Source organism: Aureimonas psammosilenae, assembly GCF_009176975.1.
Taxonomy (GTDB): Bacteria; Pseudomonadota; Alphaproteobacteria; order Rhizobiales; family Rhizobiaceae; genus Plantimonas; species Plantimonas psammosilenae.
Genome location: NZ_WEZG01000006.1, coordinates 55,751 through 111,085, shown reverse-complemented (window position 1 = coordinate 111,085; position 55,335 = coordinate 55,751). Strand labels below are relative to the sequence as shown.

Here is a 55,335-nt window from a genome sequence, read left to right as displayed (position 1 = left end):
CTCGTTCTCGGCAATGCCGAAAAGCGCGTAGCGCAATCCTATCGCGGCCTGCCGGATTTCGGCCTCGCGGCGGAAGAGAAGATCCGCGTCGACGACATCTCCTCCATTCGCGAGACCGCGCCGCACATCGCCGAAGTGGTGGACGGGCGAACGCGCGCCGTGGTCGAGGTGCAGAACGGCTGCGACCATCGCTGCACCTTCTGCATCATCCCCTATGGCAGGGGCAATTCGCGCTCCGTGCCGATGGGCGCGGTGGTGGAGGGCATCCGCCGCCTTGTGGGCGAGGGCTGCGCCGAGGTCGTCCTGTCGGGCGTCGACCTCACCAGCTACGGCGCGGACCTGCCGGGGGCCCCCAAGCTCGGCGCGCTCGTCCAGGCGATCCTGCGGCATGTGCCCGATCTCCAGCGCCTGCGCCTGTCCTCCATCGACAGCGTGGAAGCCGACGAGGCGCTTCTCGACGCGGTGGCGGGGGAGGCGCGGCTGATGCCCCATCTCCACCTGTCGCTGCAATCGGGCGACGACATGGTGCTGAAGCGCATGAAGCGCCGGCACAATCGCGACGACGCCGTTCGTTTCTGCGCCGAGATGCGCGCCCGCCGGCCGGACATCGCTTTCGGCGCGGATCTCATCGCCGGCTTCCCCACCGAAACCGATGCGATGGCCGAGAACACGGCCGCCCTCGTGGAGGATTGCGGCCTTTCCTTCGTCCATGTCTTTCCCTTCAGCGCGCGCCAAGGCACGCCCGCCGCGCGCATGCCGCCCGTGTCGCCGGCGCTCGTGAAGGAACGGGCGGCGCGTCTTCGAGCAGCGGCCGATGCGGCGCTCCAGAAGCACCTTTCCGCCCGAACCGGCAGGGCCGCCGCCATCCTCGTCGAGAACGGCGGGCGCGGCCGGCTGCCCGATTTCACCCCCGTCCACATGCCCTTCGGCGAACCGGGAACGGTGGTCGGGGCGTGGATGGATGGCCATGACAACCGGCGTCTCCTCGCCATTCCGTTGAAAGCGAGCGTTCATGGCTGAGGGCTTCTTCCGCCGCATCTTCTCCTTCGGTACGAACCGCGCCGAAACGCGACCGGCCGACGAGCCGCCACGCCCGCTGGAAGAGACGCCCGCGCCGGTGGAGGAAGCCCGTCCGCTCGAAGCCGAGACCATCGCCAGCGCCGAAGCCCCGTTGCCGCAGTCCGGCGCGGCCGACCCCTTCGACGCGCCGCCGGCAAGTGCCGCGGAGAACGAGCGGCCGGTTGCCGTCGAGGAGCCCGCGCCCGAACCGGGCGCTGCCGCCGCCGAACCGAGCCCCGAACCCTTGCCGCCCGAGCCTCTCCCGGAAGAGGGGCCTGCCGTCCCGACAACCGAGCCCGAGCCGGAACCCGAAGTCGCGAGCGAAGAGCCCGCTTGGCTCGACCCGAACGCGCCGGAACCGGCCAGCGACTTTTCCTGGCTGGACGAATCGAAGCCTGTCGATGAACCGGTCGCGCACGAGCCCATCGCCGATGCCGCGCCGGAAGAGCTTTCCGAACCGGAAGAAGCACCCTACGCTCCGCCGCCGCTGACGGTGGAAAGCGCACTCGCGCCCCAGCCTTTCGTGACCCGCGACAAGCGCGACGAGTTCTCCTGGCTCGATGCCGACGCGCCGCTTCCCCCGGAGGAAGAGGATCGCCAAGCCGACTTCTCCTTCCTCGATGCGCCCGCCCCGCGCGAGGCCGGTCCCCGCACCTCCACCGGCGAAGCGGGCTTTCGCCTTCGCGACGACGCGGCGGCCGAAGCTCCGCTTCCCGCGCCCGTCGTCCGTCAGAGATTCATCGAGCGGATGCGCGCCGGCCTTCAGCGCTCGTCCGGGCAATTGTCGGCCTCCATCACCTCGCTTTTCTCCAAGCGCAAGCTCGACGAGGAAACGCTGCAGGACTTCGAGGATGTCTTGATCCAGGCCGATCTCGGGGTGGAAACCGCGATGCGGATCACCGGCCGCCTGTCCCAAGGCCGCTTCGGCAAGGAAGTGTCGGGGGCCGAGGTGCGCGCGATTCTGGCTTCCGAAGTCGAGGCCGTCCTCCATCCCGTCGCCCTGCCGCTGGAACTGGATCTGGAAAAGAAGCCGCATGTCGTTCTCGTGGTCGGCGTCAACGGTACCGGCAAGACCACCACGATCGGCAAGCTGACGGCGAAACTCACGGCGGCCGGGCTGAAGGTGACGCTCTGCGCCGGCGACACCTTCCGCGCCGCCGCCATCGAGCAGCTCAGGATCTGGGGCGAGCGCACCAATTCGCCGGTGATCGCGAAAGCCATCGGCGCCGACGCGGCGGGCCTTGCCTTCGAAGCCTATGACGAGGCGGTCGCCAACGGCTCCGACATTCTCATCATCGACACGGCGGGCCGGCTCCAGAACCGCACCGAGCTGATGGACGAGCTGGCCAAGATCGTGCGCGTCCTCAACAAGCGCGACCCGGACGCGCCCCATACGGTGCTCCAGACGCTGGATGCGACCACGGGCCAGAACGCGCTTTCCCAGGTCGAGATCTTCCGCAACGTCGCGGGCGTCAACGGCCTCGTGATGACCAAGCTCGACGGCACGGCGCGCGGCGGCATTCTGGTCGCCATCGCGGCCAAGCATAAGCTGCCGGTCTATTTCATCGGCGTCGGCGAGGGGATCGACGATCTGGAGCCCTTCCGCGCCCGCGATTTCGCAGAGGCGATCGCCGGCACCGCGCCCGCGACGGCCTGAATTCCGTCGACTTGCCCTGGCAAGGGCGGAATCAAAGGACAGCGCCATGACCGAACGCATCATCGAGGCCAAGCCGAATTCTCCCGAGCGCCCGGCTTTGAAGCCGGGCCTCAAATTCGCGCTGGAACTGGGGCCCCTCCTCGTCTTCTTCTTCGCCAATTATCGCGGCGAATGGCTCGCCTCGCATTTTCCGGCGTTGGCCTCGCTCGGCGGGCCGATCTTCATCGCCACCGCCCTGTTCATGGTGGCGACCGTCGTCGCGCTCGCCGTGTCGTGGACGCTGACGCGCACCCTGCCGATCATGCCGCTCGTCTCGGGCGTCTTCGTGGTGCTTTTCGGCGGCTTGACGCTCTGGCTGCAGAACGACGTCTTCATTAAGATGAAGCCCACCATCGTCAACGGCATCTTCGCCACGATCCTTCTCGGCGGTCTCTTTCTCTTCAACCGCCCGCTTCTCGGCTATGTCTTCGACGGCGCCTTCAAGCTGGACGACGAGGGCTGGCGCAAGCTCACGCTTCGCTGGGGGCTGTTCTTCGTGGTTCTCGCCGTCATCAACGAGGTGGTGTGGCGTAACTTTTCCGAGAACTTCTGGGTGAACTTCAAGGTCTGGGGCACGATGCCGATCACCATGGCCTTCATGTTGTTCCAGATTCCGCTTTTGAAACGGCACGAGATCGGGACACCGGACAAACGCGTCTTCGGGAAGAACGACTGAACTCTACCGGTCGCCCGCTTTCCTTCCCATATGCGACGGAACACCGCCATCGTGGGAGACAAAGACTTGATCGACGTCCAAAAGCTTCTCGGCCAGTTCCTCGGGTCGCAGCATTCCTCGTCGGGGCATCATCGCCCGAACACGCATGGAGGCGGATTGGGGCAGGGCGGCGGTTTCTTAGGCGGCTCCGGCGGATCGGTCGTTTCGGCGGCGCTCGCGAGCGGGCTCGCCTCGAAGCTCTTCCGCGCCAAGGGGCTCGGGTCGATGGGTGGCTCGGCCGGCCGATACGGCTCCGCCGCGCTTGTCGCCGGGCTCGCCTACAAGGCGTTCCAGGCCTACCAGCAGAACCGCGGCAGTCCCGCCGCCAATGCCTCCGTCCCCGCGACAAGCCAGGGATTCGGTGAACTGCCGCAGGCGGCCGGCACGCCCTTCCTGCCAGAGGGCCAGGAGGACCGGCGGGCGCGGTTGATGCTGTCCGCCATGATCGCCGCCGCCAAGGCCGACGGCTATATCGACCAGGCCGAGCAGGAAGCGATCTTCGGCCGCATCGACCAAGCGGGGCTCGACGCGGAGGAGAAGGGCTATCTCATGGACGAGATGAGGAAGCCCGCTTCGATCGACGCGCTGGTGGCGGAGGTTCGCGGGTCCGAGGAGGCCGTGGAAGTCTACACGGCCTCGCTTCTGGCGATCGATCCGGATCATCCGGCCGAACGCGCTTATCTCGACCTTCTCGCCGCGCGGTTGAACCTCGATCCAAGCCTCGTGTCCGAAATCCGCCGCACGACGGACGCGGCTCGCGCTTCCTAAAGGTCCTCGTCGCTGAGCTTCTCACCGGAGGGGAGGCGGTCGCCCGCGTCGCCCTCCGGGTTGTTGAAAGGCACCGGCGGCGCACCGCCTTCTGCCTCCGCATCTTGGCGGAGCGCCCAATGAACGGACGGAAAGGCGAGTTCGTCCCAAGGGATGTCGGCGAAGGGAAAGAGCTTCAGCTCCAGCGTTTCCTGCCCCGGCGCGAGGTGAGGATCGGCCAGCGTCGCGCGGAAGATCAGTTGCACCTGGCTGATGCGCGGCACGGAATAGATCGCCAGAAGGCGTGAGATCGAAATCCGGGCGCCCGCCTCCTCGAAGGCCTCGCGCGCCGCGCCGCCTTCCGGCGTTTCGTTCAGTTCCATGTAGCCGGCTGGGATCGTCCAGAAGCCGGAGCGCGGCTCGATCGCCCGGCGGCAGAGCAGCACCATACCCTCGTGGCGGATCACCGAGCCGACCACGATCTTCGGGTTCTGATAATCGACAAAGCCGCAATGGTCGCAGATGCGGCGCTCGTGCTCGTCGCTTGTCGGAACGCGGAGGGAGAAGGAGGGGGCGAGGGTCATGCGCTCAGAGATGGCGTTCGAAATCCATCCGGGAATGTAGGATGCGCAGGATCAAAAGGTCGCCGTTGTCGTCCAAGCGGCTGAAGATGCGGTGGCTGCCGCTGAGGTGAGAGGTACATTCCCGGGAAGAGAAATTCTCGTGACGAACGGGTTTCCGGCCGTCGAGGACAGCTTGGCAGCTTTCCCGGATCGCACGCAGGTAACGCTCCGCCTGCGGTTCGCCGAAGCGGTCGGCCGTGTAGAAGAAGATGTTCGCAAGATCGCGGCGCGCAGCCGTTTGAAGGATGACTTCGCTCAACGTTTGCGCGTCTCCCTTTCGAGCTTCAATTCCGAAATGAGTTCATCGACATCGAACGGCCCGGCGATGCCGCTTTCTTCGCCCTCGCGGATCGCCTCTTCCAGAGCCTCCCGCGTCCAGACGGGAGCCGGCCCGAAATCGAGCGTGTCGATGTCGTCGTTCTGTTCCCGGCGTTCGAGAAGCTCGATTCCCGCCTCGAAGACCTCTTGCAGGGAAGCGTAGCGACCGGAGGCGGTCTGCTCCTCGATGAAACGCTCGACATGATCCGTCAGCCGGACCGATGCTGTCTTCGCCATGGCGGTTCCCTCCGATCGAATGCCGCTATCATAACGCTTCCTCACGGCGTTTTCGAGTTGGCGACGGCCTTCTCCAGCGCCGGCAGCAGCCCCGTTTCCACCGCCCTCCTGTCGAACGGTCCGGTCTGCTTCCACAGGATGCGCCCGTCCGTGCCGACGAGGAAGCTTTCGGGAACGCCGTAGACGCCCCAATCGATGGTGGAGCGGCCGGCTTCGTCCGTGCCGATGGCGGCATAGGGGTTGCCGAGGCCTTGCAGGAAGGACAGGGCAGCGTCCGGCCGGTCCTTGTAGTTGATGCCGACGAGGCTGAAACGCGCGTCCTTCGCCAGTTCCATGAGGATCGGGTGCTCCTCGCGGCACGGCCCGCACCAGGAAGCGAAGACGTTGACGAGCACCGGCTTGTCGCCGGGCACCGTCAGATCGAGGCCCGGCTTCTGCGAACCGGGAAGGGCGGCAAGGACGGTTTTGGGGGCCGGCGCGCCGATCAGGGCTGACGGGATCGCCGCCGGATCGTGGCCGGACAGAAGCTGCGTCGCGAACACGGCCGCCAGCCCCACAAAGGCGAGGAGCGGCAGGAAGACGAGGATGGACGGCCGCCGCCGTTCCCCCGACTCGGCGCTCACGGCGTTTTTCCGGCCGAGCGGCGGCGATGGCCGCCGGCTTCCAGGCGCTTCAACTCGCGGCGCTTGGCTCTCGTGCCGGCGAAGATCCATGCCGCGAGGAGTGCCAGCACCAAGCCTGAAATGGCGTAGGCCGACAGGACATAGGCGGAATAGTCGCCCCCGTTCATCGAAGCCGCCTCACCCTTCCGCCCGCGCCAAGGCGAGCCGCTTCAAGGCCCGGATGCGCCGGTTCAGGATCTCGGTGCGCATGGCGGTGAGATGAAAGGCGAGAAACAGGAGCGTGAAGCCGAGGCCGGACAGGAGAAGCGGCGTCAGGTAGACCGCCGGCATGGACGGGCCGCCCATCCGCATCACGCTGGCCGGCTGATGCAGCGTGTTCCACCATTCCACCGAGAACTTGATGATCGGGATCATCACGAAGCCGGTGATGGCGAAGACGGCGGCGGGGCGGCTGGAGCGCGCCGGGTCCTCGAAGGCGCGGCCGAGCGCCATCATGCCGAGATACATGAGGAACAGGATGAAGACGCTGGACAGGCGCGCGTCCCATTCCCACCACGTGCCCCAGGTCGGCCGGCCCCAGATGGAGCCCGTCACCATGGCGAGAAGCGTGAAGGTGGCGCCGAGCGGCGCGGCGCTCTTCAAGGCGACGTCCGCCACCGGATGACGCCAAACGAGCGTGCCGAGGCCGGACGCCGCCATCGCCGTCCAGGCCATCATCGCCACCCAGGCGAAGGGTACGTGGATGAACATGATGCGCACCGTTTCGCCCTGCTGGTAGTCGGCTGGCGCGCTTGCCCCGAGCCAGAGCGCAGGGAGGAGCACCAGGGCGGCAAGGCCGTAGAGAAAGGGCTGGACGCGGGCCGATAGCTCGAGAAAGCGCGTCGGATTGGCGAGGGCGCCGATCCGCGTCGGCCGGATGGGGGCGGCGATGTCACTCATGAGGCCCAAGCTTAGAATGAGTCCGGCGTGGCGGCAAATGCCGCGGCCCGTCGCGTCGTGGCGTCGATCCGCATCGCCATGCCGATGGATTTCGGCGTCACCGGGGCGAAGCCGAACTTGGCGTAGAGATGCCGGGCGTCGCCATCGGCGATGAGGCTGACATAGGCGCTGTCCGGCGCGTTCTCGTCGAGCCAGGAAACGAGGGCGCCGAAAATGCGCTTGCCGAGGCCCCGGCCCTGATGCGGCGGCTCCACCGCCATGTCGACGATCTGGAAGAAGCAACCGCCATCGCCGATCACCCGGCCCATGCCGATCACCTTGCCCTCATGCCGCAGGACAACGGCGAAGAGCGTGTTGGCGAGACCCCGCCGTGCCGCCTCGGCGGTTTTGGGCGACAAGGGCGGGACGGTGCGAAGGCGCAGGTAATCCTCCACGGAAGGCGTTTCGGAAACGAGAACGTAATCATCAGGCGTCATGCGGCTCGTCCGATCTTCTGCGCGACGATGAAAAGGCGCGGGAAATGGAGAAGGCGTGTCCCATCGGCGCGCGGAGGATAGGCTTTCTCGATTCGCCCAAGATAAGCGCGGATGAAGGCTTGGCGCTCGGCTTCGTCGAGAGGGTCGAGAAAGGGGCGCAGGCCCGTCGCGCTCACCCATTCCACGATGGCCGCAGCGTCCTTCATCACGTGGCCATAGGTCGTGCGCCAGATGTCCACCTTGGCGCCCTTGGCCGCGAGGATGTCGTAATAGGCTTCCGTTGTCAGAATGCGCGCCCGAACATCGTCGGCCCGGCCGATACGTGCGGCCCATGGCCCGTCCGACGCCGCCTCCCGCATGGCGCGGTGCGAGGGCTCGTCCAGATTGTCCGGCATCTGCACGGCGAGGACGCCGCCGGGCGCGAGCCTTTCCAACAGTTTCGGGAACAGCGTCGCGTGATCCGGCACCCATTGCAGCGCGGCGTTGGCGTAGAGAAGGTCGGCGGGCTCATCGGGTTCGAAGGCAGCGATGTCGGCGCGCTCGAAACGGGCATGAGGCAAGCGCTTCCTCGCCGCCGCCAGCATGTCGTCCGACGTGTCGATCCCCGACAAAGCCGCTTGCGGGAAGCGCTCTCGAAGAAGTTCCGTCGAGTTGCCCGGCCCGCAGCCGAGATCCACGACTCTTGCCGCTGCCTCCAGGGGAACGCGCGCCAGAAGCTCGCGGGCAGGGCGCGTCCGCTCGTCGGCGTAGCGAAGATAAAGCGCGGCGTTCCAGTCTTCGGCCATCGGCACTCAGTCTCCTGCGGAGCGAAGGGCGGCGGCGGCGGCCAAAGGGCCGAGAACGCCGGAAAAAAGGGTCAGGGCAGCCAGAATCGCGAAAGGCGCCGCGAAGGGCGCGGGATCGCTGAGGGCACCATAAGCGGCGGAAGTTCCGAAAATGAGAACGGGAAGGGCGAGCGGCAGCACGAGCACCGACACCAGAAGGCTGCCGCGCGGCAGCGCCACCGCGACCGCCGCGCCGACCGCGCCGATCAAGGTGATGGCCGGCGTACCCACCACGAAGGTCAGCATGGACGCGGCGATGGCGGTGGGTTCCATCCCGAGAACGAGGCCGAGAAAGGGAAGGCCGAGCGCCAGAGGCAGGCCGGTCGCCACCCAATGGGCGAGCACCTTTACCAGAACCACGAGGGGGAGCGAATGGCCGGAGGCGACCAGAAGGTCGAGCGTGCCGTCCTCGCGGTCGGCCTGAAACAAGCGGTCGAGGGTGAGAAGCGTCGACAGGAGAGCGCCGATCCAGAGGATCGCGGGGCCGAGCCGGGCGAGAAGCCGCATGTCGGGCCCGAGCGCGAAGGGCATGGTGGCGACGACGGCCAGAAAAAAGACGAGGGCGAGCGGCGCGCCGCCGGAAAGGCCGAGGCGCAGGTCGCGCAGAAACAGGGCCTTCATGCCCAGGCATCCTCGGCAAGGGTGGGGGAAAGAACGGCCGGTTCGAGGCGCATCTCCCGCGCCGGGATGCCGAGCGGGAGATGCGTCGCCGCGATCACGATCCCGCCTCCGTCCAGGTGCTGCGACGCGATTCGCCCGAAAAGCGCCTGGGCACCGGAATCGAGCGCGGATGTCGGTTCGTCCAGAAGCCAGACGGGGCGATGGGAAACGAGAAGACGGGCGAGCGCCGCCCGGCGTTGTTGGCCCGCCGACAGATAGGCGAAGGGCAGGGAGCCCGCGCCGTCGAGCCCGACCGCCGCCAGCGCCTGCGCCGGATCGCGCCCCTTCCCGCCGAGAAAGCGCATCCAGAACAAGAGGTTGGCTTCCACGGTTTCGCCGCCTTTCATCCCATTGCGGTGCCCGAGATAATGCGCGGCTTCTCCGAGATTTGCCGCCGGCTCGCCATCGGCCCCGTCCAGTCCCTCGAAGGCGATCTGGCCGGAGCCCGGCGGCAGGAGGCCGAAAAGCGTGCGCAGCAGCGTCGATTTGCCCGCCCCGTTCGGGCCGGTGACGGCCAGCGCCTCGCCCGCTTCCAGCGCGAAATCCACCGGGCCGGCGACCGGCGTGGAGCCCCGGGAAAGCACCAGTTGCGCCCCGGAAAGGCGCGCCGGCTTGCGTGGAGCTTCCAAAATCCGCCGATGCCGCACCCGAACGCCCTTTATAGCGATTCAAAACTTGCCTATAAGGCGAACCAACCACGCCAGCGACCGGAGTGGGATCGAAAGCGCCGATGTGACGCCCGGACCGGAATTCTTAAGGGATCAAGCCTTAAGGCAAAGGCCCGGCAGGCGTCGAGGCGGACGACACGCGGAAATGGTCGTACCCGCACTTTCCTCATGCCCCAATGGGCTTTGGATCGGGCGTTCGCCTTCGGACAAAACTGGTTCGAAAGGAACGACTTAGCCGTGTCCCATCCCGATAGCTTCAAAAGCCGCAAGACGCTCACCGTCGACGGCAAGCCCTATGTCTATTTCGACCTGCAAGAGGCCGAAAAGAACGGCCTTTCCGGCGCTTCGCGCCTGCCCTTCTCCATGAAGGTCCTTTTGGAAAACCTCCTTCGCAACGAGGACGACCGCACCGTCAAGGCCGACGACATCCGCGCCGTCGCCCGCTGGCTGGAGGACAAGGGGTCCGCCGGCCACGAGATCGCCTACCGCCCGGCCCGCGTCCTGATGCAGGACTTCACCGGCGTTCCGGCCGTGGTGGATCTCGCCGCCATGCGCGACGCCACCGAAACGCTCGGCGCCGACCCGAAGAAGGTCAACCCGCTGGTGCCCGTCGATCTCGTGATCGACCACTCGGTCATGGTGGACTACTTCGGCCAGCCCGACTCGTTCGAGAAGAACGTCGCCGTGGAATACGATCGCAACGGCGAGCGCTATACGTTCCTGCGCTGGGGCTCCACGGCTTTCCAGAACTTCCGCGTCGTGCCGCCCGGTACCGGCATCTGCCATCAGGTGAACCTCGAATACCTCGCCCAGACCGTCTGGACGAAGGAAGAGGACGGCGAGACGATCGCCTATCCCGACACGCTGGTCGGCACCGATTCGCACACGACCATGGTGAACGGCCTCAGCGTGCTCGGCTGGGGCGTCGGCGGCATCGAGGCGGAAGCCGCGATGCTCGGCCAGCCCGTGTCGATGCTCCTGCCGGAAGTCATCGGCTTCCGCCTCACCGGAAAGCTGCCGGACGGCACCACGGCGACCGACCTTGTGCTCACCGTCACGCAGATGCTGCGCAAGAAGGGCGTCGTCGGCAAGTTCGTCGAGTTCTTCGGCCCCGGCCTGTCGAACCTGACCCTCGAGGACCAGGCGACCATCGCCAACATGGCTCCCGAATATGGCGCGACCTGCGGCTTCTTCCCGATCGACAAGGACACGATCGACTATCTGAACGCCACGGGCCGCGAAAAGCACCGCATCGCGCTGGTGGAAGCCTATGCCAAGGCGCAGGGCATGTTCCGCGAGGAAGGCGCCGAGGACCCGGTCTTCACCGACACGCTGGAACTCGACCTCGCCAGCGTCGTCCCCTCGCTCGCCGGCCCCAAGCGCCCGCAGGACCGCGTGGCGCTGACGGATGTCGCGCCTGAGTTCCGCAAGGCCCTGCCGGAGATCAAGGCGGGCTCCAAGAAGGCGACGGGCTCGGCTCCGGTGGCGGAAGGAACGCGCTTCCCGGTCGAGGGCGCGGAGCACGGCATCGCGGAAGGCGACGTCGTGATCGCGGCGATCACCTCCTGCACCAACACGTCGAACCCGAACGTCCTCGTGGCGGCCGGTCTCGTCGCCCGGAAAGCCGCTGCGCTCGGCCTGAAGCCGAAACCCTGGGTGAAGACCTCGCTCGCGCCCGGCTCCCAGGTCGTGACCGAGTATCTCGAAAAGGCGGGGCTCCAGAAGGACCTCGACGCGATGGGCTTCAACCTCGTCGGCTACGGCTGCACGACCTGCATCGGCAATTCCGGCCCCTTGGCCGAGCCGATCTCGGAGGCGATCACGCAGAACGACCTCGTCGCCTGCTCGGTCCTGTCGGGCAACCGCAACTTCGAGGGCCGCGTGAACCCGGACGTGCGGGCGAACTACCTCGCTTCGCCGCCGCTCGTCGTCGCCTACGCCATCGCCGGCTCGCTTTTCGTGGACATCACGAAGGAGTCGCTTGGGCTGGGGAAGGACGGGCAGGACGTCTATCTCAAGGACATCTGGCCGACCTCGCAGGAGGTGTCCGACATCGTCCGCCAGACGGTGACGCGCGATCTCTTCGAGAGCCGCTATTCCGACGTCTTCAAGGGCGACGTGAACTGGCAGGGCATCCAGGTGTCCGGCGGTCTCACCTACGATTGGGACGACCGTTCGACCTACGTGCAGAACCCGCCCTATTTCGAGGGCATGTCGATGGAGCCCAAGCCCGTGGAAGAGATCCGGGGCGCGCGCGTCCTCGGCCTGTTCCTGGATTCCATCACCACCGACCACATCTCGCCGGCCGGCTCCATCAAGGCCAACGGCCCGGCGGGCAGCTACCTCGTCGAGCATCAGGTGCGCCCGGTGGACTTCAACTCCTACGGCGCGCGGCGCGGCAACCACGAAGTCATGATGCGGGGCACCTTCGCCAACATCCGCATCAAGAACCAGATGGTGCCGGGCATCGAGGGCGGCATCACCAAGCACTTCCCGTCCGCCGAGCAGATGCCGATCTACGACGCGGCGATGAAGTACAAGGACGAGGGCGTGCCGCTCGTGATCTTCGCGGGCAAAGAATACGGCACCGGCTCGTCCCGTGACTGGGCGGCCAAGGGCACCGTGCTTCTCGGCGTCCGCGCCGTGATCGCGCAGTCCTTCGAGCGCATCCACCGTTCCAACCTCGTCGGCATGGGCGTCGTGCCCTTCGTCTTCGAGGAAGGCACGTCCTGGCAGACGCTCGGCCTCAAGGGCGACGAGAAGGTCACCATCGAGGGCCTGACCGACGTTCGCCCACGCCAGAAGATGGAAGCGGTGATCGAGCGGGCAGACGGTTCGGTGGAAAAGGTGCCGCTTCTGTGCCGCATCGATACGCTGGACGAGCTGGAATATTTCAAGGCCGGCGGCATCCTGCACTACGTGCTGCGCCGCCTCGCCGCCTGAAGACGGCCAAGCTCCAAACCATCGAAGGGCGCCGGGAAATCGGCGCCCTTCTTTTTTCGGCACATCCCGGTCCCGCCAATTCTCACCCGCAATTGAGTGGTCGATGAGCGACCCCGCCGCTAGCTTCCCTTGCCATGGGGCCCCGAGCGCCGCAGAGAAACGAGGACGACGCGGAATGACGAGCGAGAAGCGATGGCGATGATGCGCGCGACCCTTCTCGCCGGCTTGTCCGCCTTCGCTCTCGCTTGTCCTGCGCTTGCCGGCGACCGCGAGGTGTCGAGCCGCGACGTTTCGGGCGTCGTCGAACTCTTCACCAGCCAGGGCTGCGATTCCTGCCCGCCGGCGGACGGGGTTCTGGCGGCCTTGTCCTCCGACCCGAAGCTCGTCGCGCTCGCCTACCATGTCGATTACTGGGACTATATCGGCTGGCAGGACACCCACGGCTCGCGCGAGAACACCGAGCGCCAGCAGGCCTATGCCGAAACGCTGCGCTCCGGCACCGTCTACACCCCACAGGCCGTCATCAACGGGCGCCGCGACGTGCCGGGCGCCGAGGAACAGGCAATCCGCAGCGCCGTCACGGAGACGGCGCTGAACAAGGGCGGCGGAAACGGGGAACCCCTGGTGAAACTCGCCCTGAAAGGCGACCGCCTGCATATCTCCGCCGATGGCGGCGCGACGCCCGCCGGCGCCAAGCCCCCCGTTCTGATGCTGGTGGTCTTCGATCGCTGGAGCGAAACGCAGGTCGACCGGGGCGAGAACGAAGGCAAGACGCTCGTATCCACCAATGCCGTGCGGTCCTGGCGCATTCTCGGCATGTGGGAAGGCAAGCCGATGGGGGTCGATATTCCCTTGTCGGTGCTGGGCAAAAGCGGCAAGTCCTTCGGCTGCGCGGCGATCCTGCAGGAGGTGACGGCCGATGGCGGACCGGGTGCGATCCTTGCCGCCGCCAGGATCATGCCCTGAGGCAAGCCGGCCTGAAGGCTTGAAATCCTTTTGCCGCGCTTCCAGTTTCATGTCACCATGATGACGCCCCGGCACGGCTCCATCCGTTTCGTGCCGGTGATAGAAAAGGGGCGGTGACTTGGCCGAATCCATCTCGGGCGAAGGGCAAACGGCGCAGCTTCTCGACTTCTCCGCCGCGCTGCCTCGCCAAAGCGTCGTGTCCTTCGACCGACGCGAACTTTCCGAAATCCTCAACATCTACGGGCGGATGGTGGCGGCCGGTGAATGGCGCGACTATGCCATCGACATGCTGAAGGACCGCGCGGTGTTTTCCGTGTTCCGCCGCACCAGCGAAATGCCGCTCTTCCGGATCGAGAAGAATCCGAAGCTCGCGCGCAAGCAGGGTGCCTTCGCGGTGGTCGCCGCCGGCGGCCTCGTGATGAAGCGTGGCCATGAGTTGCCCCAGGTGCTGCGCGTCTTCGACCGGCAGTTGAAGCTCGTCTGACCTCAGCCGAGCCCGCGGGCCATGGCGGCGGCGAAAATGGGGATCAGAACGAAGAACGCGGCTTCCGCATGGAGAAAGCGGCGCGCGACCCGGATCTCGGCATCCGGCGGCGTGAAGCCCGGATCGGCCTGGAAGGCTTTGCGCCAGCGCGCGAAGCGTATCGATGGCGCGATCGACAGGATGCCGACAAGGGCGAAGGCCGTCATCTTGCCCCAGAAGGCGTGGTTGCCGGTGTAATAGTCCCAGCCTTTCAGTCCGTAGATGAGGCGCAGGATGCCGGCCACGATGACGCCCAGCGAAAGGGCGCCGTAGACGGCGTCGATGCGCGCGACCCTGACGAGCGCCTTGGCGTCCATACCGGGCCGGACCGCCGTCATCTCCACCAGGAAAACGCCGAACAGCGCGAAGACCAGAAGGTGGTGAATGGCGGCCAGCGCGAAGTCGAGAGCCATGCCGTTGCGTTCCGCATCGTGCCGGGTGGCGGCCTTTTGCAAAGCCGTTGCAGGACAACACGCAGACCGCTATTTTAGAACCATGTCAACGCGCTCCGGCCCCCACGCGCATCTGCCGTCCACCCTCGGCTTTTCGCCGGTGGACGATCGCACGCGTTTGCCCGGCCGCTTCTTCTACCGGCTGATCGCGAGCCGAGGCCTTAGCTGCTGACGAGGGGCGAAGCCGCGCGATTTTGCGCGGACGGCTTTCCCGCCTTCCATCCGCGTCGAACCTATCATCGGGCCGCAAGACAGGCTGCTTCTCGTGAAGCGCCGTCCGGCCGAGCCATCTTCGAGGACCACCGTCATGAGCGAGACCAAGCCCCGCACCCTCTACGACAAGATCTGGGACGATCACCTGATCGAAACGGGCGAGGGAGGCGACAGCCTCATCTATATCGACCGCCATCTCGTCCACGAGGTGACGAGCCCGCAGGCCTTCGAGGGCTTGCGCGCGGCCGGGCGGCGGGTGCGCCATCCGGAGCGGACGCTGGCCGTGGTGGATCACAACGTGCCGACCTCGCCCGACCGGATCTTAGGCATCCGCAACGAGGAAAGCCGCATCCAGGTCGAGGCGCTGGAAGCCAATGTCGCCGAGTTCGGCCTCGAATATTATTCGGCGGCCGACCGGCGCCAGGGCATCGTCCACATCATCGGGCCGGAACAGGGCTTCACCTTGCCCGGCACCACCATCGTCTGCGGCGACAGCCACACCTCCACCCATGGCGCCTTCGGGGCGCTGGCCAACGGCATCGGCACGTCCGAGGTCGAGCACGTTCTGGCGACGCAGACGCTGATCCAGAAGAAGGCCAGGAACATGCTGGTGGAGGTTTCCGGAACTCCGCCGGAGGGTGTCGGCGCGAAGGACATCATCCTCGCCATCATCGGCGAGATCGGCACGGCGGGCGGCACCGGCCACGTGATCGAGTTCGCCGGCGAGGCGATTCGCGGCCTCAGCATGGAAGGCCGCATGACCGTCTGCAACATGACGATCGAAGGCGGCGCGCGCGCCGGCATGGTGGCGCCCGACGAGAAGACCTTCGCCTATCTGAAGGACAAGCCCCGCGCGCCGCAGGGTGAGAACTGGGACAAGGCGGTCGCGTGGTGGAAGACCCTCCACACGGACGAGGGCGCCCATTTCGACAGGATCGTGCATCTCGACGCCGCCAACCTGCCGCCGATCGTGTCCTGGGGTTCTTCGCCGGAGGATGTCGTGTCGGTGGAAGGCGTCGTGCCGGACCCGGACACCATCACCGACGAAGTGAAGCGCGCGTCCAAGAAGCGGGCGCTGGAATATATGGGGCTCCAGCCCGGCACGAAGATGACCGACATCAAGCTCGACCGCATCTTCATTGGCTCCTGCACCAACGGGCGCATCGAGGATTTGCGCGTCGTCGCCAAGATCGTGGAAGGCCGCAAGATCGCGGAAGGGGTGTCCGGCATGATCGTCCCCGGCTCCGGCCTCGTGAAGGCGCAGGCCGAGGCCGAGGGGCTGGACCGCATCCTGAAGGAAGCCGGCTTCGACTGGCGCGAGCCGGGCTGCTCCATGTGCCTCGGCATGAACGAGGACCGCCTCAGCCCTTATGAGCGCTGCGCCTCGACCTCGAATCGCAATTTCGAGGGACGCCAGGGCTTCAAAAGCCGCACCCACCTCGTGTCGCCCGCCATGGCGGCGGCGGCGGCGATCGCCGGTCGTTTCGTCGACATCCGGTCCTGGCGGTAAAAGAAACGCTCCAAAGTCCGTTGTAGTCACGGCTACAGGACTGATTGTTAGAAGTTTTTCTCCAGTGTGTCTTCGGATGGACTGGAGTTCTGCAATGCGTGGTAGTGTTCGGCGACTAAGCTTCTTTGAGTTGTGTCGCTTGACCTTTGGTGACGTCCAAGCGTCGGCATCTTTTGCCTGCGCCGAAGTTGCCGGACATTCCCACGGATTTCCGCTCCGGCTTCCCGCGGAGAAGGAGGAAATCCGATGCGCATGACCATCTCGCGCAAGCTGACCGGCTTGATCGCCCTTGCGGCCGTGTGCATCGTGGCGATCACGGCGGTTCAACTCGTTTCGCTTCGCCAGACCATCTGGAGCGATCGGGAAGCCCTTCTGCAGGCGCAAGTACAGTCCGCTCTGTCCGTGTTGAAGTTCTACGCCGATAAGCAGGCCGCCGGGGAACTGGATGAGGCGGCAGCCAAGAGCGCCGCCCACGATGCCGTGCGCAACCTGCGCTACGGCAAGAACGAATATATCTTCGCTTATCTTCCCGACGGAACGCGCGTCATCCATGCCGATGCCAAGCTCGAAGGCAAAAGCGGCTGGGACGAGAAGGACGCCAACGGCAAGTTCCACATCCGCGCGTTGATCGAGACCGCCGGAAATGGAGGCGGGTTCGTTGATTATTACCGCGCCCGCGCCGGCCAGACCGAGGCGTTGCCCAAGCTTTCCTATATCGAGAAGTTCCAGCCCTGGAACTGGTCCGTCGGCACCGGCGTCTATGTGGACGATCTCGACGAAATCTTCCGAGACAACGTCCTTCGCATGGCCGGCTGGCTCGGCGCGATCACTCTGGGCCTCTTCACGGTCGCCTATCTGATCCGTCGCAGCATCGCCAATCCGATCGTCAAGCTGACCGACGCAATGCGGCATCTGGCCGACGGCGACCACGCCGTCACCGTGCCGGCGGTGGATCGCCGCGACGAGATCGGGTCGATGGCCCGTGCGGTACAGGTGTTCAAGGAAGCGGGCCTGGAGCGGGTTCGCCTGGAAGAGGAAGCGCGTGTTTCCCGCGAAGCGCAGGCCTCGAGCGCGGAGCGTCAGGCGGCAATCGACAATGCCAAGGCAGAAGACCTGCGCGCCTTCGTGCATGTCGTGGAAGCGGGCTTCGAGCGGCTGGCGGCGGGCGACCTCACGGTACGGATGACGCAAAGCGTGGCGCCCGAGTTCGAGACGATCCGCGAACAGTTCAATACCTCCGTGGCGCAACTGGAAGGGGCCATCGGTTCGGTGGTGGGTTCGGTGTCCTCCATCCGCGGGGGCTTGAGCGAGATCACGGTGGCGGCGGGCGACCTGTCGCAGCGCACCGAGCAGCAGGCGGCCAGCCTCGAGGAAACCGTCGCGGCTTTGTCTGAGGTGATGCACAGCGTCAACCGTACCGCGCAAGGCGCCGACGACGCCAAGGCGGCCACCGCCGTCGCGCAGAAGGACGCCGAAAAGGGCGGCACCGTCGTCGGACAGGCCGTGTCGGCGATGGCGGAGATCGAGCATTCCTCCGCCGAGATCGGCAAGATCATCGGGGTGATCGACGAGATCGCCTTCCAGACCAATCTTCTCGCGTTGAATGCCGGCGTCGAGGCGGCACGTGCCGGGGAAGCCGGCCGAGGCTTCGCGGTGGTGGCGCAGGAAGTGCGGGGCTTGGCCCAGCGTTCGGCGGAAGCGGCGAAGGAGATCAAGCAGCTCATCTCCACCTCCACCGCCCAGGTCGAACGCGGCGTGGATCTCGTTTCCGCTTCCGGCCGTGCGCTGACGGGCATCATGGAACAGGTCGGCGGCATCGCGACCTCGATCACTGAAATCGCCCGCTCGGCGCGCGAACAAGCGACGAGCCTTCGCGAGGTGTCGACGGCGGCCGATCAGATGGACAAGGTCACGCAACAGAACGCGGCGATGGTCGAGGAAACAACGGCGGCTGCGCAGAGCCTGGCGGGCGAAACGGAATCGCTGGCGCAGTTGGCGCAGACTTTCCGCGTCGGCGCGGCTGCGACGGTTGCCGGCCAAGCCCCGGCGCCGGTGCGAACCGCGCTGCCGCAGCGCTCCGCTTCCCGCGCGCCTGCCGCCCCCATGCGGCAGATGCGCCAGACGGCACAGGCCAAGCCGCAAGGGGACGATTGGGAAGAGTTCTGACGATCAGCGAAAGGCGAGCCAGTCGCCGACAGGCTTCCAGGCTCGCCGATACCAAGGCATGTCCCGCTCGGCCGCCGGCGGCTCGATGATCACCGTTGCGGTCGCGCCGGACACCAGGGGCACGTCGGGCGGCAGGCTTTCGAAGCCGATGTCGACTGGAATGCGCTGGGCGAGGCGCACCCATTCGAAGGACGGCTCGGGCGCCAGCAGAAGATCGGAGGATGTGGCGTTCTGCGGGTCGGCGATAGCCCGCGCGACGGAGCGCACGCGGCCCTGCAACACCGTGTTGCTGGCCATCAGGCGAATGCGCGCTTCTGCTCCCACTGTTATGCGGGGCAGCTTGGTTTCCATGAAATAAGCGTCGATGCGGTAGGAATTGGAATCCACCACCGCCATCACCGGGCTGCCCGGCTGCGCATAGTCGCCGACATCGACGCGCAGGTTCGTCACGAACCCATCGACGGTGGAGCGGATCTCGGTTCGCGCCAGATTGATTTCGGCGTCTTCGAGGCTCGCCTGCGAGGCTTCCACGGAGGCGTTGGATGAGGCGAGCTGCAACTGCGCCTGCACCACCGCCGCCTGCGAAACCGTCGCGCCGTCGCGGCGGGCGAGTTCCAGGGTGCGGTTGGTGTTGTCGGCCTGGACGTTGCGGTCGGCGATCGACACGTCGAGCTGCGCCTGCGCCTGACGCGCGGCCGACTCGTAAGTGGCCGGATCGATCCGCATCAGGAGATCGCCCTTCTTCACGGGCGCGTTGTTGTGGACGGGCAGCTCGATCACGTTGCCCGCGACATAGCTCGCGACTTGGATGGAGCGGGCGAAGACGCGCGCGTCGCGCGTCCATGGATTCTCGAAATAGGTCGTCCAGATGAAGGTCGCGCCGAAAACGGCGCCGACGACGAGAAGGGCGGTGAGGGCGAGGCGAAGAACGATCATCGGGGATCTTCAAAAGTCCGGGTAGACGGCGGAAACCACGCCGAAGACCACGAAGAAAAGGGCGAGGCGCGCGAGCGGCGGGTGCCAGAAGAAGCGCCAAAGCGACAAGCGCAGCATCAGCCAGTCGAAGGCGAACCAGAGGACGGCGGCGATGACGCCGCAGAGGAGGAGCGAAGGGAACAGGAGGCCAAGGGCGGAAATCTCGTGTCTCATGCTAGAGGCTTGCCCTTAGGCTGCGCCCCGAGCCGCGTTCGCGCCACGTCATGAAGGAAGCGTGCGCCGAGAAGAAAGCGCAGCACCGCGCTGCGGGACGGGCCGCTCGCTTGCGCCTTGCCGAGAAGCGCGCCGGCTCGGTTCTCGGCCTCAGCGAAGATCGCGAGATCCGGCGGGGTTGGTTTCTCGGAGAACGCTGCGCCCGCAAGGCTTGTGCCCATTTCCGGCACGAGGTCCGACAGGTCCCGCGGCAGATGGCCGAGGCGGCGCAGGCGATGCAACTGGTGAAGCTCCATCCCCAACACCACCGAAAGACGCGCACGGCGCAGGAGCGCGCGGTTGTCGTCCTGCCCGAGATCGAGGTCGCCGCCGTAATCGCCGATCACATCGAGGGACTGGGCCAGGAACTCGTCCGGGTCCTCGTCGCGCCCGGATGCGGCACGGCCGAGAAGGTGCCGCATTCCCCGCCGCAGATGGCTTCGCAGCCAGTTCTGGTTTTCCGGCACGATCACCGTGAAGGCGACCGCGATGGCGGCCGGCAGGAGCGCCAGCGCCGCGCCCGTGTTGAAAAGGCCGAGCGGGTTGTAGCTCTGCGTATTGGCGGGCTGGAGCGTGATGGCGAGCATGATCGTGCCGCCGAAGGCGTAGATCAGCCGCCCCGGCGCGCTGCAGATATAGAAGAACACGAACATCACCGAAGCGAGGATCAGGGCGAAGACCGGAAAGCTTTCCACGTAAGGCAGCGCGATCTGGAGGAAGACGGCGACGGGCAGCATGGCGAGAAGCCCGAGGCCGAGCGCGATCCCCGCGCCCCCGAGGCTCGGGCGCGGCGCGATGGTGGGCAGAACGAGGCTGAGCGAGCCGACCAGCATGGCCAGCGGCTCGATCGAGGAACTGGCCGTCGCGATCCAGAGCGTCGACATGGCGACAAGAAGAAGGGCGGGGCGAAGGCCGCGCTGCACCGCCGCCAGATGGTCCGGATAACGCGCCGCCACGGGATGCCGGCGGGGCGCGGGCTTTCGGGGATCGAACACGGCGGCTTCCGCTTCCAGAAAGCTCGCCATGCACTGGGCGAGGTTGCGGACCGCGTGAAGCGCAGTCATGTCCCGCGAATGCTCGACGCCCGTTTTCTGCGCGGAAACCCTGGTTTCGATGTTGCCGTCGAGTTCGGCCAGAAAATCGCGAAAGCCCGCTGCGGCGGAACCTGCGCCCTCTGCGCCGCCGAAGCGGACGGGAATGGCCTCCATACGCCGCGAAAACCCTTCCACCGCCCACGCGATCGGACCATCGGCATTCCGCTCCGGACCTTCGGCGACGAGCGACAGGGTTTCGGCGGCGACGAGGAGGTGGTTCAACCGGTTCGTCGCGCCGCCGACCTTGTCCACGTCGAGGCCGCGATGCGAGCGCTCGAAGGAAAAAGCCCTGAGATTGGAATAAGCGGCCGAAAGCGCCTTTGTCGCCGCCTGCCGGTCGGCGGGGTCCGGCTCGGTGTCGAAATCCACCGCTTGTCGCACGATGGCGAGCACGCGGTCTCGCGCGTCGAGAATGCCTTTCTGGAGCGTGTTCTCGACGGAGCGCGGAAAGACGGTCAGGAGGATCGCGAAGGCCGCGAAAACCGGAATCAGCGTTTCGGTGAGGCGGGCGAGAGCGAGGCCATAGGCGAGGTCGGCGTTCGGGCCGGTCCCGAAGACGATCACGATGGCCGTCAGCCCCGCCGTGCCATAGGCATAGGCGTCGAAGCCGATCTCGAACCGGGCGAGATAGCCGACCCCGAAGGCCCAGAGCGCCACCGCCGCGATGCTGGCCACCGGGCTCTGCGCGAAGAGCGCGATTATCGCGAGGCCGACGAGAGCGCCCGCCACCGTGCCGACCATGCGCGAGACACTGCGCCAAACGGTGATGCCGGAGCCGATCTGCGCCACGAAGGGAATGCTGATCAGCCCCCAATAGGTGTTCTGGAGGTTCAGAAGAAAGGCGAGGAACAGGACCGTGACGGTGATGAGGGCGATGTTCGTCGCGTAGACGAGGCGCTGCGGATCGGGGCGCAGGCGTTTCGTCAGCCATGCGCCGGGATGAGACATTCGCGCTTGGCTGCCCGCCGCTTCGCCTGCCGTCATGTTCTCGTGCGCCCCTCGAACAGCCAGCTTCCCCTTCGGCCGTGTGCGGCCGACGGAACAAGGTTAGAGTTCGGTGAGCGCAAGTCGAGCGGAAGGGACCCCGGACCGGTGGCGGCCCGGAGCCCGAAGAATGGGGCGGGACGCTCTACTGCTCCGCGTAGACGTAGAAACCGGTACGCTGGATCACGGCTTTCGCCGCGGCATGGTCGAATTCGGACAGGACGCCCTTCACCCGGTCAGTGCGGCCGCCATAGCGCCAGCCTTCCTCGCGAAGAAAGGTGGGCATGATGCCGACATCCGGGATAACGCATACGATCGAAGGGTCTTTCCGCTGATGAAACACGTTGAACACGAGCAACCTCCCTTCTTTGCGTTGTCCGACTCGAGCGTCATGCCCTTTAATTCGGTCGGGACGATGACACGCTCCAGAATCATTCCAGGAAACGGGGAAGATTCTTCGGCGCGCGAACCCGGCGAGCGGGGCATGCTTGGCGGAATGCGCCGGCGCGACATCTGCTCCCTCGATCAACGGAGAATTTACCATGTTTCGCGCCCTCCTCGTCACCCGAACGCCTGAAGGGACGCAGACCGCGCTGACGGAACTCGACACCGCGCATCTGCCGGAAGGCGATGTCGAGGTGGACGTTCAATATTCGACGCTGAACTACAAGGATGCACTCGCCATCACCGGGCGGGGGCCGGTGGTGCGAAGCTTTCCGATGGTGCCGGGCGTCGATCTGGCGGGCGTCGTCACCGCCAGCCGGCATCCCGATTGGCGCGAAGGCGACGAAGTCCTCCTCAACGGCTGGGGCGTCGGCGAGGCCCATTGGGGAGGGCTCGCCGAAAAGGCGAAGGTGAAGGGCGAGTGGCTGATCCGCCGTCCCGCCGCCTTCGACGCGCGCCAGGCCATGGGCCTCGGCACGGCGGGCTATACGGCGATGCTCGCCGTTCTCGCGCTGGAGCGCCATGGATTGGGCCCAAGCGATGGCGAGGTGCTCGTCACCGGGGCCACGGGCGGCGTCGGCTCGGTGGCCGTGACCGTGCTGTCGCGGCTCGGTTACGAGGTCGCTGCGGTGACGGGTCGCCCGGAGCACGGTGATTACTTGAAGCGTCTCGGCGCGGCCACGATCCTCGACCGGGCGGAGTTCGCGGCACCGGGCAAGCCGCTCGCCAAGGAGCGTTGGGCGGGGGCCATCGACAATATCGGCTTCACGACGCTCGCCAATGTTTGCGCGGGCGCGCGGCGCGGCGCGGCGGTCGCGGCCTGCGGCCTTGCCGGCGGCATGGACTTTCCCGCCACCGTCGCGCCCTTCATCCTGCGCGGCGTGTCGCTTCTCGGGATCGACAGCGTGTATCGGCCAAGAGGCGACCGCGAGGAAGCCTGGGCGCGTCTCACGGATATCGTGGACCCCGGCCTCCTGGAAGAAACGGTCCGCGAGATCGGCCTGGGCGAGGCGATCGGGGCGGCGGGCGAGTTGATGGACAACCGTTCGCGCGGGCGGATCGTCGTGGATGTCCGGCGCTGACATCGGCCTCTCGCCAAAATGTTCGGCGCGCGAAACCCCGCCCGGTTGGCTTTGGACGCGAATGGACTTAAGTCCTTAAGAGACGGAGCGAGTCTTGGCGCCGTCGAGGGACTGAAGGTGCGGTTCACGAAAAGCGGACGATGAACGGCAAGCGGCTCCTTATCTACAGCCACGATTCCTACGGGCTCGGCCATCTGCGCCGGTGCCAGACGATCGCCAACCATCTGACGGCGGTCCACGAGGATCTGGCGGTTCTCATTGTCACCGGCTCGCCGGTGGTCGGCTCGTTCGATCTCCATCCTCGCGTCGACTTCATCCGCGTGCCGGGCATCGTGAAGCTCGACAACAGCACCTATGCGTCCAGCGTCGACGGCATCGCCGCCGAGGACATGATGGAGATCCGCTCCGTCATCATCCTGGAAACGGCGCGCCGCTTCCGGCCGGACGTGTTTCTGGTCGACAAGGAGCCGCTCGGCCTGAAGGGCGAAGTGAGCGAAGCCCTGGCCTTTCTGCGCCGCGAAGGAACGCGCAACGTCCTCGGCATCCGCGAGATTCTGGACGACACCGCGCGGCTGAAGGACGAGTGGGAGCGCAAGGGCGCCATCGAGGCGGTGGAAACGCTCTACGACGATATCTGGGTCTTCGGCCCGGAAGAGGTTTATCGCCCGCTGGACGGGCTCGGCCTGTCGGAGCGCGTGATGAGCCGCGTCGGCTATACAGGCTATCTGCGCCGCACCATCGGCAGCGACGAGGACGAGGCGCCGGAAGGGCCGGTAGAGCCTTATCTTCTCGTCCATGCCGGCGGCGGGGGCGACGGGGCGGTGGTGATGGACTGGGTGATCTCGGCCTACGAGCACGACCCGGCGCTGCCTTGCCGCGCCCGGATCGTCTTCGGCCCGTTTCTTTCGGTCGAGGAGAAGACGAGCTTTCGCGACCGCATCGCGGCCGTCCCGAAGCTCAGCGCCGAAACCTTCGTCACCAACATGGAGGCGATGGTGAAGGGCGCGTCCGGCCTCGTCACCATGGGCGGCTACAACACCTTCTGCGAGATGCTGAGCTTCGACAAGCCGACCTTGATGGTGCCGCGCACCAAGCCGCGTCTCGAACAATATATCCGCGCGACGCGGGCCGAGGAACTCGGTCTCCTGCGCGTCATGCTGCCGGAAGGCGAGCGCGACCCGGCGCGCATGGCGGCCGCCCTGCGCGAGTTGCCGAACCAGCCGCCGCCCTCCGCCGCGCATCTGCCGGGCCTCCTGTCGGGCCTCGAAGAGATCGACCGGCGCTTTGCGGCCGCCGTTCGCGAGCGCCGCGAAGCGCCCGCGCTTCTCGACATCGCTTGAAAGGCCTTCCATGAATGTCTCGACGGCGCGTGCGCGCGTCGCCATCGTGCTGAAGGGCTATCCGCGCTTGTCGGAAACCTTCATCGCGCAGGAAATCCTCGAACTGAAGAAACTCGGGCTGCCGATCGAACTCGTGTCGCTGCGCCTGCCGACCGACGAGCGCGAGCATCCGGTGCATCGCGAGATCGCTGAGGTGCCGAACTACCTGCCGGAATATCTCTACACCGATATTCCGCGCGTTCTGCGCTCATGGTGGAAGGCGCGCAAGCTGCCGGGCTATGCCCAAGCGCGGCGCATGTTTCTCGCCGACTGGAAGCGCGACCGCACCCCCAATCGCGGCCGGCGCTGGGGGCAGGCGCTGGTTCTGGCGGCCGAGATGCCGGCCGATATCGGCCTCGTCTTCGTCCACTTCCTCCATACGCCGGGCTCGGTCGCCCGCTACGCGACGCGGATGCTGGGCCTGCCCTTCGCCGTGTCCGCCCATGCCAAGGACATCTGGACCATTCCCGATTGGGAAAAGCGCGAGAAGCTCGCCGATTGCGCCTTTCTGGTCACCTGCACGGCGGCCAATGCCGAGCATTTGAAGGGTCTCGCGCCCGAGCCCGAAAAGGTCTCGCTTGTGTATCACGGGCTCGATTTCTCGCGCTTTCCGCCGCCGCCGGAGGGAAGGAGCGAGCCCCCCCGCGACGGCTCCGATCCGGCCTGGCCAGTGCGGCTCCTTTGCGTCGGCCGCCTCGTCGACAAGAAGGGCTATGCCGGTCTTCTCGACGCGCTGGGTGAGTTGAAGCACCTGTCCTGGACGCTGGAGATCGCGGGCGGAGGGCCGTTGAAGGGGGAGATGAAGGCGCGGGCGGAGCGTTTGGGCGTGGCGGAACGGGTGTCCTTTCTCGGCTCCATGACGCAGGCCGAATTGTTGGAGCGATACCGCGCGAGCGATCTCTTCGTTCTCAACTGCCGCGTTTCCGACGACGGCGACCGAGACGGGTTGCCGAACGTCCTGATGGAAGCCCAGAGCCAGCGTCTCGCCTGCATTTCCACGCGGGTTTCGGCCGTGCCGGAAATCATCCGCGACGGCGAAACCGGCCTTCTGGCGCCGCCCGACGACGCACTGGCGCTTTCCGAGGTGCTTGCCCGCGCGATCCGCGATCCCGCTTTGCGCGACCGGCTCGGGCGGGCAGGCGAGAGCCACGTCCACGCCCATTTCGGCCATGCGAGCGGCGTTCGCGCCGTGTTCGGGCGCATCGGCAAGGTGCTCGAGGGGTGAGGGTCGCCTTCTACGCCCCGATGAAGGCGCCGGACGATCCGGTGCCGTCCGGCGAAGGGCGGATGGCGCGGCTGTTCCTGGCAGCGTTGGAGCGGGCCGGGTTCGAGCCGGACGTCGCCTCGCGCCTTCGCGCCTATGAGGGTGGAGGCGACGAGGCGCGGCAGAGGAAACTGGAAGGGGAGGGCAGGGCGGAAGCCGAACGGCTCGTCGCCCATTACCGCGCGCTTGGGCTACCGGAGCGTCCGGCGCTCTGGTTCACCTACCACCTTTACCACAAGGCCCCCGATCATCTCGGCCCCGCCGTCTCGGGGGCGCTCGGCATCCCTTATGTCCTCGCCGAGGCCTCCCATTCACCGAAGCGAAGGGACGGGCATTGGGCGCGGGGCTATGCGGTGGCGCAGGATGCGATTTCGCGAGCCGATCGCGTCTATGTCCTCAACTCGAACGACCGGGCCTGCCTGGAGCCGATCGCAAAGGCGGGCGCGCTTCTCGATCTGCCGCCCTTCATCGACACGACCCCTTTCCGCGTCGATGAGGCGGAACGCCGCCGAGCGCGCCAAGCGCTCGCCGTCCGTTACGGCTTCGAGGAGGCGACGCCGCTCGTTCTTACCGTCGCGATGATGCGGCGCGACCAGAAGCTTAGATCCTACCGGGTGCTGGCCGACAGCTTCGCGCGGCTCGGGAATTGCCGGTGGAACGCGCTTCTCGTCGGCGATGGGCCGGCGGAAGACGAGGTTCGCGCCCTGATGGAGCCCTTCGGTTCGCGCGTCGCCTTTGCCGGCCGCTTGGAAGGCGACGAACTGCGGGAGGCCTATGCCGGGGCGGATATCTACGCTTGGCCTTCGGTGAAGGAAGCTTTCGGTTTGGCCTTCATCGAAGCGGCCGCCAGCGGTCTCGCCGTCATGGCGGGGCGGTCGGGCGGTATCCATGCGATAGTGGACCATGGCCGCACCGGGCTTGTCGTGCCAGCGGGTGATTCTCATACTCTAGCGGAAGGATTGGAGAAGCTTCTCCTCGATCCGGCTCTGGTTTCCTCTATGGGACGGGCGGGAGCGGAACGGGCGGAGGCGGTGAACGGCCTCGATGCTGCCGCGACCCTGCTGCGCGCGGATCTTCTTTCTCTGGTAAGCCGGCAAAGCGGGATGCGCGATGCCTGATTTCCTGATCCTTCGCCACGCGCCGACAGAATGGAACCGCCTCGGCAGAATGCAGGGGCGTGCCGATCCGGACCTTTCAAGCCAAGGTCTCAGCGAGGCCCGCTCTTGGACGTTGCCCTCCTTCAGTCGTTCCTGGCCCTGCCTGTCGAGCCCGCTCGCTCGCGCCCGCCAAACGGCTGAAGCCCTGGGTCTGACGCCCATTGTGAATCCAAGCTTCATCGAGATGGATTGGGGCGCTTTCGAAGGGCGAACGCTGGAAGAGCTTCGCGCCGACGAGGCCTTTGCCGCCAACGAGGCGCGGGGCCTCGACTTTCGGGGTGAGGGCGGCGAATCTCCGCGCGAAGTCGGCGCGCGCGCATTGGCGGGTCTTGCAACGCTGGAGGAGGATTCGATCGTCGTCACTCACAAGGGCGTCATCCGGGCGCTCCTGGCCGTGGCTTGGCCGTGGAACATGACCGGCAAGGCGCCGGTGAAGCTGCGTCCCGCCAGCGCCCATCTCTTCAGGCTGGAGGCCGGCGGCGCGCTGGCTTTGGCCCAAGCGAACATTCCCTTGGAGGCCAAGGCGTCATGAGCGATCGCGTCCTTTTCTATGTCCAGCATCTTCTGGGCGTCGGCCATCTGAAGCGCGCCGGGGCCATCGCGGCGGCGATGGCGCATGACGGGCTGGACGTCACCGTGGTTCACGGTGGCACGCGCGAGGAAGGCATCGGCTATCCGGGAGCGAGCGTCCGCTATCTTCCATCCGCCACCATCCGGGGCGGCGATTTCTCGACCCTCATCACCGCGTCGGGCGAGCCCGCCGACGAGGCTTGGCGGGAGAATCGGAAGAACGAGCTTCTCGCCATTGTGGAGGAGGTGCGGCCGCAAGCCGTGCTTCTCGAACTCTTCCCCTTCGGCCGCCGGCAGTTCCGGTTCGAGCTTCTGCCATTGATCGAGCGCCTGCGCGGGTGGTCGCCGGCTCCGGCCATCCTGTCTTCCGTGCGCGATATTCTGGTGAAGCCCGCCAAGGCCTCGCGCGAAACGGAAGCCGCCGACCTCATCCTGTCCTCCTTCGACGAGGTGCTGGTGCATGGCGATCCCGGCTTCGTGCCCTTCGGGTCGAGCTTCGGCGAGGCGGAGCGGATCGCGGAGAAGCTGCGCTATACCGGCTATGTGTCCTCCGACATTTCGAGCCTCGGCGGCGTGGCGGAAATCGACCCGGCGGGGCCGGGCTTGGATGAGGTCGTGGTTTCGGCCGGGGGCGGGGCGGTCGGCGCGACCTTGATGCGCGCGGCTCTCGACGCCCGAAGCCGCTCGGGCGCACGCGACCTCGACTGGCGTCTCATCACCGGCCCACGCTTGGCCCAAGACGAGTTCGACGCGATCGCGGGAACTGCCGCGATGGCGCAAGAAGCGGGCGGCGGGCGCATTCATGTCGAGCGCTTCCGATCCGACTTCCCCGCCGTTCTGAGGCGCGCTGCTCTGTCGATCAGCCAGGGCGGCTACAACACCACGATCGATCTTCTGCGCGCCGGCGTTCCCGCCATCGTCGTGCCGATCGGCGCGGAAGAAGAAACCGAACAGGCCGAGCGGGCCGGGCGGCTCGCCGAGCGGGGCTTTCTTCACATCCTGCCGGAAGCCGAACTGGAAGCGAGGCTTGCGAGCACGATCGACGCCGCGCTCGCCGATGCGCCGCGCCGGCGCGCCATGCCCGCGGTGGATTTCGCGCTGGACGGCGCGGTGAACACGGCACGCATCGTCGCCAAACACGCTGCGCGCGCCCGGCGATGAGGGATGAGGTCGCGCTCTGGTCCAGTCTCGGCGACCGGCTCGACCGCTTGTCCGATCAAACCGGCGCGCCGGCCCGCTTCTGGCTTCGCGACGACGACGCGGTGCGGCCGACCCCCGCCCTCGACCGTCTCTTGCGGATCGCGGAGGACCACGCGATGCCGGTGGCGCTCGCCGTCATTCCCGCCTTTGCCAAAAACGCGCTGGCCGACCGGCTTACCCCCATGACGGGCGTCCACGTCCTCCCCCACGGTTGGGCGCATCGAAACCACGCGCCGCCGGATGAAAAGAAGACCGAACTCGGCGATCATCGGCCGGCCGAGATCGTTCTGGCGGAAATCGCGGAAGGATGGTGCCGCCTCGAGGGCTTCCCCCGGCGTCTCCCCGTTCTGGTCCCTCCCTGGAACCGCATCGGCGAAGATGTCGCGGGCGGTCTGAATGCCCTCGGCTTCGAGGCTCTGTCGCTCTTCGCCGACAAGCCGCTTTGCGGGAGGGGGGCGGAACTCTCTCGTTTCGACACCCATCTCGATCCGATCGCTTGGGGCGCGGGCGGCGGATTCGTAGGCACGCCCGCTGTCCTCGGCGCGCTTCTTGCCCGTCTCGACGCGATGGGGGAGGGCCGGATCGATCCGCGCGCGCCCACCGGCATCCTCACCCATCATCTCGTGCAGGACGAGGCGACTTTCACATTCCTGAACAATCTTCTCTGTTATCTCGCGCGGAGAAATGATTGCCGGTTTATTTCCGTCGAGAATCTTCTAGCTAATGGATGAGGCCGCATAGCGAAGATGGGCGAATGAGCGACCTCCTGCGCGTCGAAGACCTGACGGTCGAGTTCAAGGTGATGGCGGGCACCACCCGCGCCGTCAGCAACCTGTCGTTTCGCGTGGAGCCTGGAAAGACGGTCGCCATCGTCGGCGAATCGGGTTCCGGCAAATCGGTGACGGCGCAGGCGATCCTCGGCATCCTGCCTCAGATCGCGCGCCGGCGTTCCGGCCACATCTTCTTTCGCGATGGCGACAAGCCGGAAGTGGACCTGACCCAGCTTTCTCCGCGCTCGCACGAATATGCGCGCATCCGGGGCGGTCGCATTTCCATGATCTTCCAGGAGCCGACGACCTCCTTCTCGGCCCTTCACACGATCGGCGACCAGATCGGCGAGGTCCTGCGCCTCCATGAGGGCGTCGACGCGAAAGCCGCGCGCGAGGCGGTGATCCAGTCGCTTGCCGATGTCGGCTTCAAGAATCCCGAGCGCGCCGTGGACTCCTACCCGTTCGAGCTGTCGGGCGGTCTTTGCCAGCGCGCCATGATCGCCATGGCGACCATCTGCCGGCCGGCGCTCCTCATCGCCGACGAGCCGACCACCGCGCTCGACGTCACCGTTCAGGCCGAGATCCTGAAGCTGATGCGCAAGCTTCAGGACCAGACCGGCACGGCGATTCTGCTGATCGCCCACGATCTCGGCGTCGTCGCCAACATGGCCGACGAGATGGTGGTGGTTTATCACGGTCAGGTCATGGAAAGCGGGCCGGCCCCAGCGCTCTTCGGCGGTCCGCGCCATCCTTACCTGAAGGCGCTTCTCAACGCGGTGCCGCGCATCGGCATGGAGCCGGGCGAGCGGCTGACCCCGGTGCGCGAGATTCCCGTCGATATCAATGCCACCGCCAGCCGGAAGACGCCCTTGACGCCCGGCTGCGCGCCGGGCGAGCCCTTGGTGAAGATCCGCGGCCTCGCCAAGGGCTTTTCCAACCGCAGCGAGATGCGCTGGCTGAAGCGCAAAACCGGCCCGCTGGCCATGGCGGTGAACGGCGTCGATCTCGATATCCGCCGCGGCGAATGCCTCGGCCTCGTCGGCGAATCGGGCTGCGGCAAGACCACGCTGTCCAAGATGATCGTTCGCACCGTCCAGACCGACGAAGGCAGCGTCGAGATGGCGGGGGTGGACGGCCCGGTGGATGTTCTGGCGCTGGAAGGCGAGGCGCTGCGCCAATGGCGCACCCGTGTTCAATACGTGTTCCAGAACCCGTTCTCGGCGCTCAATCCCCGGCTCACCGTCGGCCAGATCATCGCCGAGCCGCTGCAGATTCACGGGCGGGGCAACCAGGCGCAGCGCAAGAAGCGCGTCGCCGAGCTTTTGAACCTCGTCGGTCTCGATTCGACGCACATGAACCGCTACCCGCATTCATTCTCGGGCGGGCAGCGCCAGCGCATCGGCATCGCGCGCGCTTTGGCGCTCGACCCTGAACTCATCATCTTCGACGAGCCGGTATCCGCGCTCGACGTGTCGATCCAGGCGCAGATCCTCAACCTCCTGCGCGACCTGAAATCCGCGCTCGGCCTTACCTACCTTTTCATCTCCCACAACCTCGCCGTGGTGGATTATCTCGCCGACCGCATCGCGGTGATGGCGTCGGGTCGGCTCGTGGAACTCTCGCCGCGCGAGGAACTCTTCCGCGCCCCGCGCCATCCCTATACCAAGGCGCTGATCGCGGCCGTGCCGCAGCCCGATCCGAACCAGCGCCTCGATTTTTCCAAGATCAGCCTGTCCCGCCAATCCTCGCCGACGAGCTGGGGCGCGCCTTTCGCGCCGAACGAGAACGGCGAGCCGCACTGGATCGCCATCGGGCCGGACCATTTCGTGCGCGCCCACGAGGTGCCGAGCGTCGCCGATCTCGGCGGCCGCACGCCCGAAGAGCATCGCGAGATCGCCCTGTCGCTGGCCACCGATCCGGCCGGCGATCCGGTCGCCCATCTGGATTTCGAAACAGGCACATTCGCGGGCTGGTCGACCCGCCGCCTTGCCGGCGCCCATTCGGCCGCCATCCAGGGCGAGATCGTGCGGGTCGGCACCAAGGCCTGCCGCTTCGAGCTGCGGCCCGGCGAGCATGTCAGCCAGGGCCACCGCGCGGAACTGCGCGACTGGTACAACGCGCCGCTGGAGGCGGAAACCTGGTACGGTTTCTCGACCTTCCTGCCGGAGGGCTTCGAGCCCCCGCTCGGCACCGGCGTGGTTCTGGCGCAATGGCACGATCAGGCCAAGCTCGGCGAGCCTTCGGGCAAGCCGCCGCTCGCCTTGCGCTTTCGCGACGGGCGTTTGCGCTTCACCGGCGCGTTCGACGAGGTGGCCTCCGCCAATCCGGCGCACCCTTACGTCTTCTATGAGACGGCGGCTCACATCGGGCGCTGGATGGATTTCGTGTTTCGCATCCGCTGGTCGCGCTACGACGAATCCACCATCGAAGCCTTCATGGACGGCAAGCCGCTCTTCGATTTCCACGGGCCTCTCGGCTACCGCAACGAGGAAAAGGCGCCTTATTTCAAGCTCGGCCTTTATGCCAGCGGGCCGATCGACGAGCGGCTGGTCGCCTATCACGACAATTACAGCCGCGGGCATTCCTTCGCCGAGGTCGATCCCGCCAAGCTCCACGGCGCCCATGCCGCGATGGAGCCGGCGTGAGCTTCGCCTTGCCCCCGATCCTGATGGCCGAGGCGAGCCTTGCCGACCTCGCCTCGCTCGGCCGGTCGCTGGACGATGCGAAGGCGAAAGGCGCTGAATGGGTGGCCTTTCATGCGCCGGGCGAGCGGTTGGCTGACGACGCCGCGCTTCTCGCCGCGCCGGCTTTCGACATGTTCGACGTGGTGTTCGGCGCGGTGGCGGTTGGTTCTCCTCCGGCGCTGTGGCGACCCTCGCGTCTTGCCTTCGACGAGCCCGCGCGTCTGGCTCACGCCCTTCTCCACTGGTTCGTCGGCGAACCGCGCTTCTGGCGGGTGGAAGCGCTCGACCACTTTCTCCAAGGCGCGAACGAAGGGGAAGGGCGCATCGAGCGCTTGTTCCGCCTTTGGAACGAAGCGCGCTGCATCAAGCTCGCCGCGCCGCTGGCTGTTCTCGACGCCGAGCCCCTGCCGCTGACGGCGGACGAACGGCACGAGATCATCGCCAGACTGGAAGAGCGCCCGGTCTTTCTGGATGTGCGCCACGAAGGCGTTGCCTATCGCCTGCCCTATACGGGCCGGAATGCCGGCATCGAGCGCGATCAAACGCGCGGGAGTTTCTTCGAGGCGGGCGAGTTGGAGGTTCTGCGCGCACGGCTCGGGAGCGGCCGGCGGGTGGTGGATGTCGGGGCCAATACCGGCAACCACACGGTTTTCTTCGCCGGGCCGATGGCCGCGTCCCATGTACTACCCTTCGAGCCCTCGCCGGAAGCCGCAAAGGCTCTGGCCCAAGCTGTGGAGGCCAACGGCCTGTCCAATGTCGATCTTTCCATGATGGGAACGGGCGTCGGCGCGCGGGAAGAGCGGATGCGGATCGTGTCTTCCGAGCGCGGCGGCCTCGGCGCCGGCCATCTGGCTGAAGGCGCGGGCGAGGGCAGTATTCCCGTCGTGCGGCTGGACGACGTCTTGACGCAAGCGCCCGACCTCCTGAAAATCGATGTGGAAGGCATGGAGCTCGATGTTCTGGAGGGAGCAAAGGCAACGATCGCCTCTGCCAGACCATTGATCTTCATCGAAATCGCAAATGCCAATACCGCGCAGTTCATGCGCTGGCTGGACCTTGCCGGATACCGGATCGAACGGATCTTCTCCGACAAGGGTCACGCCAACTATCTGATCGCACCGCGCGGGTAAGGCAAAGGCCAAGGGAAGGGCGAGACCATGCAGCCGAAGTTCCCGAGTTTCACCCTGTCGCGCCGCGCCGCGCTTCTGGCCGGCGCAGGTCTGACGCTGGCTTTGGCTCTTCGCGAGCCGGCAACGGCCCGCGCCGCCGAGATGACCGAATCGCCGGCGCTCGAAAAGGATGTGGCGGACGGCAAGCTGCCGCCGGTGGGGACACGCATTCCGGCCGAGCCCCTGGTGATGGATCTTCCCGCCGAGGGCCGGCGCGTCGGCCAATATGGCGGCAGCCTGCGCATCATCGAGGGGCAGGCCAAGGACACGCGCCGCATGGTGGTCTACGGCTATGCCCGCCTCGTCGGCTACACGCCTGACCAGAAGCTCGTGCCGGACCTCGCCAAAGCCGTCGATGTCGAGGACGACCGCATCTTCACCTTCCATCTCCGGCGCGGCCACAAGTGGTCGGATGGCGAGCCTTTCACGGCGGAGGACTTCCGCTACTGGTGGGAGGATGTCGTCAACAACGAGGAACTCAACAAGTTCGGGCCTCCGCGCGAGGTGCTGGTGGACGGCGAGGTCCCGAAGGTGACCTTCGTCGACGACGTGACGGTGCGCTACGAATGGTCGAAGCCGAACCCGTTCTTTCTGCCGGCCATCGCCGCGCCCCAGCCGCTCTACATCTACCGGCCGGCCCATTACCTCAAGAAATTCCACGCCAAGTATGCCGATGCGGCCAAGCTCGCCGAGAAGGTCAAGGATTCCGGCCAGCGCAACTGGGTGGCGCTTCACTTCAAATACGACCAGCAATACAAGAATTCGGACCCGAAGCTCCCCTCGCTGGAGCCCTTCGTGCTTCGCACCAAGCCTCCGGCCGATCGCTTCATCTTCGCGCGCAACCCCTTCTTCCACCGGATCGACAAAGCCGGACACCAGCTCCCCTATATCGACGAGGTGGCGATGGGGATCGCGAGTTCCAAGCTGATCCCGGCGCAGGCCGGGGCGGGCGCCGCCGATCTCCAGGCGAGCTATCTCGTCTTCAACAACTATGCCTTCCTGAAGCAGGCGGCCGCCCGAGAAGGCTATCAGGTCCGGCGCTGGAAGGGCGGCAAGGGCTCCAAGATCACGCTCTACCCGAACCTTAACGTGCGCGACGAGGTGTGGCGCAAGCTCTTCCAGAACGCCGATTTCCGCCGGGCCCTGTCGCTCGGCATGAACCGCGAGGACATCAACCAGGCGATCTATTACGGTCTCGGGCTCCCGGTGGTGGACACGGCGATGGAAGGCTCGCCCTTCTATGACGAGGCGCGCGCGAAGCGTTACGCCAATTACGATCCGGCCGAGGCCGAGCGGCTTCTCGATTCCCTCGGCCTCACCGAGCGCTCGGGCGGCATCCGCCTTTTGCCGGACGGGCGGCAGATGATCATCATCGTGGAAACGGCGGGCGAGGACAGCGAGCAGGTCGACGTTCTCGGGCTTGTGGCCGAGGACTACCGTAAGATCGGCATCAAGCTTCTCATCAAGCCTTCCGAGCGCGAAACCCTGTCGAGCCGCCTGGCGGCCGGCTCCACCATGATGTCCGTTTCGACGGGGCTCGAGAACGGCTTGCCGACCGTCGACTGGAGCCCGGCGCAACTCGCGCCGACCGATGGCGAACAGCCCGAATGGCCGGCCTGGGGCAGCCATTTCGAGACCAAGGGCAATATGGGCGCGGCGCCCGACCTGCCGGTCGCCCGGAAGCTTCTGGACCTCCACCGGCAATGGACCGTTTCCCTCGACGAAGCCGAGCGCGCGCGCATCTGGACGGAAATGCTCGACATCAACGCGGACGAGGCGCTGCGTATCGGCATCGTGTCGGGCATCGACAATCTCGTGCTCGTGTCCGACCGCTTGCAGAACGTGCCCGAGCGCGCCGTCTACAACTGGAATCCAGGCGCCTTCTTCGGCGTTTATCGCATGGAAACCTTCTTCTTCGGCGAGCCCGACGAAAAGCAGGCTTCGATCCCGTGACGGCTTCTTCAAGGACCTGATCCCGATGCTCGGCTTTCTCCTGCGCCGCGTCGCGACCATGATCGGCACGCTGGCCGTCATCAGCGTTCTGGTCTTCGTCGTGATCCAGCTTCCGCCCGGCGACTACCTGACGACCTATATCGCCGATCTCCAGGCGCAGGGCGAGGATGTCAGCTCCGACAAGGTGGACTTCCTGCGCGAGCAATACGGCCTCGATCAGCCGATGCCGGTGCAGTATCTCGAATGGGTCACTGGGCTTCTGCACGGCAATCTCGGCTATTCCTTCGAATATCAGATGCCGGTGGCGGACGTGGTGGGCGACCGCTTGTTCCTGACCTTGCTTCTGAACTTCCTCACCGTTCTCTTCATCTACGGCGTGTCCTTCCCGATCGGCGTTTATATCGCGACGCATCAATACAGCTTCGCCGACCATTCCCTGTCCTTTCTCGGCTATATCGGGCTGGCGACGCCGAACTTCCTTTTGGCGCTGATCCTTCTTTATCTGTCGAACGTCTGGTTCGGCATCTCCATCGGCGGGTTGATGGACCCCGCCTATATCGGCGAGGGCTGGTCGATCGGCAAAGCCGGCTCGCTCTTCGCCCATCTCGTGGTGCCGGTGATCGTGATCGGCACGGCGGGAACGGCCGGCATGATCCGCCGCCTTCGCGCCAATCTCCTGGACGAGTTGCAGAAGCCCTATGTCGTCACCGCCAGGGCCAAGGGCCTGCCAGAGGGTAGGATCCTGCGCAAATATCCGCTGCGTGCCGTTCTCAATCCCTTCGTGTCCGATATCGGCACGCTTCTGCCGCAGATTGTGTCGGGTTCGGTGATCGTGTCGGCGGTGATGAGCCTGCCGACCACCGGGCCGATGCTCCTGTCCTCGCTGCGCAGCCAGGACATGTATCTGGCCGGGTCCTTCCTGATGTTCCTCGCGGTTCTCACCGTCGTCGGCATGCTCGTGTCCGACCTTCTTCTGGCTGCCATCGACCCGCGCGTGCGGTTGGAGCGGGGGCGCAAATCGTGAGCACGCTGCCCCACTACGTCAACGAAGCGCCCTTCGACCCGAAAAGGACGATGGCGGAAGGCTCGCGCTATTCCGACAAATATACGCGCGCTTCGCAGCGCCAGATCATCTGGTGGCGCTTCCGGCGCCACCGGATCGCGATGCTGGCGCTGATCTTCCTGGTGCCGGCCTATCTCACCGTGTTCTTCACCGAGATCCTTGCGCCCTATGGTCTCGAAACGCGCAACACGCAGCACATCTTCATGCCGCCGCAGAGCTTGCACCTCTTCCACGAGGGCAGCTTCATCGGGCCCTTCACCTACAAGACCACCGGCACGCTCGATCTCGACACGCTCCAGCGCCGCTACACCGAAGACCGGACGCAGCCCCAGCCGATCCGCTTCTTCTGTTCCGGCGATCCCTACCTGTTCTGGGGCCTGATCGAGGGAAACTTCCACCTCGTCTGCCCGCCGGAAGGGGGCACGATGTTTCTGCTCGGCACCGACAGGCTCGGCCACGACATGCTGAGCCGGTTGATCCACGGGGCGCGGATCTCGCTCACCGTCGGTCTCGTCGGCGTCACCATCTCCTTCGTGCTCGGCCTCTTCTTCGGCGGTCTTGCCGGTTATTTCGGCGGCCGGATCGACTGGTGGGTGCAGCGCACGACCGAAACGTTGCGCTCCATTCCCGAACTGCCGCTTTGGCTGGCGCTTTCGGCCGCGCTCCCCGTCACCTGGAGCCCGATCCTCATCTATTTCGGCATCACCATCATCTTGGCGTTGCTCGACTGGCCGGCGCTTGCCCGCGCGGTGCGCTCCAAGCTTCTCTCCTTGCGCGAAGAGGACTTCACCGCCGCCGCCGTGATGATGGGCGCCAAGCCCTCGCGCGTCATCGCCCGCCATCTTCTGCCGAACTTCATGAGCCATCTGATCGCTTCGGCGAGCCTGTCGATTCCGTCGATGATCCTCGCGGAAACGGCCTTGTCCTTCCTCGGGCTCGGCCTTCGCCCGCCGATCACGAGCTGGGGCGTGCTTTTGTCGGAAGCGCAGAACATCGAGGCCGTCGCGCTTTACCCGTGGCTCCTGTTCCCGATGGTGCCGGTGATGCTGGTGGTGCTTGCCTTCTCCTTCCTCGGCGACGGTCTGCGCGACGCGGTGGACCCCCACGCGCATTGACGCAATCCTTCAGGCTCAGGGCCGGGCGCTGCGATTGAGCCGGCGGCGAAGGTTGCGGATGAGTCCATCCCGGCGGGCGGCGAGGATCGCCACCTCGACGCTGCCGACCGTGCCAGGCAGCGCGACGTTCAGGGAGGGGATGCGTCGTTTCGGCTTGAAACCCTGAAGCCTTGCGAGGTTCAGGGTGTCCAGCGTCGTCAGCGCCAGCGTGCCGAGCTCCTTGTTGTGCTTTTCCAGCTTGGCGCAGAGATTCACCGCGCCGCCGATCACGGTGAATTCCAGCCGGCCTTCGACGCCGACGACCCCCGACACGACCTTGCCCGCCACCACCGCGATGCCGATGCCGCCGGGCGCGAGCCATGAATCGTCCTCGGCCGCGCGGTGCGAATAAGCGGACAGCACCGCTTCCGCCGCCATCAGGGCGTTCGCGGCATGGGTCGGCAGGGGGCGCACCGCGCCGAACGTCGCCATGATGCCGTCGCCCATGAACTTGTCGATCGTGCCGCCATGGTCGCGGATGATCGGCACCACCGTCTTCTGGAAGTTCGCCAGCGCCTGGAGAACGTCGGAAGGCGGATGCTCGGCGGCGATCGCGGTGAAGCCGCGAAGGTCCACGAACATGATCGAGGCTTCGCGCTGGTTGCCGTTGCCGGGCGTCAGGTCCGTGTCGAGGGTGCGGATGTCGTCGGCGACGGCGGGGTCGAAGAAGCGCGCCAGATTCACCGCCGCCTGCGCTTCGGTCACCGCCACCGCCACGAGGTGGCGCGTCAGGAGAAGCGCGAGGGCCAGAACGGCGGTGACGAGCAGGATCACCAGCGTCTTGTCGACCTCCACCCCGATCAGAACGCCGCCGGTATTGAGATAAGCGGCGAAGTCGGGGGCGAAGGACAGCTTCTGCGGATCGGATCGCAGCACCCAGACGACGAGTCCGATCCATCCGGCGGCGGCCGCCAAGCCGGCCGCGATCACGAAGCGAAGCTCGAAGCGCAGCATCCGGATGGCGATGAACAGGAAGACGTAGAGGAGCGTCGGCGATTTCAGCACGAAGGATGGCGGCTGCCCGAAATGGAGGTGCAGGCTCCAGATCAGCCCGTAGAGCAGAAGGAAGTCGACGACGATCGAGGCATAAACGGCCACGTCCGGAACCGGGGGATGCATCGCCCAGGCGAGGCCGAGAAACGACAAGGCCAGATAGGTCGCGATCACGTAAGGGACGGGCGAGGCGAAGATGGGCATGTCGTGCGGCAGGCGGGTCGCGAGATAAAGCACGGCCACGAAGCAGGCGACGAAGATCTGGATGAGCTTGACGATGACCTCGCCGACATCGTCCTGACGGCGCACGCGCAAGCGGATCGCCGGGGAGACGATGCGCGGCATCTCGCGCCCCCGGATCTGGTTCCAGACCTCGCGCGGGCGGATGCGGGCGCGTCCGCGCTCCGCTTCCTCGTCCGGGGCGGGCATTATCCCGCCTCCGCCCTCGCGCGTGCCGGAGCGAGTTGGAAGGTCATGCCGCTGCGTCCGGCGACAGTGCCCGGAAAGATGGCCCTGGCCGCTGCTTCGATCTCGGCGAGCTTGTCGTCGTCGCGCATCGGCATGTGGTGGAAAAGGACGAGCTGCCCGACGCCGGCGCGCTTGGCCAGCCGCACGCCTTCTTCCCATGAGGAATGGCCGAAATTGCGAAAGCGCTCCATTTCGGCATCGGCATAGGATGTGTCGTAGAAAACGACATCGGCATTCTCGAACAAGGACAGGACGTTCTGGTCGGTCTTGCCCGGCACGTGCTCCGTGTCGGTGACATAGGCGACGGCGCGCCCGCCATGCTCGACGCGGTAGCCGACCGCCCCGTTCGGATGGTTCAACCGCGCGGTGCGGATGCGGATATCGGGCGCGGGTTTTAGGAGGTCGCCCGGCTTGAAGTCGCGATATTCGATATCGGCGCTGAACACCTTCGGGCCGATCGGCAGAAAGGGCGCGCGCATGAAGTCGGAGATCAGTTCGGACCCCGGTCGGCCGTCGAGCATATGGCCGAGCGAAACGGACACGCGCGTTCCCGGCCGGTAGAGCGGCATGAAGAAGGGGAAGCCCATGATGTGGTCGTAATGCACATGGGAGAAGAAGAGGTCGATCTCCTTCACGTCCTCCGCCGCCATCCAGCGCCCGAGCGGCACGATGCCGGTCCCTGCGTCGAAGACGAGCCGGCATTGCCCGATCCGCATTTCCACGCAGCAGGTTTCGGTGCCGAATTCCGTCTGGCAGGGACCGGAGCCGGGCAGGGTGCCCCGTGCGCCCCAGACCACCACCTCGAAATCCTCGGCTACCGTCTGCGCGGTTCTCATGCCGGCGCGCTCCCGTCTTGCGGTCTTGGGAAGGAGCTGCACGGCATCGGTTTCATGGGAGGGATCGGATCGGGTTCAGGGACGGGCGCCGCATGGGCGCTGCGTGCCGTGGCTGGCGAGATGGAGGAAAGGGCCGGCGGGCTGGATCATGGATGGGCATGCCGCCGCTCGGAAGCGACGAGTTCGGCGGTGGTGCGGCTGAGGCGGAAGGCGAGTTCGCGCATCATCGCCACGCTCATGGTGGGGAAGGTCACGAGAAACTCGGCGAAGGTTTCCTTGCCGAGGCGAAGGGTGGTGAGATCCGTGGTCGCCGAAACGCTGGCGGTTCTCGGCACGTCGCACAAGATGGCGATCTCGCCGACGAAGTCCGTTTCGCCGACCTCGGCCAGATCGATCTCCCCGTCCGGCCCGTCCACGAAAACGCGCGCCTTGCCCGACAGGATCACATAGGCGCTGTCGCCCGGATCGTTCTGGCGGAACAGGACGTCGCCCGCCTTGAAGCGGACAACTTTGGACGTGAAAGCGAGGAGCTTGAGCTTGGCCGCATCCACGCCGGAAAACAGCGGGACGCGCTTCAGAACGTCGACCTCGTTCTTCAACTGGCTCATCGAGGAGAAGACCTCCTTAAGGCAGTGGATCGCGCAGCTTCCCGGCGCGGGATGCCGAAGGCGGGCAACCGGCTCCGGTTTTCTTCCGTCATATGATATGATGACATTTGGCCCTTCTCTTCAAGGGCGAAGGCCATCCCGTCGCATGCCATCCTCAAGGCTTCGTTCCTTCGGCCATCGTCATTCCGCCGCCGCCTGCTCGCCCGGACGCTTGGTGGCCGCGTTTTCGGTGTCGTCGCGCTGGTTGGCCGGCTCGACCGCCTCGTCCTCTCGCGAAGCGTCGGCGGCTTTGGGCGCTTCCCCGGATTGGCTGGCTTCGGGATGCTCCTCTGGATTCTCCACGATTTCGGGCAGGGCGCCTGCATCGTCCGTGGTCTCGTCGGACACGAGATGGCCGTCGCGAAACTCCACCACGCGCTCGAAGAGCTTGGCATGGCCGGCCGATGCCACGACCCAGAAGGTGCCGAAGGGACGAGGCCCCAATCGCGCCCGCTCCAGCGTCGCTTCCACGATCCGGCCCTGCGTGTCGGCGTCGAGGGCGGAAAGGCCGCGATTCACCACGAGGTAGTCGGGCGCCTTCACGAGGGCGCGGGCGAGCGCCAGCTTCTGCTGCTGGCCGAGCGACAAGCGCTTGGCGCCCGAGCCGATGTCGTAGGTGAGGCCCGCTTCCTGGACGATCCGGGCAAGGCCGAGCGCATCGAGATTGCGCAGGAGAAGCCCTTCCACCGCGTCGCCGGCATTGGCGAGATCGGTGGCGATGCGCCCGAACAGGACGTTGTCCTGCACGCTCGTCGCCGGGTTGAAGGCGTCCGCGTCGTGGAAGGCGAGGATTTCCGACAGCTCTTCCGGCAGGCGCTCGCGCAGGAGGCGGCGCGTTTCGACCACGTTGCGCATCACGCCGGCATCCACGAGGCCGAGGCGGTCGCGCGTTTCGACATAAGCGAAGGCGAGGCGGATAAAGGCGACGCGGTCCTCGTCGGGCGCGGCGTCGAAATCCGGGTTCTCGACGCGCCCGAGCCGCTGGCGGTATTCGCTCAAGTCCTCGGCGCTCATCACCGTCATGCGCTGGAGGAGCGGGTTGCCCGCTTCCAGTTCCCCGAAGAGGTCGAGCATGGTGGAGGCGATGTCGCGGCCGATGCGGTAAAGCGACTGGGCAAGGCCTGTTTCGCGCAGAACCGCGCGCGCCTGCGGATTGGTCCAAAGCTGGGCGAGGCCGGCGCGCGGGTCGCGCGCGGCGCCGAAGACGACGTTTTCCAGAAGCGTGGCGTTGTGGATGTAGCTGTCGGGGTCAAAGGGCTCGACATAGTCCTCCATGCCCTCTTCCTCGAGGCTGGCGCGGAAGGCGCGGCGGGCCTTCAGGATGCGCTCCTCGGCATCGTCGGCATGTTCGGCCGGAATGCGCGAGCGAAGGCCGAACAAGCGCACGTCGCGATCGAGCCGCACCAAAGTCAGGATGGCCGCCAGATGGTCGCCGAGTTCGCGCGACGAGGAGATGCCGATATCCTCGTAGTCGATCCAATCCTCAGATATGTCGAGCGCCGTGTTGCCCGAGAGCTTGGTCTCCAACGCCGCCAGATCGCTTTGGCGAGAGCGCTTCTTTGCTTCCTTGACGGCCACTGGATGGTGCATCAGCCCGTAGAGCAAGGCCTCGCGCAGCGTGGTGCGCGGGAAATAGGTGGCGGCGTCGACATAGGCGAGGCGTCGCCCGGTGACGGATTCGGGATAGGTGACGAGGGGGCGGCCGGCGAGATTGACCTCGCCGCCGCTCGCCGGCCGCAGCCGCACCAGCATTTCGGCGAACTGCTCGGCGCCTTCGCCGATCGGGCCGACAGCCGCGACCTTCTGGTCAAGCGGCAGATCCAAGGTGACGGGGTCGAGGATGCGACCGCCGTTCTCGTCCTGAAGCGCCGCGCCGGCCAGCGCGAAGCCGCCGGCAAGAGCCGCGACTCGCGTGGCCTCGGGCGCCTGCATGGCCGGATCGGACAGGTTCTGGATATAGAACTGCTCCACCACCTGTTCGAACTTCACCTGCACGTCGAGGCGCACCTGATCCCAGTCGATCAGGTCCTTCAAGGGCGAGGGCAGGTCCTTGTAGGCGGCGATCACGGCCACGAGCTGACCGATGTCGAGATGGCCAGTGATCGCGAAATAACCGCCGAAAAGGTAGAAGATGAAGGGCGTGAGCTGCGACAGGAAGTTGTTGAGGAATTTGACCAGGAACTTCCACTGGTAGATGTCGAAGCGGATCAGGAAGATGCGCCCCAGCTCCTCCGACACGCCGGCCCGCTCGTAGTTCGAGGTGTCGTTGGTGTGGATGGACGAGACGCTTTCCACGATCTCGCCGACGCGGCCGGCGAACTGGCGCGCGGTCAACTGGCGCTGACGGCCGAGCACGAGAAGGCGGCGGCGCATCCGGGGGATCAACACCACCTGAAGCAGCATCACGCCGAGCGCCACCATGCCCAGCGAAAAGGACTGGACGAAGATGAACACCACCGCCGTCAGCACCTGACTGATCAGGTAGACCGGCGTCACCACCGAGTCGCCGATGAAGCCGCCGATCGGCTCCAGCTCGTCCTTCACCATGGAGGAGAGTTCGGAGGCGCGAAGTTGGCGGAAGCGCGGAATCGGAAAGCGCAGGATCAGGTCCACGAACTCGTAGCGCATGCGCCGGAGCATCCGCTCCCCGAGCCGGCCCTTGTAGGTGTTGATGTAGTATTTGAACCCGCCATTGATGATGACGAGCCCCAGAAACAGGCCCGACAGGACGTAGAGCGACTCCATCCGCGTGAAGTCGAGGCCGGGAAACAAAACGAATTCGCCCGAGCCGCCCAGCCATTGCGGCCAGGGGATCGCAGTGTGGAGATATTCGCGCGTCGCCGCCGGCCCGTTCTCGAAGCCCTCGCCCTGGATCGGGCCGTTGACGATGAGCTTGGGCAGGTTCAGCGACAGGAAGAGCGGGATGATGGACACCGCGACGACCACCAGCATCCAAAGCTGGGCGCGCTTGGTGTGCCGCCAGGTATAACCGTAGAGGGAGTCCGCCATTCGCGACTTTCGGGGACGTTCGAAGACTTATCCAAACGGAAAGTCCGATGGAATTCTAGCAGCAGCAGATGGACGAGGCCAGCGGGCGCGGCATGTGCCGTCCCGCAGCCGTGATTTGCGTTCGAGGCAGGAAAGCGCCATCTCTCAATCGCGCTCCGCCCGGCGGCCTCCAAGCCGCTCGCGGATGCTAAATAGGACCGAACTCATGTCTTCCAACGGCTTTTTCCGTTTCCGGCGCGGCGCCGGGCTCGTCTTGGTGGCTGTTCTCGTGTCGGGCGGCGGCGCGGCGCTGGCGCTGAAGGGCGCGCCCCCGGCACAAGCCGCCGAAGAAGCCTGGGAACTGCCCAAGCCCGCGCTCGACGCCACGGCGAGCGGTAGCCAGGTCGCGCGCTTTGCCGGCGGCTGCTTCTGGGGCGTTCAGGGCGTCTTCCAGCACGTGAAGGGCGTTTCCAACGCGGTGTCCGGCTATGCCGGCGGCAAAACCGCCGATCCGTCCTACGATGAGGTCTCGACCGGCACGACGGGACATGCCGAAACGGTGGAAGTGACCTTCGATCCCGCCACCGTCAGCTATGGCGAGCTTCTGCGCATCTACTTCTCCGTCGCGCACGACCCGACGCTTCTGAACCGCCAGGGTCCCGACCACGGCACGCAGTACCGCTCCGCCGTGTTTCCGGTGACCGACGAGCAGAAGCGCGTGGCGGACGCTTATATCGCGCAGCTCGACAAGGCCGGGATCTACAAGGCGAAAATCGTCACCACGACGGGCGCGGCCGACAAGTTCTATCCGGCGGAAGCCTATCATCAGGACTTCCTGACGCTGAATCCGCGTTATCCCTATATCGTCGTCAACGACCTGCCCAAGATCGACAATCTGAAGCGCCTGTTCCCGGACGACTACCGCGCCGAGCCGGCGCTCGTATCCGCCGCCAAGAGCTGACGGGATGGCGGCCCCGCGCGTCGCGATCACCTACTGCACGCAGTGCCAATGGCTGCTGCGTGCCGGCTGGATGGCGCAGGAGCTTCTGTCCACTTTCGGTCCCGACCTCGGCGAGGTGGCGCTGGTGCCCGGCACCGGCGGCATCTTCGAGATCCGCTGCGGCGAGGAATTGATCTGGGAGCGCAAGCGCGACGGCGGCTTCCCCGAAGCCAAGGTGCTGAAGCAGAAGGTGCGCGACGTCATCGACCCCGACCGCGACCTCGGGCATAGTGATCGCTGAAACGCCGGTTGACGATGCGATCGTTTCCCCGCCGTTGAAGGTCTGCGTGCGCTTGGCCTATGGTTCGGGCGCGCGAAACCATCCGTCGAGTGTCACATGGCTTTTCCGGAATACGAAGCCGTATCCACGGACGACTTTCTCCGATGGATCGGCACTCAGAGCGATCGGTTCGAGCTTGTCGACGGGCGGATCATCCGCATGATGGCGGGCGCCAAGCAGAGCCACAACGTGGTGACCGCCAATCTCGTGGCCACCTTGTTGCCGCAAGCCAGAAAGGGCGGTTGTCGGACGACGTCGAGCGATACGGCGGTCAGGATAGGACAAAACACCGTCAGATATCCCGATGTCGTCGTGGATTGCGGGCCCAGCGACCCGAACGCATTGGATGCGTCGCGGCCGACAACGGTTGTCGAGGTGTCGTCCCCCGGAACTTCGGCCATAGATGCCACGGACAAGCTCGACGAATACCAGGCGCATGGCGGCATCTCGCTCATCATGTTCGTCGATCCCGATGTGATCTCCGCCAAGCTCTACAGGCGCGACGAGCGTGGTATGTGGCAAGTCGAGAAATACGACGATCTCGATGAGATTATCGAGCTTCCCGAGATCGGAGCGACGCTGCCCCTCAGCGAAATCTACGCTTCCCTCTATCCCGCCCCACGCCCGCGATTGCGGCTTGTGGAGGATGGCAAACCCGCCTGATCCGAAGGGACCGGTCGGGTCTGGAAATGAAAAAACCGCGCCGGCTGCCCGACGCGGTTTTATCCAGTCCGCTGATGTCGATCAGCGGACGATGCGGACCACGCGGCGGCTGGAATCGACGATCACCGGTGCGCCGTCCTGGTAGAAGTAGGAATAGCCCGAATAGCCCTGGACAGGCGCGAGCTGCACGTCTGCGGGAACGATGGTGCCGTTGACGAGACGCCCTTCGAGAACGGGCGCGGAATCGATCGGATTTCTCTGCACATAGGTCACGATGTCGCCCGGAAGCGTGCCCTCGTCCACGATCACGGCGGCCGGGGGCGGGGCGGGCTCCTGCTGGATCACCACGGTCTGGGCGAAGGCCGGGGACGACAGGAATGCCGCCGCGCCTGCGGCAATGAGAAGCTTACGCATCGGTTCTGATCCTGTTCAAATCGCTGTTACCCTTCGGCTTCCATAACCGACGGAACGCATTCGGGGTTCCCCGGCGGTCAGCCGACCTCGATGCGCAGCTTGTCCGGATAGAACGACAGATGGCCGGCGATGGCCGAGGCCGCTTCATGCGGGTTGTCGTAGGCCCAGGCGCCGTTTTCCACCGCGCGGCCTTGGCCCGTGATCGTCCAATAGCGCGCTTCTCCCTTGTGCGGGCAGGTCGTGTGGTGATCGGTCGGAAGCAGGAACTCCATCGCGACGTGCTCCTTCGGGATATAGTAGACCGGGGCGCGGTTGCCTTCCTTCAGGATCAAGGCCTCCTTTGTGGAAGCGATGATATTGTCGTTCATCAGAACGATCACGGGGCGCGTTTCGCGCTCCACGGTGATGGTAGGCGTAGCTGCGTTGCTCATATGGCTCTCCCTTTAACCCGGCAAACCGATGGCCGTGGCCGGAGTTCCGGCGGATAGCTCGACAGATGCGCCGTTCGGGCCGATAAGACCGGCGCGACTTCGAGGAATCTTCCATGCGCGCCCAGCCCCCCGCTTCCCATTTCATCGACGGCGTCTTCCACGAGGACGTGGAGGGAGCGCCCTTCGAGAGCCTTTATCCGGCGACCGGCGAGGTGATCGCCCGGCTCCATGCCGCAACGCCTGCCGCGATCGAGCTGGCGATCGCGGCGGCCCGGCGTGGGCAGGAGGAATGGGCGGCGATGCCGGGCGCCGAGCGCGGCCGGGTGCTGCGCCGCGCCGCCGCCATCATGCGCGAGCGCAACCGCGAACTTTCCGAACTCGAAACCCTCGACACCGGCAAGCCCATCGCCGAGACGCTGGTGGCGGATGCGGCGTCGGGCGCCGACTGCCTCGATTACTTCGCCTCGCTTGCCGCCGATATCAGGGGCGATTACATCGATCTCGGCGGTTCCTTCGCTTATACGCGGCGCGAGCCCTTAGGCGTCTGCGTCGGCATCGGCGCGTGGAACTATCCGATCCAGATCGCTTCCTGGAAGGCCGCGCCCGCGCTCGCCTGCGGCAACGCCATGATCTTCAAGCCCTCCGAGACGACGCCTCTCTCGGCCCTGAAGCTCGCCGAGATCCTGAGCGAGGCGGGTCTGCCGAAGGGTGTCTTCAACGTCCTGCAGGGCTCCGGCGAGGTCGGGGCCGCGCTCGTCTCCCATCCGCTTGTCGATAAGGTGTCCGTGACCGGATCGGTCGCCACCGGCTCCCGCGTGATGGCGGCCGCGAGCGCCGACATCAAGCCGGTGACGCTGGAGCTCGGCGGCAAGTCGCCGATCGTGGTCTTCGCCGATGCCGATCTCGACGCCGCCGTCTCCGGCGCGATCCTCGGCAATTTCTATTCCGCGGGCCAGATCTGTTCCAACGGCACGCGCGTCTTCGTGGAGCGTTCGGTGCGCGCGGCTTTCGTGGAAAAGCTTCTGGCGCGCGTCGCCAAAATCCGGCTCGGCGACCCATTGAGCGAGGCGACCGACATGGGACCGCTCGTGTCGGAAGCTCAAAGGGTGCGGGTCCTATCCTATATGTGGCTCGGGGAGGAGGAAGGGGCCAAGCTCGAATGCGGCGGCAAGGCCGCCGTTCTTCCGGGTATGGTCGAGGGCTTCTTCGTGCAGCCGACCGTTTTCACCGATGTCCGGGACGACATGCGCATCGCCAGGGAAGAAATCTTCGGCCCGGTGATGAGCGTCTTCGACTTCGACACGGAAGAGGAAGTGGTGGCGCGCGCCAACGGCACCGAATTCGGCCTCGCGGCCGGCGTCTTCACGCGCGACATTCAGCGCGGGCACCGCGTGGTGGCCAAGCTGAAGGCCGGCACCTGCTGGATCAACGCCTATAACCTGACGCCCGTCGAAATGCCCTTCGGCGGCGCAAGGCGTTCGGGCATCGGGCGCGAGAACGGCCGCGCGGCGATCGAGCATTACAGCCAGGTGAAGAGCGTTTACGTCGAAATGGGGCAGGCGGCGTCGCCCTACTGAGGCGACCTTCCACGCATGGGCAAGCTCCTTTCCCTTCTCCTTCTTCTGGCGATGCTCCTGCATCTCTTCCGTCCTCTCGGCCTGCCGGGCCTGAGGAAACGGGGGGACGCCTGGAAGATCGCGCTGGTCGCCTTTTTCGTCTTCGGCCTGACGGTTCTCGTCGGCTCGCATTGAGTCCAGGCATTGCGGTCGCGGGCGTTTGAATGTCCGCCCGCCCTGGTGTAGGGGACCCCTTCCACCGCCTCCGCGCGCTTCGGCATCCTCCGCCGCGCGGGCAAGACACGAGCGGAACGCCGGCACCACGCCGCCGCCGCCCCGATTGGACGAATCGCATGGATCGCATCCGCATCAGGGGCGGCAACACGCTCTCCGGCACCATCCCGATTTCGGGCGCGAAGAACGCCGCGCTCCCCCTGATGATCGCCTCGCTTCTCACCGACGACACGCTGACGCTGGAAAATGTGCCGCATCTGGCGGACGTAGAACAGCTCATCCGCATTCTCGGCAATCACGGCGTCGACTACACCGTGTCCGGCAAGCGCCTCGGGCAAAGCGGCGCGAGCGGGCGCACCATCCATTTCACCGCGCGCACCATCATCGACACCACCGCCCCTTACGAACTCGTCTCCAAGATGCGTGCGAGCTTCTGGGTGATCGGCCCGCTTCTCGCCCGCATGCATAAGGCGCGCGTGTCCTTGCCGGGCGGCTGCGCCATCGGCACGCGGCCGGTGGACCTCTTCATCGAAGGCCTTCAGGCGCTCGGCGCCACGATCGACATCGAAAGCGGTTACATCGTCGCCGAAGCCAAGGGCGGCTTGAAAGGCGCGCGCTACCGATTCCCGAAGGTCTCCGTCGGCGCGACGCATGTGATGATGATGGCCGCCTCGCTCGCCAAGGGCGAGACCCTGATCGAGAACGCCGCGCGCGAGCCGGAAGTCGCCGATCTTGCCGCCTGCCTCAACGCGATGGGCGCCCGGATTGAGGGCGCGGGCACATCCACCATCCGCATCCAGGGCGTCGAGGCGCTGTCGGGCGCGCGCCACCGCGTTTTGCCGGACCGCATCGAAACGGGCACCTATGCCATGGCGGTGGCCATGACGGGCGGCGACGTGACGCTGGAAGGCACGCGCAGCGATCTTCTCCAATCGGCGCTCGATGCCCTGCGCGCGGCCGGCGCCGAGGTGACGGACGTGGCCAACGGCATTCACGTCCGGCGCAACGGCAACGGGCTCCAGCCCGTCGATGTCGTCACCGACCCGTTTCCCGGCTTTCCGACCGATCTCCAGGCGCAGTTCATGGCGTTGATGACGCGCTCCAGCGGCGTGTCGAACATCACCGAGACGATCTTCGAGAACCGCTTCATGCACGTGCAGGAACTCGTGCGGCTCGGTGCCCGCATCTCGCTATCAGGGCAGGTGGCGCGCGTCGAGGGCGTGCCGCGCCTGGCCGGCGCGCCGGTGATGGCGACCGACCTTCGCGCGTCGGTTTCGCTCGTGATCGCCGGGCTCGCGGCTGAAGGCGAGACGATCGTCAACCGCGTCTACCATCTCGATCGCGGCTTCGAGCGCCTGGAAGAAAAGCTCGGCAATTGCGGTGCCGAGGTGGAGCGTCTGTCGAGCTGATCGCTTGGATAGGCTTGCAAGCCAAGGTTTCGCACCCGATTTAGTGGGAAGGTTCTGCCTTCCCGCCTTGCTTTTTCGTCGCGAAGCGCCGATGGAGAGCCGCTTAATCCCATTTCCAGCGGCCATGCAGCGGCATGGCGGCGACTGCGGATGCCCTTCAGCGGCGTTCGTATCCTCGAAGGATCATCGATGCCGAAAGAAGAAGTTCTCGAATTTCCGGGCACCGTGACCGAGCTTTTGCCGAACGCGACGTTCCGGATCAAGCTCGAGAACGACCACGAGATCATCGCCCACACGGCGGGCCGGATGCGCAAGAACCGCATCCGCGTTCTGACGGGCGATAAGGTGCTCGTCGAGATGACGCCCTACGATCTCACCAAGGGTCGCATCACCTACCGCTTCAAGTAAACGGTTTTCCGGGATGGCCTCGACGCCCCGGCTGGTTCTCGCCTCCGCTTCGCCGCGCCGGCTCGAACTCCTGCAACAATCCGGCATCGAGCCGGAACAGCTTCTGCCCGCCGATGTCGACGAGACGCCGGAGCGCTCCGAGCATCCGCGCTCGCTCGCCAAGCGCCTGTGCCGGCAGAAGGCCGATCGCGCGCGCGAAATCCTCGCCGAGCGCGACCAGCTCGGCAACCGCATCGTGCTCGCCGCCGACACGGTGGTCGCCGTCGGTCGCCAGATCATGCCGAAAGCCGAGCTGCGCGAGGACGCGGTCGCCAATCTTCGCATCCTGTCCGGCCGCATGCACCGCGTCTTCACCGGCGTTTGCGTGATCGGGCCGGGCTCCGAGCGCCACCATATCCGCCTCGTGGAAAGCCGGGTGCGTTTCAAACGCCTGTCGCGCGAGGACATCGAATCCTATGTCGCGTCCGGCGAATGGCGCGGCAAGGCGGGCGGCTACGCCATCCAAGGGTTGGCCGGGCGCTTCGTGGTGCGCCTCATCGGCTCCTACACCAATGTCGTCGGCCTGCCTCTTTATGAAACCGTGTCGCTGCTCGACGGCCAGGGCTTCGATATCCACGGCCGCTACAAGGACGTGGTCCCGGCGCCTGCCGCGATATGAGCGGGAGCGCCAAGGTCACGCCGCTACGCCCCAAGCGCGGCTGCCCGGAATGCGGCCGCCCGTCCGACCGCGCGACCTACCCCTTCTGCTCGCCGCGCTGCAAGTCGGTCGACCTCAACCGCTGGCTGACGGGCTCCTACGTCATCCCCGGCCGGGATCATGACGCGCTGAGTTCGGACGAGGGCGAAGAGCGGTAGGGATTTCTGCGGCGGGGAGGGGCGTTTCGGGGTGAAAATCGATCTGGCAGCTTCGGAGGCTGGTTTTAATCAAGCTTCCAGTCGCTGACCACGAGAGCCTGGAGGAAGCGCGATGACAGAAGGCGGACGGGCGTTTGCCGTGGCCCTTCAACGTCTCCGTGAGAACGGTCTTCAACCAAAGGGACTTGGGACCTACGACGAGAGCGACGTCGCTCGCTTGGAGACTCGGCTCGGCGTCCGCCTTCCACCCTCCTACCGAGCCATGCTGCTCGACTTTGGCTCCTTACGGTTCGAGGGCATGGAGTTCTATGGCTTGGTCCCAGGCGGACATGATGCCGTTGGCATACCCAACGTCGTCTTCGCGACCGAGAGCGATCGGGCGAGCGGGGCGATCTCGCCAGCCATGGTTCACATCAACCAGTCCGGCTACGGTCCCTTTTTTGTTCTGGACTGCTCGGCACCGGACGATGAGGGCGAAGCACCGGTCTACGAGATACAAATTAGCGGCACGGCCTTTGGGCAGGAACATGTCGCTCCCAGCTTCGGAGCCTTTGTGCTGGGCGAGGTCGAGGGGTTGCTGCGGTCAGAAGGGTTGCAGGACGGTCGAGGGAGCCCGCGATGGCATGGCTGACCGCTTCGAAGATGCCGGAAACGACTGGTCGAATGATCACAACGGGCCGATAGCCGCCCACCCGCCACGCTCATCCCGGTTTGCTACCGCTTCAACGCACCTACCGCGACATCGGCGTCGTTGACGATGGTGAGCCAGACATTCGGGTCGGCCGAGCTTTGGCGTTTCACGAAGGTGTAGTTCGTTTCGTCCCAGCGCTTCATGCGGGGGTCGAGATTGTCAAGGACGTAGTCGCCCTCGTCGGTGCGCACCGTCAGGACGGCATGGCCCTCGCCGTCGCGCTTTCTCACCACCGTCATCAGGAGATCGGCGACGGGGATGCCTGCCGCATGGAGTTCGCGGCGTTTTTCGAGGGCGAAATCCTCGCAGTCGCCCTTGTTCTCGTCGGGATAGGTCCAGCGCTCCTCGACGCCGTAGAGCACGCGGTCGGTGACGGGGCGCACTTGGGTATTGATCCGGCGGTTCAAGGCGTCGATCTCGGCCAGCAACGCCTCGCTCGCCTGGCGGGGGGCAAGGCCTTCGCTGAGGATCGGGCGGCAGTCGGGGGCGTTTTCGCGGCAGAACATGATCCAGCCGATCGGCGTCGTGGTCGCCGAGCCGACCGGCATGGTGCGGTTCTGCGGGCCGCCGGCGAAGGCCGCGGCTGCGTGCAGGCAAAGAAAGAGCGCCAGTGCGGCGCGAAACGCGCGGCCCATTCCAGTGTCCCGTGATCGCCGTGGGGGCGATGGTTGTCGGATGATGGGTCGATGGTGAGTGCAATGCGGGAGGCTGTCAACGCCCCGACATGGGCTGCCGGTAGAGCGAGGCCGGATTCCGGCAAGCTCCGTTCAAGAAAAAACAAGCTGGCCGTCGTTCGGCGTTCCGTTGACGGTCGTTGCGCGGGGGTGAAAGGCAAGTAATTCCAGTTATTTGCTCGCCCTCGTCGATAGGACCGTGACGGTTCTGCAACAGCCGGATGATATGCCGGGAAAATTTCTCGGGCGACGGAACCAAACGCATTCAGGACGCGGAGGACATTCGCGCCAGGTCCATCGCGGCCTGTTCCATCAGAAGAAGGTCGGCCTCGCGCGACAGTCGATGGTCGCCGCCGGGCACCAGCGTCACCGTGACCGCATCGGTCGGGAGATGCGAAACGAGGTCCAGCGCGTGGCCGAAGGGAACGTCGGGGTCGGCCATGCCCTGGATGATGCGGATCGGGCAGTCGGTCGCGATCGGACCCGTCATCACCCCGTTCGCCGCGCCGTCCTCGATCAGCGCGCGCGTGTAGATGTTCGGCTCGGGTGAATAGTCCGACGGTTCGGTGCAGAAGCCCTTCGTTTCGAGGTCGCTGCGTTGTTCCTCCGTCATCGCCGGCAGGAGCAGTCTTTGCGTGAAGTCGGGCGCGGGGGCGAGAAGGAGAAGGCCTTTCACGCGGCCTGCCAGAAGCCTCACCCCTTCGTTTCGGCGGGCGAGAAGAAGTGCGATCCAGGCGCCCATGGACGAGCCGACGAGGATCAAGGGGCCTTGCGTTTTCGCATCGATCACGGCGAGCGCGTCGTCGCGCCAGCGCGAGATCGTGCCGTCGGCGAAGCGTCCTTCCGATTCGCCGTGGCCGGAATAATCGAAGCGGCAGAAGCCGAGACCTTCGCGGGACGCCAGCGCCGACAAGCGCTCGGCCTTGGTGCCCAGCATGTCGGAACGGTAGCCGCCGAGCCATACGAGCGTCGGCGCGGCGCCGGGAAAGGCGCGTACGGCGAGGCGGCGCGGGTTTTCGGTGCCGCCATTGACCGTCACGAAGTCCGGCGGGGAAGGAAGATTCTCTGTCGCCAAGAAGCGCGCTCCATGGAAAATGACGGATATCGGCGCGTCGAAGATGAATTCTCCGCTCGCCCATGCTATATTGCATTTGAACGCGGGCGTATTCCCTTGCCTCGTCCGTCTCGAAATGCCCCGCCTCGTCGCGGGGCGAGAGGATGCGGGAACCGAAACCCCGCTTCCACGAGTTTCAATTTCTGACGTCTCAACAACCGGAGAGAACGACCATTCGCAGACCGTTCCGCGCACCCCCCGTCCAGAAGGAAGGGCCGCGCTCCAACCGAGAAATCCGTATCCCCTTCGTGCAGCTCATCGATGCCGAGGGTCAGAACCGGGGGCAGACCGCGACCGCCGACGCGCTCGCGATGGCCGAGGAGGCCGGACTCGATCTCGTCGAGATCGTGCCGAACGCCAATCCGCCCGTGTGCAAGATCCTCGACCTCGGCAAGCTGAAATACGAGGGCCAGAAGAAGGCCTCGGAACAGCGCAAGCGCCAGAAGGTCATCGAGGTCAAGGAAATCAAGATGCGTCCGAACATCGACGATCATGATTACGAGACCAAGATGAAGGCGGTCCGCCGCTTCTTCGAGGAAGGCGACAAGGTCAAGGTGACGCTCCGGTTCCGTGGGCGCGAGATGGCTCACCAGGAACTCGGCATGGAACTCCTCAACCGTGTGCGCGAGGAAACGGCCGAGCTTTCCAAGGTCGAGGCCGAGCCCAAGCTCGAAGGTCGCCAGATGATGATGGTGCTGGCGCCCCGTCACTGACAAGCGCTCCGGCGCTTGCCAACGGACAAGGTTTTCGCTAAGAGCCGGTCCGTTCAACGAGCCGGCCGGCAGGGCATGCCGGGCCGGCTCCTAACGCTGTCCGCGTGTCTCCCAACGGTTTCATCGCCATCGGGAAGGCTTCTCGCTCGAAAGGGCAGGGGGCTCGACGCGGCTTCCTGTTCCGAGGAGAGCAAAATGCCCAAGATGAAGACGAAGGCGGCCGCCAAGAAGCGGTTCCGCTTCACGGCCAACGGTCACGTGAAGGCCGGTGCCGCCGGCAAGCGTCACGGCATGATCAAGCGCTCCAACGACTTCATTCGCGACTCGCGCGGCACCATGCTGCTGTCGAAGGCGGATGAGAAGATCGTCAAGGTCTACATGCCCTACAACCGTTGATCGGTCGGGCGTTATAGAAATCTAGGAGCACCGATCATGGCACGTGTCAAAAGAGGCGTCACCGCGCACGCCAAGCACAAGAAGGTTCTCGAGCAGGCCAAGGGCTTCCGGGGCCGTCGCAAGAACACCATCCGCGCCGCCAAGGCCGCCGTCGACCGTTCGAAGCAGTACGCGACGCGCGATCGCCGCGTGAAGAAGCGCAACTTCCGCGCTCTCTGGATCCAGCGCATCAATGCCGGCGTGCGCGAGCACGGCCTGACCTATGCGCGCTTCATCGATGGTCTCGCCAAGAGCGGCATCGAGGTCGATCGCAAGGTCCTGTCCGACATCGCGATCCACGAGCCGGAGGCCTTCACGGCCCTGGTCGAAGCCGCCAAGAAGGCGCTGGACTATCTGAAGGAGCAGGCCCCCAACTCCTACGAGCGGGCCGTCGGCGAGAAGCAGGCGGCCTAAGGCTTCCCGCTTATTCACCGCATTCATCTAAAGGCCCGCCGGCGAAACGCCGTGCGGGCCTTTTGGCTTTTCGCGGGCGGGCTTTCCTTGCCGCTCCCAGGCGGATAGGGATGCCGCCACTTGATTTCGCATGGAGACCGACCCTCGTGACCGATCTGCAAGGGCTTGAAGCGCGCTTTGATGCCGCCATCGCGGGTGCCGGGGACGAAGCGGCCCTGGAGGCCGTCAGGCTGGCGGCGCTCGGCAAGAAGGGCGAGATTTCCGAGCTTTTGAAAGGGCTCGGCCGGATGACGCCGGACGAGCGGCGCGAGGTCGGGCCGAAGCTGAACGGATTGCGCGACCGGGTGTCGGAAGCGCTCAGCCACCGCCGCGAAGCGCTGACCGAAGCGGCCATCACCCAGCGCTTGGAGGCCGAGCGCCTCGACGTCACGCTGCCTGTCCGGCCGAACCCGGCGGCGCGCGGGCGCATCCATCCGATCAGCCAGGTCATCGACGAGATCACCGCGATCTTCGCCGATATGGGCTTTTCCGTCGCCGAAGGGCCGGACATCGAGACCGACCGCTACAATTTCACCGCGCTGAACTTCCCCGAAGGTCAC

The 55,335-nt window shown here is 65.9% G+C and carries 58 protein-coding genes (2 of these 58 only partly in view); 35 read left to right on the top strand and 23 right to left on the bottom strand.

Features of this window, described 5'->3' with window-relative positions:
- From mtaB to F9929_RS12780, 4 genes are all read left to right on the top strand, one after another.
- On the top strand, nt 1–1,020 hold the 3' portion of the coding sequence (gene mtaB, locus F9929_RS12795; protein ID WP_152046973.1) for a tRNA (N(6)-L-threonylcarbamoyladenosine(37)-C(2))-methylthiotransferase MtaB. The gene continues 267 nt to the left of window position 1, outside the view; 1,020 of the gene's 1,287 nt are visible here — the last part of the coding sequence; the start codon falls outside the window, past its left edge; it ends in the stop codon at nt 1,018–1,020.
- Complete coding sequence (gene ftsY / locus F9929_RS12790) at nt 1,013–2,716, top strand: signal recognition particle-docking protein FtsY (RefSeq protein ID WP_152046972.1); 1,704 nt, start codon at nt 1,013–1,015, stop codon at nt 2,714–2,716. Before mtaB ends, ftsY begins: the two co-directional genes overlap by 8 nt.
- A gap of 46 nt (nt 2,717–2,762) precedes the next feature.
- A complete protein-coding gene (locus tag F9929_RS12785) occupies nt 2,763–3,431 on the top strand; it encodes a septation protein A (protein ID WP_152046971.1) in 669 nt (222 codons plus the stop codon).
- Between the two features lie 66 nt (nt 3,432–3,497).
- On the top strand, nt 3,498–4,238 hold the full coding sequence (locus F9929_RS12780; protein WP_152046970.1) for a tellurite resistance TerB family protein: 741 nt from the start codon (nt 3,498–3,500) through the stop codon (nt 4,236–4,238).
- Here the strand turns inward: F9929_RS12780 and F9929_RS12775 are convergent.
- Genes F9929_RS12775 through ccmA form a run of 10 tightly spaced genes read right to left on the bottom strand, consistent with a single transcriptional unit; the run spans nt 4,235 to nt 9,564 of the window.
- A complete protein-coding gene (locus F9929_RS12775; protein WP_152046969.1) occupies nt 4,235–4,801 on the bottom strand; it encodes an NUDIX hydrolase in 567 nt (188 codons plus the stop codon). The genes F9929_RS12780 and F9929_RS12775 overlap by 4 nt on opposite strands.
- A 4-nt stretch (nt 4,802–4,805) precedes the next feature.
- The gene (locus F9929_RS12770) at nt 4,806–5,099 is read right to left on the bottom strand and encodes a type II toxin-antitoxin system RelE/ParE family toxin (RefSeq protein WP_193227742.1); all 294 of its coding nucleotides are present in this window, start codon (nt 5,097–5,099) and stop codon (nt 4,806–4,808) included.
- Nucleotides 5,096–5,395: a type II toxin-antitoxin system ParD family antitoxin gene (locus F9929_RS12765; RefSeq protein WP_152046967.1), complete on the bottom strand. Its 300-nt coding sequence runs from the start codon at nt 5,393–5,395 to the stop codon at nt 5,096–5,098. Before F9929_RS12765 ends, F9929_RS12770 begins: the two co-directional genes overlap by 4 nt.
- Before the next feature lie 41 nt (nt 5,396–5,436).
- On the bottom strand, nt 5,437–6,018 hold the full coding sequence (locus F9929_RS12760) for a DsbE family thiol:disulfide interchange protein (protein WP_235919249.1): 582 nt from the start codon (nt 6,016–6,018) through the stop codon (nt 5,437–5,439).
- Entirely contained in the window at nt 6,015–6,185 is a 171-nt protein-coding gene (ccmD, locus tag F9929_RS24450) for a heme exporter protein CcmD (RefSeq protein WP_152046965.1), read from the bottom strand. Before ccmD ends, F9929_RS12760 begins: the two co-directional genes overlap by 4 nt.
- 10 nt (nt 6,186–6,195) lie before the next feature.
- On the bottom strand, nt 6,196–6,957 hold the full coding sequence (locus tag F9929_RS12750; RefSeq protein WP_152046964.1) for a heme ABC transporter permease: 762 nt from the start codon (nt 6,955–6,957) through the stop codon (nt 6,196–6,198).
- 11 nt (nt 6,958–6,968) lie between these two features.
- Nucleotides 6,969–7,433: a GNAT family N-acetyltransferase gene (locus F9929_RS12745; protein WP_152046963.1), complete on the bottom strand. Its 465-nt coding sequence runs from the start codon at nt 7,431–7,433 to the stop codon at nt 6,969–6,971.
- Nucleotides 7,430–8,218 (bottom strand): trans-aconitate 2-methyltransferase, encoded by a 789-nt coding sequence (gene tam / locus F9929_RS12740; protein WP_152046962.1) that lies wholly within the window; start codon nt 8,216–8,218, stop codon nt 7,430–7,432. The genes F9929_RS12745 and tam overlap by 4 nt, the downstream gene beginning before the upstream one ends.
- 6 nt (nt 8,219–8,224) lie before the next feature.
- The gene (gene ccmB / locus F9929_RS12735; RefSeq protein WP_152046961.1) at nt 8,225–8,878 is read right to left on the bottom strand and encodes a heme exporter protein CcmB; all 654 of its coding nucleotides are present in this window, start codon (nt 8,876–8,878) and stop codon (nt 8,225–8,227) included.
- The gene (gene ccmA, locus F9929_RS12730) at nt 8,875–9,564 is read right to left on the bottom strand and encodes a heme ABC exporter ATP-binding protein CcmA (protein ID WP_407922231.1); all 690 of its coding nucleotides are present in this window, start codon (nt 9,562–9,564) and stop codon (nt 8,875–8,877) included. Before ccmA ends, ccmB begins: the two co-directional genes overlap by 4 nt.
- 258 nt (nt 9,565–9,822) lie before the next feature.
- Between ccmA and acnA the strand changes: the two genes are divergently transcribed.
- The 3 genes from acnA (at nt 9,823) to F9929_RS12715 (ending at nt 13,978) form a co-directional block, all read left to right on the top strand.
- Entirely contained in the window at nt 9,823–12,528 is a 2,706-nt protein-coding gene (gene acnA / locus F9929_RS12725) for an aconitate hydratase AcnA (RefSeq protein ID WP_193227741.1), read from the top strand.
- Between the two features lie 198 nt (nt 12,529–12,726).
- A complete protein-coding gene (locus tag F9929_RS12720; protein ID WP_193227740.1) occupies nt 12,727–13,494 on the top strand; it encodes a DUF1223 domain-containing protein in 768 nt (255 codons plus the stop codon).
- 130 nt (nt 13,495–13,624) lie between these two features.
- Nucleotides 13,625–13,978, top strand: coding sequence for a DUF2794 domain-containing protein (locus F9929_RS12715; protein ID WP_407922234.1), 354 nt, complete (start codon nt 13,625–13,627; stop codon nt 13,976–13,978).
- A gap of 2 nt (nt 13,979–13,980) precedes the next feature.
- Here F9929_RS12715 and F9929_RS12710 read toward each other — a convergent pair whose 3' ends face one another.
- On the bottom strand, nt 13,981–14,430 hold the full coding sequence (locus F9929_RS12710) for a DUF2214 family protein (RefSeq protein WP_152046957.1): 450 nt from the start codon (nt 14,428–14,430) through the stop codon (nt 13,981–13,983).
- A gap of 346 nt (nt 14,431–14,776) precedes the next feature.
- On the opposite strand from F9929_RS12710, the gene leuC reads away from it, so the two are divergent.
- Complete coding sequence (leuC, locus tag F9929_RS12705) at nt 14,777–16,192, top strand: 3-isopropylmalate dehydratase large subunit (protein ID WP_152046956.1); 1,416 nt, start codon at nt 14,777–14,779, stop codon at nt 16,190–16,192.
- Nucleotides 16,193–16,438: 246 nt separating this feature from the next.
- On the top strand, nt 16,439–18,358 hold the full coding sequence (locus F9929_RS12700) for a methyl-accepting chemotaxis protein (protein ID WP_152046955.1): 1,920 nt from the start codon (nt 16,439–16,441) through the stop codon (nt 18,356–18,358).
- A 3-nt stretch (nt 18,359–18,361) separates the two neighbouring features.
- On the opposite strand, the gene F9929_RS12695 is transcribed toward F9929_RS12700, so the two are convergent.
- The 4 genes from F9929_RS12695 to F9929_RS24015 form a co-directional block, all read right to left on the bottom strand.
- Nucleotides 18,362–19,294 carry an efflux RND transporter periplasmic adaptor subunit gene (locus F9929_RS12695; RefSeq protein WP_152046954.1) on the bottom strand — a complete coding sequence of 311 codons (933 nt, stop codon included), beginning with the start codon at nt 19,292–19,294 and terminating at the stop codon, nt 18,362–18,364.
- A gap of 9 nt (nt 19,295–19,303) precedes the next feature.
- A complete protein-coding gene (locus F9929_RS12690) occupies nt 19,304–19,507 on the bottom strand; it encodes a DUF1656 domain-containing protein (protein ID WP_152046953.1) in 204 nt (67 codons plus the stop codon).
- A complete protein-coding gene (locus F9929_RS12685) occupies nt 19,504–21,624 on the bottom strand; it encodes an FUSC family protein (RefSeq protein ID WP_152046952.1) in 2,121 nt (706 codons plus the stop codon). Before F9929_RS12685 ends, F9929_RS12690 begins: the two co-directional genes overlap by 4 nt.
- A 145-nt stretch (nt 21,625–21,769) precedes the next feature.
- The gene (locus tag F9929_RS24015; protein ID WP_193227739.1) at nt 21,770–21,910 is read right to left on the bottom strand and encodes a hypothetical protein; all 141 of its coding nucleotides are present in this window, start codon (nt 21,908–21,910) and stop codon (nt 21,770–21,772) included.
- A gap of 256 nt (nt 21,911–22,166) precedes the next feature.
- Here F9929_RS24015 and acuI point away from each other — a divergent pair, with 256 nt between their 5' ends.
- The 12 genes from acuI (at nt 22,167) to F9929_RS12625 (ending at nt 37,474) form a co-directional block, all read left to right on the top strand.
- Complete coding sequence (gene acuI, locus F9929_RS12680; RefSeq protein ID WP_152046951.1) at nt 22,167–23,150, top strand: acrylyl-CoA reductase (NADPH); 984 nt, start codon at nt 22,167–22,169, stop codon at nt 23,148–23,150.
- Nucleotides 23,151–23,290: 140 nt separating this feature from the next.
- Complete coding sequence (locus F9929_RS12675; RefSeq protein WP_152046950.1) at nt 23,291–24,490, top strand: glycosyltransferase family protein; 1,200 nt, start codon at nt 23,291–23,293, stop codon at nt 24,488–24,490.
- A 10-nt stretch (nt 24,491–24,500) separates the two neighbouring features.
- Nucleotides 24,501–25,754, top strand: a complete 1,254-nt coding sequence (locus tag F9929_RS12670; RefSeq protein WP_152046949.1) for a glycosyltransferase family 4 protein — start codon at nt 24,501–24,503, stop codon at nt 25,752–25,754.
- On the top strand, nt 25,751–26,911 hold the full coding sequence (locus F9929_RS12665) for a glycosyltransferase family 4 protein (protein ID WP_152046948.1): 1,161 nt from the start codon (nt 25,751–25,753) through the stop codon (nt 26,909–26,911). Before F9929_RS12670 ends, F9929_RS12665 begins: the two co-directional genes overlap by 4 nt.
- On the top strand, nt 26,904–27,482 hold the full coding sequence (locus F9929_RS12660) for a histidine phosphatase family protein (RefSeq protein WP_152046947.1): 579 nt from the start codon (nt 26,904–26,906) through the stop codon (nt 27,480–27,482). Before F9929_RS12665 ends, F9929_RS12660 begins: the two co-directional genes overlap by 8 nt.
- Entirely contained in the window at nt 27,479–28,681 is a 1,203-nt protein-coding gene (locus F9929_RS12655) for a glycosyltransferase family protein (protein ID WP_152046946.1), read from the top strand. The genes F9929_RS12660 and F9929_RS12655 overlap by 4 nt, the downstream gene beginning before the upstream one ends.
- Nucleotides 28,678–29,451 (top strand): polysaccharide deacetylase family protein, encoded by a 774-nt coding sequence (locus F9929_RS12650; RefSeq protein WP_152046945.1) that lies wholly within the window; start codon nt 28,678–28,680, stop codon nt 29,449–29,451. Before F9929_RS12655 ends, F9929_RS12650 begins: the two co-directional genes overlap by 4 nt.
- A gap of 23 nt (nt 29,452–29,474) precedes the next feature.
- Nucleotides 29,475–32,135, top strand: coding sequence for a dipeptide ABC transporter ATP-binding protein (locus tag F9929_RS12645; protein ID WP_152046944.1), 2,661 nt, complete (start codon nt 29,475–29,477; stop codon nt 32,133–32,135).
- A complete protein-coding gene (locus F9929_RS12640) occupies nt 32,132–33,304 on the top strand; it encodes an FkbM family methyltransferase (RefSeq protein ID WP_152046943.1) in 1,173 nt (390 codons plus the stop codon). The genes F9929_RS12645 and F9929_RS12640 overlap by 4 nt, the downstream gene beginning before the upstream one ends.
- 27 nt (nt 33,305–33,331) lie before the next feature.
- Complete coding sequence (locus tag F9929_RS12635) at nt 33,332–35,296, top strand: ABC transporter substrate-binding protein (protein ID WP_210251338.1); 1,965 nt, start codon at nt 33,332–33,334, stop codon at nt 35,294–35,296.
- A gap of 25 nt (nt 35,297–35,321) precedes the next feature.
- Entirely contained in the window at nt 35,322–36,320 is a 999-nt protein-coding gene (locus tag F9929_RS12630) for an ABC transporter permease (protein ID WP_152046942.1), read from the top strand.
- Between the two features lie 50 nt (nt 36,321–36,370).
- Nucleotides 36,371–37,474, top strand: coding sequence for an ABC transporter permease (locus F9929_RS12625; protein WP_152047112.1), 1,104 nt, complete (start codon nt 36,371–36,373; stop codon nt 37,472–37,474).
- 15 nt (nt 37,475–37,489) lie between these two features.
- Here the strand turns inward: F9929_RS12625 and F9929_RS12620 are convergent, their stop codons facing one another.
- From F9929_RS12620 to F9929_RS12605, 4 genes are all read right to left on the bottom strand, one after another.
- A complete protein-coding gene (locus tag F9929_RS12620) occupies nt 37,490–38,935 on the bottom strand; it encodes an adenylate/guanylate cyclase domain-containing protein (protein WP_152046941.1) in 1,446 nt (481 codons plus the stop codon).
- Nucleotides 38,935–39,810 carry an MBL fold metallo-hydrolase gene (locus F9929_RS12615; RefSeq protein ID WP_152046940.1) on the bottom strand — a complete coding sequence of 292 codons (876 nt, stop codon included), beginning with the start codon at nt 39,808–39,810 and terminating at the stop codon, nt 38,935–38,937. Before F9929_RS12615 ends, F9929_RS12620 begins: the two co-directional genes overlap by 1 nt.
- Before the next feature lie 146 nt (nt 39,811–39,956).
- The gene (locus F9929_RS12610; RefSeq protein ID WP_152046939.1) at nt 39,957–40,418 is read right to left on the bottom strand and encodes a cyclic nucleotide-binding domain-containing protein; all 462 of its coding nucleotides are present in this window, start codon (nt 40,416–40,418) and stop codon (nt 39,957–39,959) included.
- 180 nt (nt 40,419–40,598) lie between these two features.
- Nucleotides 40,599–43,466 carry an ABC transporter transmembrane domain-containing protein gene (locus F9929_RS12605; RefSeq protein WP_152046938.1) on the bottom strand — a complete coding sequence of 956 codons (2,868 nt, stop codon included), beginning with the start codon at nt 43,464–43,466 and terminating at the stop codon, nt 40,599–40,601.
- Between the two features lie 205 nt (nt 43,467–43,671).
- On the opposite strand from F9929_RS12605, the gene msrA reads away from it, so the two are divergent.
- The 3 genes from msrA (at nt 43,672) to F9929_RS12590 (ending at nt 45,388) form a co-directional block, all read left to right on the top strand.
- Nucleotides 43,672–44,406 carry a peptide-methionine (S)-S-oxide reductase MsrA gene (gene msrA, locus F9929_RS12600; RefSeq protein WP_152046937.1) on the top strand — a complete coding sequence of 245 codons (735 nt, stop codon included), beginning with the start codon at nt 43,672–43,674 and terminating at the stop codon, nt 44,404–44,406.
- A 4-nt stretch (nt 44,407–44,410) separates the two neighbouring features.
- Nucleotides 44,411–44,686: a SelT/SelW/SelH family protein gene (locus tag F9929_RS12595; RefSeq protein WP_152046936.1), complete on the top strand. Its 276-nt coding sequence runs from the start codon at nt 44,411–44,413 to the stop codon at nt 44,684–44,686.
- A gap of 96 nt (nt 44,687–44,782) precedes the next feature.
- Entirely contained in the window at nt 44,783–45,388 is a 606-nt protein-coding gene (locus F9929_RS12590) for a Uma2 family endonuclease (protein WP_152046935.1), read from the top strand.
- A gap of 81 nt (nt 45,389–45,469) precedes the next feature.
- On the opposite strand, the gene F9929_RS12585 is transcribed toward F9929_RS12590, so the two are convergent.
- Together F9929_RS12585 and F9929_RS12580 are read right to left on the bottom strand one after the other, a co-directional pair.
- Nucleotides 45,470–45,802: a DUF1236 domain-containing protein gene (locus F9929_RS12585; RefSeq protein WP_152046934.1), complete on the bottom strand. Its 333-nt coding sequence runs from the start codon at nt 45,800–45,802 to the stop codon at nt 45,470–45,472.
- A 77-nt stretch (nt 45,803–45,879) separates the two neighbouring features.
- Entirely contained in the window at nt 45,880–46,233 is a 354-nt protein-coding gene (locus tag F9929_RS12580; RefSeq protein ID WP_152046933.1) for a DUF427 domain-containing protein, read from the bottom strand.
- 113 nt (nt 46,234–46,346) lie between these two features.
- Between F9929_RS12580 and betB the strand changes: the two genes are divergently transcribed.
- The 7 genes from betB (at nt 46,347) to F9929_RS12550 (ending at nt 51,326) form a co-directional block, all read left to right on the top strand.
- A complete protein-coding gene (betB, locus tag F9929_RS12575; RefSeq protein WP_152046932.1) occupies nt 46,347–47,810 on the top strand; it encodes a betaine-aldehyde dehydrogenase in 1,464 nt (487 codons plus the stop codon).
- A 15-nt stretch (nt 47,811–47,825) separates the two neighbouring features.
- Complete coding sequence (locus F9929_RS24010; RefSeq protein ID WP_193227738.1) at nt 47,826–47,984, top strand: hypothetical protein; 159 nt, start codon at nt 47,826–47,828, stop codon at nt 47,982–47,984.
- Between the two features lie 158 nt (nt 47,985–48,142).
- Nucleotides 48,143–49,432, top strand: coding sequence for a UDP-N-acetylglucosamine 1-carboxyvinyltransferase (gene murA / locus F9929_RS12570; RefSeq protein ID WP_152046931.1), 1,290 nt, complete (start codon nt 48,143–48,145; stop codon nt 49,430–49,432).
- A gap of 189 nt (nt 49,433–49,621) precedes the next feature.
- Nucleotides 49,622–49,840 (top strand): translation initiation factor IF-1, encoded by a 219-nt coding sequence (infA, locus tag F9929_RS12565; RefSeq protein ID WP_150971899.1) that lies wholly within the window; start codon nt 49,622–49,624, stop codon nt 49,838–49,840.
- A 13-nt stretch (nt 49,841–49,853) separates the two neighbouring features.
- Nucleotides 49,854–50,498: a Maf-like protein gene (locus F9929_RS12560; protein ID WP_152046930.1), complete on the top strand. Its 645-nt coding sequence runs from the start codon at nt 49,854–49,856 to the stop codon at nt 50,496–50,498.
- Entirely contained in the window at nt 50,495–50,695 is a 201-nt protein-coding gene (gene yacG / locus F9929_RS12555; RefSeq protein ID WP_152046929.1) for a DNA gyrase inhibitor YacG, read from the top strand. The genes F9929_RS12560 and yacG overlap by 4 nt, the downstream gene beginning before the upstream one ends.
- Before the next feature lie 112 nt (nt 50,696–50,807).
- Nucleotides 50,808–51,326 (top strand): SMI1/KNR4 family protein, encoded by a 519-nt coding sequence (locus F9929_RS12550; protein WP_152046928.1) that lies wholly within the window; start codon nt 50,808–50,810, stop codon nt 51,324–51,326.
- A gap of 83 nt (nt 51,327–51,409) precedes the next feature.
- On the opposite strand, the gene F9929_RS12545 is transcribed toward F9929_RS12550, so the two are convergent.
- Nucleotides 51,410–52,021 carry a transglutaminase-like cysteine peptidase gene (locus F9929_RS12545; protein WP_152046927.1) on the bottom strand — a complete coding sequence of 204 codons (612 nt, stop codon included), beginning with the start codon at nt 52,019–52,021 and terminating at the stop codon, nt 51,410–51,412.
- 304 nt (nt 52,022–52,325) lie between these two features.
- Entirely contained in the window at nt 52,326–53,135 is an 810-nt protein-coding gene (locus F9929_RS12540; RefSeq protein ID WP_407922230.1) for an alpha/beta hydrolase, read from the bottom strand.
- 212 nt (nt 53,136–53,347) lie between these two features.
- Here F9929_RS12540 and infC point away from each other — a divergent pair, with 212 nt between their 5' ends.
- The 4 genes from infC to pheS all read left to right on the top strand — a co-directional run.
- The gene (infC, locus tag F9929_RS12535; RefSeq protein ID WP_152047110.1) at nt 53,348–53,887 is read left to right on the top strand and encodes a translation initiation factor IF-3; all 540 of its coding nucleotides are present in this window, start codon (nt 53,348–53,350) and stop codon (nt 53,885–53,887) included.
- Between the two features lie 195 nt (nt 53,888–54,082).
- Entirely contained in the window at nt 54,083–54,283 is a 201-nt protein-coding gene (gene rpmI, locus F9929_RS12530; RefSeq protein WP_152046926.1) for a 50S ribosomal protein L35, read from the top strand.
- 36 nt (nt 54,284–54,319) lie between these two features.
- Nucleotides 54,320–54,736: a 50S ribosomal protein L20 gene (rplT, locus tag F9929_RS12525; protein WP_152046925.1), complete on the top strand. Its 417-nt coding sequence runs from the start codon at nt 54,320–54,322 to the stop codon at nt 54,734–54,736.
- Nucleotides 54,737–54,882: 146 nt separating this feature from the next.
- Nucleotides 54,883–55,335, top strand: the start of a protein-coding gene (gene pheS, locus F9929_RS12520; protein WP_152046924.1) for a phenylalanine--tRNA ligase subunit alpha. 630 nt of this gene lie beyond the right edge of the window; 453 of the gene's 1,083 nt are visible here — the first part of the coding sequence; it begins with the start codon at nt 54,883–54,885; its stop codon lies off the right edge, out of view.

Coding starts and splice junctions, on each gene's coding strand:
- ftsY (WP_152046972.1), top strand. CDS start 1,013: ATGGCTGAGGGCTTCTTCCGCCGCATCTTCTCCTTCGGTACGAACCGC.
- F9929_RS12785 (WP_152046971.1), top strand. CDS start 2,763: ATGACCGAACGCATCATCGAGGCCAAGCCGAATTCTCCCGAGCGCCCG.
- F9929_RS12775 (WP_152046969.1), bottom strand. CDS start 4,801: ATGACCCTCGCCCCCTCCTTCTCCCTCCGCGTTCCGACAAGCGACGAG.
- F9929_RS12765 (WP_152046967.1), bottom strand. CDS start 5,395: ATGGCGAAGACAGCATCGGTCCGGCTGACGGATCATGTCGAGCGTTTC.
- ccmD (WP_152046965.1), bottom strand. CDS start 6,185: ATGAACGGGGGCGACTATTCCGCCTATGTCCTGTCGGCCTACGCCATT.
- F9929_RS12750 (WP_152046964.1), bottom strand. CDS start 6,957: ATGAGTGACATCGCCGCCCCCATCCGGCCGACGCGGATCGGCGCCCTC.
- F9929_RS12745 (WP_152046963.1), bottom strand. CDS start 7,433: ATGACGCCTGATGATTACGTTCTCGTTTCCGAAACGCCTTCCGTGGAG.
- tam (WP_152046962.1), bottom strand. CDS start 8,218: ATGGCCGAAGACTGGAACGCCGCGCTTTATCTTCGCTACGCCGACGAG.
- ccmB (WP_152046961.1), bottom strand. CDS start 8,878: ATGAAGGCCCTGTTTCTGCGCGACCTGCGCCTCGGCCTTTCCGGCGGC.
- F9929_RS12720 (WP_193227740.1), top strand. CDS start 12,727: ATGATGCGCGCGACCCTTCTCGCCGGCTTGTCCGCCTTCGCTCTCGCT.
- F9929_RS12710 (WP_152046957.1), bottom strand. CDS start 14,430: ATGGCTCTCGACTTCGCGCTGGCCGCCATTCACCACCTTCTGGTCTTC.
- leuC (WP_152046956.1), top strand. CDS start 14,777: ATGAGCGAGACCAAGCCCCGCACCCTCTACGACAAGATCTGGGACGAT.
- F9929_RS12700 (WP_152046955.1), top strand. CDS start 16,439: ATGCGCATGACCATCTCGCGCAAGCTGACCGGCTTGATCGCCCTTGCG.
- F9929_RS12695 (WP_152046954.1), bottom strand. CDS start 19,294: ATGATCGTTCTTCGCCTCGCCCTCACCGCCCTTCTCGTCGTCGGCGCC.
- F9929_RS12690 (WP_152046953.1), bottom strand. CDS start 19,507: ATGAGACACGAGATTTCCGCCCTTGGCCTCCTGTTCCCTTCGCTCCTC.
- F9929_RS12685 (WP_152046952.1), bottom strand. CDS start 21,624: ATGACGGCAGGCGAAGCGGCGGGCAGCCAAGCGCGAATGTCTCATCCC.
- F9929_RS24015 (WP_193227739.1), bottom strand. CDS start 21,910: ATGCCCACCTTTCTTCGCGAGGAAGGCTGGCGCTATGGCGGCCGCACT.
- acuI (WP_152046951.1), top strand. CDS start 22,167: ATGTTTCGCGCCCTCCTCGTCACCCGAACGCCTGAAGGGACGCAGACC.
- F9929_RS12675 (WP_152046950.1), top strand. CDS start 23,291: ATGAACGGCAAGCGGCTCCTTATCTACAGCCACGATTCCTACGGGCTC.
- F9929_RS12670 (WP_152046949.1), top strand. CDS start 24,501: ATGAATGTCTCGACGGCGCGTGCGCGCGTCGCCATCGTGCTGAAGGGC.
- F9929_RS12660 (WP_152046947.1), top strand. CDS start 26,904: ATGCCTGATTTCCTGATCCTTCGCCACGCGCCGACAGAATGGAACCGC.
- F9929_RS12655 (WP_152046946.1), top strand. CDS start 27,479: ATGAGCGATCGCGTCCTTTTCTATGTCCAGCATCTTCTGGGCGTCGGC.
- F9929_RS12650 (WP_152046945.1), top strand. CDS start 28,678: ATGAGGGATGAGGTCGCGCTCTGGTCCAGTCTCGGCGACCGGCTCGAC.
- F9929_RS12645 (WP_152046944.1), top strand. CDS start 29,475: ATGAGCGACCTCCTGCGCGTCGAAGACCTGACGGTCGAGTTCAAGGTG.
- F9929_RS12635 (WP_210251338.1), top strand. CDS start 33,332: ATGCAGCCGAAGTTCCCGAGTTTCACCCTGTCGCGCCGCGCCGCGCTT.
- F9929_RS12630 (WP_152046942.1), top strand. CDS start 35,322: ATGCTCGGCTTTCTCCTGCGCCGCGTCGCGACCATGATCGGCACGCTG.
- F9929_RS12625 (WP_152047112.1), top strand. CDS start 36,371: ATGGCGGAAGGCTCGCGCTATTCCGACAAATATACGCGCGCTTCGCAG.
- F9929_RS12620 (WP_152046941.1), bottom strand. CDS start 38,935: ATGCCCGCCCCGGACGAGGAAGCGGAGCGCGGACGCGCCCGCATCCGC.
- F9929_RS12615 (WP_152046940.1), bottom strand. CDS start 39,810: ATGAGAACCGCGCAGACGGTAGCCGAGGATTTCGAGGTGGTGGTCTGG.
- F9929_RS12610 (WP_152046939.1), bottom strand. CDS start 40,418: ATGAGCCAGTTGAAGAACGAGGTCGACGTTCTGAAGCGCGTCCCGCTG.
- F9929_RS12605 (WP_152046938.1), bottom strand. CDS start 43,466: ATGGCGGACTCCCTCTACGGTTATACCTGGCGGCACACCAAGCGCGCC.
- msrA (WP_152046937.1), top strand. CDS start 43,672: ATGTCTTCCAACGGCTTTTTCCGTTTCCGGCGCGGCGCCGGGCTCGTC.
- F9929_RS12595 (WP_152046936.1), top strand. CDS start 44,411: ATGGCGGCCCCGCGCGTCGCGATCACCTACTGCACGCAGTGCCAATGG.
- F9929_RS12590 (WP_152046935.1), top strand. CDS start 44,783: ATGGCTTTTCCGGAATACGAAGCCGTATCCACGGACGACTTTCTCCGA.
- F9929_RS12585 (WP_152046934.1), bottom strand. CDS start 45,802: ATGCGTAAGCTTCTCATTGCCGCAGGCGCGGCGGCATTCCTGTCGTCC.
- F9929_RS12580 (WP_152046933.1), bottom strand. CDS start 46,233: ATGAGCAACGCAGCTACGCCTACCATCACCGTGGAGCGCGAAACGCGC.
- betB (WP_152046932.1), top strand. CDS start 46,347: ATGCGCGCCCAGCCCCCCGCTTCCCATTTCATCGACGGCGTCTTCCAC.
- F9929_RS24010 (WP_193227738.1), top strand. CDS start 47,826: ATGGGCAAGCTCCTTTCCCTTCTCCTTCTTCTGGCGATGCTCCTGCAT.
- murA (WP_152046931.1), top strand. CDS start 48,143: ATGGATCGCATCCGCATCAGGGGCGGCAACACGCTCTCCGGCACCATC.
- infA (WP_150971899.1), top strand. CDS start 49,622: ATGCCGAAAGAAGAAGTTCTCGAATTTCCGGGCACCGTGACCGAGCTT.
- F9929_RS12560 (WP_152046930.1), top strand. CDS start 49,854: ATGGCCTCGACGCCCCGGCTGGTTCTCGCCTCCGCTTCGCCGCGCCGG.
- yacG (WP_152046929.1), top strand. CDS start 50,495: ATGAGCGGGAGCGCCAAGGTCACGCCGCTACGCCCCAAGCGCGGCTGC.
- F9929_RS12550 (WP_152046928.1), top strand. CDS start 50,808: ATGACAGAAGGCGGACGGGCGTTTGCCGTGGCCCTTCAACGTCTCCGT.
- F9929_RS12545 (WP_152046927.1), bottom strand. CDS start 52,021: ATGGGCCGCGCGTTTCGCGCCGCACTGGCGCTCTTTCTTTGCCTGCAC.
- rpmI (WP_152046926.1), top strand. CDS start 54,083: ATGCCCAAGATGAAGACGAAGGCGGCCGCCAAGAAGCGGTTCCGCTTC.
- rplT (WP_152046925.1), top strand. CDS start 54,320: ATGGCACGTGTCAAAAGAGGCGTCACCGCGCACGCCAAGCACAAGAAG.